Raw genomic sequence first — 57,671 nt, 5'->3', positions numbered from 1 at the left:
CACGACGAGGCCGCCCAGAAGGCGCGCGATGCCGGGACCCCCGAGCCGCCCGCTCCGCAGATCCCCGAGGTCGATGACTCCAGCGCCGTGCTCGACCCGCTGTGGAAGCGCAGCACGCTGAACTGGTGGGGCTCCACGGGCATCACCGCCGGCTTCGGGATCGCCTTCCTGCTGCTGTCCGTCTTCCTGATCCGCAGGACCAAGCAGCGCAAGCGCTGACACGACTGGCCGTCGCGCCCGTCCCGCCTCGCGGCGGGGCGGGCGCTGCGCTTCTCGGAAGGACCCCGCGAGGTCATCGCGCTGTCGCTGCGAGCTGTCGTCGCGACGGGCACGGATCTGCTTTGCGGCGTCCGAAGCCGCTGGCAGGATGAGTGACGACGAGGGCGTCGACAGCCCGGTCCGTGCACGCACCGGGACGCGGTGCGCCGCAGGCCGGTCGACGCCAGGACGAGCACCGATCCCGCCTCTGGAGGCCCGCACCGTGACGCAGCAGCCCGCATCCGCCGATCCCTTCGCCCAGACCGACCCGTTCGAGCTCGCCCAGCGCGCCGCCCAGGCCCTGCGCGAGCGCACCGGGGTCGAGACCCACGAGATCGCGCTGACCCTGGGCTCCGGCTGGGGCGGAGCCGCCGATCTGCTCGGCGAGACTGTCGCGGAGATCCCCGCCCCGGAGATCCCCGGCTTCTCCAAGCCCGCGCTGGAGGGCCACGTGGGGACGCTGCGCTCGATCCGCCTTGCCGACGGCCGCCACGCGCTGGTCATCGGGGCCCGCACCCACTACTACGAGGGCCGCGGCGTGCGCGCCGTCGTCCACGGCGTGCGCACCGCAGCCGCTGCCGGAGCCTCCACCATGGTGCTCACCAACGGCTGCGGAGGCCTCAACCCGGACTGGGCTCCCGGCACCCCGGTGCTGATCTCGGATCACCTGAATCTCATCGGGCGCTCTCCGCTGGAGGGCGCCACCTTCCAGGACCTGACCGATCTGTACTCCTCGCGCCTGCGCGATCTGGCCCGCACCGTGGATCCCTCGCTGCCGGAGGGCGTCTACGCGCAGTTCCCCGGCCCGCACTACGAGACCCCCGCCGAAGTGCGGATGGCCGGGGTGCTCGGAGCGGACCTGGTGGGCATGTCCACCGCGCTGGAGGCCATTGCCGCCCGCCACGCCGGCCTGGAGGTCCTGGGGCTGTCCCTGGTCACCAATCTGGCCGCCGGCATCCAGCAGACGCCGCTGTCGCACCAGGAGGTCGTGGAGGCAGGGCAGGCCGCCGGACCGCGCATCGCCGAGCTGCTCGCGCGCATCGCGGGTGAGATCCGATGAGCGCCGAGCACAATCCCGTCGGCACCGCCGAGGTGCAGGCCGCCGCCGAGGGCGCCAAGCTCCTGCTGGCCGTGCGCGAGTGGATCGAGCAGGATCCGGATCAGAATGATCGCGACGAGCTGCGCGGGCTGCTCGAGCAGGCCCAGGACCCGTCGGCCCCGGAGGATCAGGCGCGGGAGGCCGTGGCCACGCTCGCCGAGCGCTTCAGCGGGACCCTGCAGTTCGGCACGGCCGGTCTGCGGGCCGCGATCGGCGCCGGACCCATGGGGATGAACCGCGCCGTCGTCCAGCGCGCGGCGGCCGGTGTGGCCGCCCACGTGCTGGCCGTGGCCGGAGCCGAGCCGGCGCCGAAGGCCGTGATCGGCTTCGACGCCCGCCACCGCTCGGCGGTCTTCGCCCGCGACACCGCCGCGGTGCTCACCGCCGCCGGGCTGAGCGTCGAGCTCATGCCGCGCCCGCTGCCCACTCCCCTGCTCGCCTGGGCTGTGCGCGATCGCGGCGCGGAGACCGGGATCATGGTCACCGCCTCTCACAACCCGGCCACGGACAACGGCTACAAGGTCTACCTGGGCGGGCGCTGCGTCGAGCCGACCGCCCGCGGCTGCCAGATCGTCCCGCCGCACGACGCCCAGATCGCCGAGCGGATCGAGGCCGTGGGCGATCTGCGCGAGCTGGAGCTGGCCGAATCCGGCTGGCAGATCCTGTCCGAGGACATCGACCGGCAGTACCTCGAGGCCGTCGCCGATCCGGAGGCTGAGCGCAGCAACTCCCCGCGGATCGTGCTCACCGCCATGCACGGCGTCGGCGGCCCCACCGCCCTCGCCGCGCTGGAGCGTGCCGGCTTCGATGACGTCCATCCCGTGGCGGAGCAGTTCGAGCCAGATCCCGAGTTCCCCACCGCGCCGTTCCCGAACCCCGAGGAGCCCGGGGCGCTGTCGCTGGCGCTGGCTCTGGCCCGCAGGCTCGACGCCGATCTGGTGCTGGCCAACGACCCCGACGCCGATCGCTGCGCGGCGGCCGTCCCCGATCCGGCGGATCCCCGCTCCCAGGACGGTTGGCGCGCGCTGAGCGGGGACGAGGTCGGCGCCCTGCTCGGACTGGCGGCCCTGCGCCGCCTGAGCGAGTTGGCCGGCTCCGCCTCTGCCGCGGGCACTGCGCAGGCGGCAGGTCCGGCCGCCTCGGCATCGCCCTCCGAGACGGCGGAGGCGCAGCCGTCCGCGCCGGTCCTGGCGAACTCGATCGTCTCCTCGCGCCTGCTCGGGCGCATGGCCGAGTCCGCCGGGGTCGCCCACCGCGAGACGCTGACCGGCTTCAAGTGGATCGCCCGCGTGCCGGGGCTGGTCTACGGCTACGAGGAAGCGCTGGGCTACTGCACCGCTCCGGAGATCGTGCGCGACAAGGACGGGATCACCGCCGCCGTCGCGATCGCCGAGCTGGCCCGGGCGGCTGCCGCCCAGGGGCGCACCCTGGTCGATGAGCTCGACGACCTCGCCCTGCGCCACGGCCTGCACGCCACGTCGCAGCTGTCGATCCGAGTGTCCGATCTGGAGCTGATCCCGCGGATGATGACGAGGCTGCGCGAGGACCCGCCCCGCGAGCTCGCGGGCTCCGCTGTGGCTTCCGTCGAAGACCTGGCGCACCCGGAGCCGGACTCGGACCTGCTGCCCACCGAGGGCATGCGCCTGCTGAGCGAGGACGGAACCCGAGTCATCGTGCGGCCCTCGGGCACGGAGCCCAAGCTCAAGTGCTATCTCGAGACGGTCATGCAGCTCGGGCACCGAGACGAGCTTCCCGCCGCCCGACGCCGCGCACAGGATCGTCTGGAAGCGCTCACGGAGCAGCTGCGGGCCCTCTTCACCGCCTGACGGCTCGACCCAGCACGTCACCCTCCCGCGCCTGCGTGCCCGGATGCCCTTGGAAGATGCGAAGCCGCATCGAGGCACGCAGGCGCGGGTTGGGGTCGGGCAATGCCGGATCAGCTCACGGCCACATGCGCGCAGACCAGCGCGAAGCTGATGAGGAACAGCCACGAGCGCACGCCCTGGAAGACCTCCCAGAGCCGTCGCATGCCGGACCAGGCTCCTGCCGTGGACTCGTCGTCCTGCCAGAAGTGCGTCCGGAAGTTGATCGGCACGTTAACGATGATCGTGGTGATCAGCGCGATGCCCCAGAGCACAGCCGCCAGCACGGGCAGGGTGGCTCCGCCCAGGTCGACGGCCCCGGAGATCAGCAGCACGAGCGAGGCCGTCATGAGCACGGGCATGATCCGCCCGAAGGTCTTCACGAGCCCCTTCTCGGCGATCACGTGGTTCTGCCGGTCGAGCTGGCGCAGCACCGGGTGCACGAACGCGTAGGAGCCGAACTCGGCGCAGGCGGTGAAGCCCGGGACGAACAGCCAGAGGAAGGCCAGCCAGGCCGTCATCGGCGCTTCTTCAGGCGGTCGGACAACCGCGTGCCGAAGGACATGGCGTAGGCCATCGGCTTGGGCATGGAGCCCGAGGGCATCATGCCGATCGACTGGGCCATGCCCATCTGATCGGCCTCCTGCCAGCCCTCGATGATCTGGCCCTCATCGGACCAGCGCACGATGCTGATCGAGTCGAACACGACCGGGCGGCCCGTGGCCGGGTAGCCCATGAAGGTGCCGGTGTGGGTGCCGGAGCCGTGGAAGACGACCGTGACGAGGTCGCGCTCGCAGATCATCTCGGTGATCTCCACGTGGAAGTCCGGGACGGCCTCGAACACGCGGTGCATGGCCTGGAACATGCCCTCGTGCCCGGGCGGCAGCCCCTCGCGGATCTGGTCGTGGAAGACGACATCGGGGTGGACGGCGCGCTTGGCATAGTCCCAGTCCTGGCGGTTCCAGGCGTTCTCGAGGTAATCGACCATCAGCATGCGGTTGCGCTCGATGTCGAGTCCGGGCCGCGACGGCTCGGCGGGGGTCGGGGCGGGCTGGGCGTCGGTCATGGTCTCGCGCTCCTCGGGGTCGGGGTGGTCTCGGTGGGGTGGGTGGGTTCGGCTGCCTCATCGAGGTCGGGTCGGGCGGCCCGTCGGGGTCCGTCGTCTCGACGACGGCGCCCGACGGCCGGTCCTGCTGCTCGGTGGCGGCCCATCAGTGCTCCTGGTGCGCCGCGCTCAGCGGCTGGACGGGGCCCAGCGCCTTGAGCTGGGCCTTGGCATCGGCGGCGAAGATCCGGGGCGTGACGGCCGGGCCGAAGCGCTTGAGGAACTGCGCGTTCAGTGCCGGGCCGATACCGGGGCGGTGTGCCGAGGCGCCGACTCCGCGCGAGGCCCGGGCGATCATGTTGGCCGTGGGCCGGCGGGCGGACTCGTAGGCGCGCAGCGCCTCGGTGATGCCGCGGTCCTGAGCCAGCAGGGAGCCCAGGACCACGCCGTCGCTGAGCGCGGTGCCCGCTCCCTGGCCGAGGTCGAAGGTCATGGCGTGGGCGGCGTCGCCGGCCAGGGTGATGCGGGCGCTGCCCCAGCGCCGCAACGGCGGCTGATCCATCGTGTCACGGCGGGTGATGACCTCGGTGCGCGAGACCAGCTCGGCGGCCACGGGATCCCACTCGGCCAGCAGCGAGGCCATGGACAGCTGCGAGCCCAGGCTGTCGCCCTCCGGGGAGGGCCCGGAGGGGCGAACGCACCACCACACGATGGTCTCGTCGTCGAGCCAGAAGTGCGCGAAGCGCACCGCCGCGCCGTGCATGATGCGGAACGTCCCGGGCATCGCACCGGTCACCGGGGCCTGGGCCATGCCCCAGAAGTGGGCGTAGCCGGGATGGCGCGGCGGATCCGCGTGGTGCAGGGTCGCCCGCACCGCGGAGTTGATGCCGTCGGCGCCCACCACCGCGTCGAAGCGGTCCTCGGTGCCGTCGGTCAGCACGACCCGCGGCCCGCCTGCGGCGTCGAGGACCTCGCGCACGTTCGTGCCGCGATGGAAAGTCATCTCGGGCGAGCTGTCGGCGATCACATTGACCAGATCGGCGCGCTTGATCGCGATCGGCACGGAGTCGTCGAACTGCCGGCCCTCGGCCACGGTGTCGATCGTAGTGAACTGCTCGCCGCGGGCTCCGGACATCTCGAAGCTGGTGATCGGCGAGCTCACCTCCCGCGCCCGGTCCATGAGCCCCATGCGCTGCAGGGCCATGACCCCGGCGTACCACAGCACATAGCAGCCGCCGTCCCTGGACTCCAGGGTGGGGCGGGCGTCGAAGACGTGCACGTCCCAGCCCCTGCCCTGCAGGGTGCGCGCGGTGGCCAGACCCGCTGGGCCTGCTCCGATGATGGCCAGTCGACGACGTTCCAGCACTGTCCTCACCTCTTGACGGCTGATGCGACGAGCGCTCCGCCCAGGGTCACGAGCCCGGCCGCCAGGGTGACGGCGCCCGCCTGGACGAGGACGTAGAGCTCATTGGGCTCCTCGCGGTTCTCACCGTTCGAGGAGAGGAAGAATCCGGCCGGCATGAGCACGGCCGAGGCCGGCACGGCCCAGCGCGCCACCTGAAGCGCGGGGCCCTTCAGCTCGGTCTGCTCGGCCAGGATGACGGTGACGGCTCCCAGCGTGGCCAGGGATCCGGCGTGGCCGTGGCCCGAGCGCGCGAAGGTGCGCTGGAACTCGGTGCCCTCGGCCTCGCCCCGGGTCAGGGCCAGGACGTAGTTGCCCCCGGCCTCGATTCCGATCGTGGCCAGCAGCAGCAGCCCTTCAGCGGCGCGGGCTCCTCGGCGCAGCGGCTTCATGGTGGTCTCCTTCATGGGGTCGTTGACTGTCGGTCGGCTCGTCGAGCCGGTATCGGCGACGACGTGCGAGGCGGAGGCACAGGCATCCGGTCTCATCACATCAGCCCTGGTCGGCTGGGTCTATGGGGATTCCGTCGACTCCCCGTGCGCTGTCCTGCCCGCCCGCACCCCCGACAGATGTCACGGGTGGGCGGGCGGGTCACAGCACGGGGATGATCTCCTTCTGCGCGGTGCCCCAGGGATGCGTGCGGTAGATGGCGCGCAGGACGATCTCGTTGCGGACGGCGATCATGGGCTTGGCCGTGAAGGTGGAGACGGAGGAGACCTGGCGGGAGGACTTCACGAAGCCGTTGGCCCGGTCCCTGCGCCGCTCCTCGAAGCTGCGCAGCGCCTCGGCCACGGAGGCCTCGCGCTGGAAGGCCAGGGCCACGCTGAGCCCGTCCTCGATGCCCTGACCGGCCCCCTGGGCCATGTCCGGCGTCATGGGGTGTGCGGCGTCACCGATGATCGTGGCGCGGCCACGGCCCCAGTGCTGGAGCGGGTCGCGGTCCAGGATGTGGTTGCGCAGGATGCGCTCCTCCGGGGTCGAGCGGACCATCGACTGGACGTGCGCGGGCCAGCCCCGGAAGCGGCGGATCGCCTCGGCCTGACGTTCCCCCGGCACGTCCGGATACCGCGGCGGCGCCTGCAGCAGCGCCAGCCAGTACAGCTCGCCGTCGCTGACGTGGTAGTGCAGGATCCGCCCGGTGGGGCCCCAGTAGATGGCCATGTCGCCGGGGACCAGCTCGGGGTGCTGGTAGTCGGTCGTGCCGTGCCAGGCGGTCAGCCCGCAGTAGCGCGGCTCGGCGGGGCCGTGCAGCTGGCGGCGGATCACGGAGCCGATGCCGTCGGCGCCGATCACGGCATCCGCGCGCAGGATCTCGCCGTCCGCGGTGCGCACGTCGACCCCCGAGTCCGTGCGGTCGAAGCCGGTCACCGAGATGCCGAAGCGCACGGTGCCCGGCTCCAGGGCCTGCAGCAGGGTCTGGTAGAGGTGCGTGCGCGTCACGCCCACGGCCGGGCAGCCCGCGCCGGCGGCCAGCTTCTCCACGTCCAGGGTCCCGATCTGGCGCTCGCGCCAGGTGAGATAGCGGTGGCGGCGCACCACGGTGCCGCGCTCGATCACCGGCTCGGCCAGCCCCAGCCGGTGCAGGCAGTCGATCACGTTGGGCCACAGGTGGATGCCGGCGCCCAGCTCGGCCGTCGAGGCGGTCTCGCGCGCTTCGAGCACGCGCACGCCGAAGCCCGCCTGCTGCAGCGCGTTGGCCGCCGTCAGTCCGGCGATGCCGCCGCCGACGATCACGATCTCTGCTCTTCTCATGGCTGCTCGATCCTGTCCTCGTCCCGTGCGGCACCCGAGGCCGCAGCCCCGGAGCCCGCGTATTGAACCCTGCTGCCGACGGCCTCCGGCTCCCTCGCCGGAACGGTGCCGACGGCGTGCGAGCCGCGGCCCTCGTCGAGGATCTCGAGGAAGCCGCGCAGCTGCTCGATCAGTTCCGTGGAGTCCTCGACCTGCACGGCGTGGCCGATGCCGTCGAAGGCCACGTGGTGCAGGCGCGGGTGCGCCTGTCGTGCCCTCTGCACGTCCTCGGCGGACATGAGCCCGCCGCGGTCCTCGTCGGCCTGCAGCAGCGCCACCGGTCCGTCGAAGCGCACGAGCAGGTCCTCGGCCGGGCACGGGGCGGCGAACTCTCCGTCGTGGTAGGCCTCCAGCACCGCCGGGTCCAGCTGCTCCGGCGAGCGCGACACCGCTCGCAGGACCAGGGGCGCGTCCGCGAGGTAGGACCGCGTGATCGAGGGATCCGGTCGCCGCGAGTGCAGCGGCGAGTCGATCACCACGAGCCCGTCGATCAGCTCGGGTCTGCGGGAGGCGGCCGCCATCGCGACCCAGCCGCCCAGCGAGTGGCCGCTGAGCACGACCGGCTCGGGGCAGTGCGCCTCGAGGAGGTCGATCAGGTCCCCCGCCATGGCCTCCACCGAGTAATCCCCTGCCGCTCTCCCGGAGAGCCCGTGTCCGCGCAGGTCGGGGGCCAGCTGCGTGTGCTCCTGCAGACCGGCCATGACCGGCTTGAAGACCTGCCAGCGAGCGCCGAGACCGTGGACGTGCACGATCCGCGGCACACCCCGGCCCAGGCTCCCGTAGGCCAGGACGGGGTCGTGCGCGCTCCACAGCTGCGGCAGCGGGCGAGCCTTAGGAGACACCGTGATCCGCCTCGGCCGCGCCCAGCACCAGGGCCAGGTGGAAGCCGTTCGAGCTGGAGGTCGTCACGACGACGGGGCCTTCGGCCTCGCCGCGCGAGATCGCCCCGGCGGCCAGGACCACGTCCAGCAGACCGCCCACGGCGAAGGAGTCGCCCAGCACCGGGCGGCTGGCGTGGCGCTGGGCCTGCGGCAGAACACGGCCCAGGGCCGACTCGGCGGCGGCATCGGAGCCGGCCGAGCCCTTGAGGTCGACCCACACGTGGTGCACGTCCTGCGCCGAGACGCCGGCGCGCTGCAGGCCGTCGCGCACGGCGCGCTCCATGCCCTCGCCCTCGGCCGAGACCGAGCCGATGCCCAGTCCGTCGGAGGCCATGCCGGTGCCGAGCAGCTCGGCCAGCGGCTGGGCACCGCGCTCCAGGGCGGAGTCCCGGTCCTCGATCAGCACGCTGGCAGCGCCCTCGGCGGCGTGCCAGTCGCCGCCGTCGAACAGGCCCAGGTCCCGCAGCCCGCGCACGACCGACGGGGTCAGCGCCTCGGCGGAGGTGCCCAGGATCGCGTCGGCGCGACAGCGCCGGATCTCCTGGGCGCCCATGCTCAGCGTGAGCGCCCCGGCGGCGCGTCCTGCGGTCAGCGTGGTGGTGGGGCCCACGCAGCCCAGGTTCATGGCGACCTGGCCGGCGGCGGCGTTGTAGACGGTGTTCGGGAACAGCGCCGGGTTGGCCGCGGAGGGGTCCTCGTCGAACAGGGGCTGGGCGAAGCGCTCCATGACGTCCATGGGCCCGATCTCGGTGCCCAGGATGATGCCGGTGCGCTCGCCTGCGGTGTGGTCGGCGTGCTCGAGCGCGGACTGCGCGGCCACGACCGAGCCGATCGCCAGGCGATCCATGCGCCGGCGCACGCGGGGGGCCAGCTGCTCCTTGCCGGTCGCCGTGAACAGCCCGACCTGCTGGCCCTCGACCTCGGTGAAGGCCTGTTCGCCAGCGGCCACCGCCTCCTCGAGCGCCGACACCGTCTCCCCGGCGGAGGTCACCGCGCCCAGACCCGTGAGGACGACCCGGCGATCGCTGACCGGCAGGCGCGTGTCCTCGTGATCGCGGGTGAGCACGAGCGAGGCGTTCGCCCCGCCGAAGGCGAAGTTGTTGCAGATCGCCGCGTTCGTCTCCATCGGCTGCGCCTCGATCGGCACATGGCGCAGGTCGCAGACCGGGTCGGGGGTCACGAGCCCGGCGGTGGGCGGCGCGGTCTGGGTCTGCAGCGCCTTGACCGTGACCATGGCCTCGGAGGCCCCGGCCGCACCCAGCAGGTGCCCGATCATGGACTTCGTCGACGACACCCGGATCTGGTCCAGGTCCTCCCCCAGAGCCCGTCGCATGGCGGCGGTCTCGGCGGGGTCGTTCTTGGCGGTGCCCGTGCCGTGGGAGTTCAGGTAGCCGACCTCGGAGGCCGAGACCCCGGCCTGGCGCAGCGCCTCCTGGATGGCCCGGGCCGCGCCGCGGCCCTCGGGCTCGGGGGCGGTCGGGTGGTAGCCGTCGGCGGACAGGCCCAGCCCGGCGAACTGCGCCAGGACCTCCAGGCCCAGCTGCTCGGCCAGGTCCTCGCGCACGAGCACCATCATGGCCGCGCCCTCGCCCAGCGAGAGTCCTTGACGGTCGGCGGAGTACGGCTTGGCCGGCTCCGGCGACAGCGACTCGAGCGAGTTGAACCCGGCGAACAGCACATCGGACAGGGCATCGGTGCCGCCGGTGAGCACGGCATCGGCGCGACCGTCGGCGATCAGCTCGGCGGCATAGCCCACCGCGTTGGCGCCGGCGGCGCAGGCGGTGTTCAGCGACAGGACCGGGCCGCGGATGGCGTGGGCTCCTGCCACGGCCTCGGCCAGGCCCTGCGGGGTCGAGTACGCCAGAGCCTCGCCCTTGCCCTCGCGCCCGGCGCGCTCGTCGAGGTACCACTGCTCGACCGAGAGAAGCCCGGCGTTGCAGGTGCCCAGGACCAGGCCCCAGCGCTCCGGCTCGATGCCGAGTCCCTCGGCTGCGGCCATGGCCTCCTCGGCGGCGATCAGCGCGAAGTCCAGCGCCGGATCGTCGTAGCCCTCGGGGTAGCCGGCGCGATCGGCGGGCTTGTCCAGCGGGGCGACCTCGCCAGCGATGTCCGTGCGGATGCCCTCGGTGGACAGACGCTGGACGGTGCGGATCGCGACGCTGCCGTCGCGCACGCCCTCCCAGGTGGCCTCGGCGCCGCGGCCCTGCGAGGTCACCGCGCCCACGGCCACCACGACGGGACGGGGCTGAGCTGCTGCGTGCTGCTGGTTCATTCGGATCGTTCCCCCTGGTCTGCGGTCTGGTCGGCGGCGCCGGTCCCGGCGGCGCGCGAGGTCTGGGCGCGGCGCAGCACGGCTGCGCCGGACTGGCCCTGGAAGCCCTGGGCGAGTGCGAGCGCACCGGAAGGGCCGTCGTCGGACAGCGGCAGCGGCCGGGCGCTGCCCAGCACGAGATCGAGCTCGGGCTCGCCTGCCTGCTCGGCGGCGGTCCCGACGATCGCCGGAACCGTCCCGGCCTCCAGCACCAGCGCGGCCACGGCCACGTTGAGCAGCCCGGAGGCCGCCGTCGTGTGCCCGGCAGCGCCCTTCACCGCCGTCACGGCCGGACGGGCAGCGCCCAGCGCCTCGCTCAGCGCCTGGACCTCGCGGGCGTCGCCATCAGCGGTCGCGGTGCCCTCGGCCACGACGGCTGCGATCTGCTCGCCGTCGATCCCGGCCCCGGCCAGCGCGGCGCGCACGGCGCGGGCCAGTCCGTCGCCGTCGGCCAGGGGCGTGAAGACCCTGGCGCTGTCCTGGCGGGAGGACACGGCCTCCAGCCCCGCGTAGACGCGGGCCCCGCGGGCGGCGGCGTGGTCGGAGGATTCGAGCACCAGGAACACCGAGCCCTCGCCGAGCACCGTGCCGGCGCCCTCAGCGGCGAACGGGTGCGGCTGGTCCTGCCCGTGCTGCAGCAGCCCCCAGTCCTGGTACTTGGACTGGTTCCACCACGACGTGGCGTCGTCGAAGCCCCCGACGACCACCACCTCGGCCTCGCCCCGGCGGATCGCGCGCAGGCCCATGCCCAGGGCGGACATCCCGGCCTCGGCGGCGCCCGAGACGTAGGCGTTGGTGCCCTTCATCTCGAGCACCTTGGAGATGTAGAACAGCGAGGCGGCCTGCAGGCCCTCGACGTAGAACAGCGGGTAGAAGTCGGCCGCGCCCTCGGCGCCCATGACCTGGTAGTCGACCGAGCCGTCCTCGTCGCGGGCCAGCAGCACGGCGTCCATGACCTTGTCCGGCTCGGAGATCTCCTTGGCGCTGGCCAGGTACAGCCCGGCCTGCTCCAGCTGGCCCTCCAGGCCCGCATCGCGGACGGCATGCACGGCGCCCAGTGCGGCCAGGCGGTCGTTGCGGATCATGTTGCGCAGCATGCGCCGGTCCACGAGCGGCTTCAGCGCCGACTGCAGCTCCGCGACCTCCGCGCTGGCGCGGCAGTCCAGCGACGAGGCGTCGAAGGACTGCGTGGGGGCGACCGCGCTGCGTCCCTCCAGCAGCGCCTCCCAGTTCTGCTCGGCGCTGTGTCCCAGGCCCGTGACGGCGCCGATGCCGGTGATGACGACGTCGCTCATGCGCCGACCTCGCTTCCCTGTCCGGTGCTGTCGGCGCCGTCGACGGTCCCGCGCGCATCCGGCGCGCCGATCGGGGCCACGCGCTCCAGGCGCAGCGCGTTGACCTTCATGACGGACTTGCCCTCGACCGAGGCCGAGGCGCGGTAGGTCTTCTCACCGGTGCGCTTGACCTCCAGCTCTAGGACGTCGCCGGGGCGCACGAAGGTGCGGAACTGCACGCGGGTGGCCCCGCCCAGCTGCAGCGCAGGCGCCGCGGCCTCGGCGGTCTCGTCGGTCGTCGACTCCTCGACGATCGCCGCGAGCTCGGCCAGCGAGCCCAGCAGCAGGACGCCCGGCAGCACCGGGAAGTCCGGGAAGTGGTCGTCCAGCAGGTCCATGGTCCCGCCGACCCCGCGCACGCCGCGGGCGCTCACGCCCGGGACGAGCTCGGTCACCCGGTCCACGCCGGTGAGCTGAGGCATGCGGGTGGTGCTGCGCTGCGTCATCGTGCGGCCTCCTCATCGGCGGGTCGGGCGGGCCGCGCCGCGTCGTCGACGTGGCGGGTGATCACCGTGCAGGCGTTCGTGCCGCCGAAGGCGAACGCGTTGACGAGCACGGCGTCGGTGTCCAGGACCCGGCCAGGCTGCGGGGCGTAGTCCAGGTCGCAGTCCGGATCCGGGTTCTCCAGGTTGATCGTGGGCGGGACGCGGCCATCGGCCAGCACCCCCAGGGCTCCGAGCGTTCCGAGCGAGGAGGCCGCAGCCGTGAGGTGACCGCTCATCGACTTCACGGAGGTCATCACGAGCTCGCCGGCGTGGGCGCCGAAGACCTCGCGCACGGCCTGGGACTCGCTGACGTCGTTGCCCGGAGTGGAGGTGCCGTGCGCCGCGATGTAGCCGATGCGCTCGGCGGGGACCCCGGCGTCTTCGACGGCCCGGACCATGCACTGGGTCACCCCTCCCCCGGGAGGCGGCGGATCCGTCATGCGGTAGGCGTTCATGGTGGCGGCGTAGCCGGCGATCTCGCCCAGGATCGGGGCGCCGCGGCGCAGGGCGGACTCGCGCTCCTCGAGCACGAGCATGATCCCGCCCTCGCCGAGCACGAAGCCCGAGCGGTCGTCGCTGAAGGGCCGGGAGGCGCGCTCGGGCTCATCGGCGTGGTCCTTGGTCAGCGCTCCCAGCAGGGAGAAGCCCAGGACGTCGAGCCAGGTCACGAGCGAGTCGTAGCCGCCGGCCAGGGCCGCATCGGCCCCGCCCTCCTGGATCTGGCGGAAGGCCTCGCCGATCGCGTGCCCGGAGGCGGTGCAGGCCGTCGAGACGGACTCCACCGCTCCGCGGAAGCCGGCCTCTCGGGCCAGCACCGCGGCAGGGATGTTCTGGTCTCGGCGCAGCACGTCCTCGATCAGCGGCCTGTGCAGGGGCAGCTCGGACTTGACCCGGTGGAAGAACTCGGCCATCTCCTGCAGGTCGGGACGGCCGGCGGTGGCTCCGACCACCACGGTGCGGCGGTCGGCCTCGTCCTCGTCGCGGGCGGCGGGCAGCCCGGAGCGGCGCAGCGCCTCGAGCCCGGCGGCCACGCCGAAGGCTCCCTGCCGGGAGAGCAGCTCGGCCTCGGCGACGTCGGGCACCAGCGTGCGGGCATCCTCCACGGGCACCGTGCCGGCGATGCGCACGGGGTAGGTCGAGGCGTCGAACTGGGTGATCTCCCGGACGCCGCTGCGACCGGCCACCAGGGACTCGAGGGTCGACTCGGCGTCCAGGCCCAGCGGCGTCACGGCACCGGCGGCGGTGATCACCACGCGGCGGCGGGCGGTCTGGGCGGGGCTCATGCGCGCACCAGCGTCTCGTAGAGCCGCCGCGAGGTCTCGCGGTCCTGCAGCGTCTCGGCGTCCATGAGCGAGCACATGATGTCCTCCGCCTCGAGCACCAGCTCGCCGTCGGCCGCGGCGCGGCCGCTGAGCACGGCGATCTCCTCGGTCCAGCTCACGACCGTGCCGGTGAGCTCCAGGCGCTGGCCGGGGCGGACCAGCCCGTGGGTGCGCAGCTCGCCCACCTGCAGCAGCGCCGCGCGGCGGGTCAGCTCGGTCGAGCCCATGATCAGCCAGGTGCCGGCCTGGCAGATGCTCTCGAGCACGAGGCTCGGCGGCATCACGGGCGGCTCGCCCTGCCAGTAGGGCTCGGCCAGCGAGGTCGCCTTGACGGCGCGCACCGACTCGTGCGGCCTCAGCTCCTCGATCCGATCCACGAGGTGGAATCTCATCAGTGCTCCTGACGGTGGTGTGTCAGCTGGTGGTGGTCGCGGCCGGCGCGGCCGGCACCGGGGCGACCCAGCGGCTCGGGCCGCAGGGCGGTGCCTGCGCCGCCGTCGTGCCGCGTTCGGAGGCGGCCGCGTAGAGGACGACCTGGGCGATCGCGTAGTCACGGGTGTGCGAGAGGCTCACGTCCGCACCGGTGAGGCCCAGCCGGGCGGCGGTGGCCGCCGCGCGCCCGGTGAGCTCGAGCCGGGGCCGGCCGCTGAGCTCGCGCTCGATGCCGATCTCCGTCCAGCCCACGCCCCGGCTCATGCCGGTGCCCAGGGCCTTGAACGCGGCCTCCTTGGCGGCGAACCGGGCGGCGAGCCGCTCACCGCTGCGCCGTCCGCCGCGCAGCGCGTAGGCCAGCTCGGCGGCGGTGAACAGATCCGGCAGGCGGTCCGGGAACCGCTCGGCGAGGCGAGCGAGCTTCTCGGTCTCCACGAGGTCCACGCCCACCCGCACCAGCTCAGCCTGCGGTTCCCGGACCGTCATGATCAGGCCCGGGAGGCGACGAGCTCGGTCAGGTTCGCCACGGTGAAGTGGCTCATGACGTCCTCGGGCGAGAGCTTGCCGTCGAGGTCCTTCTCCGCGATCTGGGGCATGACCTTCTTGAGCTGCTCCATGCCCTTGGGGGTGATGACGTCGGCGTCCTCGTCGCCGAACTCCTCGTCGGGGATGCCGCCCTGGACGTAGCTGGCCAGCTCGTCGGACTGGATCTTCACGCCGGTGGCGCGGTCGATGCGGAAGAGGATGTCGAGCAGGTCGATGGACTCGGCGCCCAGCTCGTCGAGCAGGGTGGACTCGGGCGAGATCTCGTCCAGGTCCAGGGCCAGTGCCTCGGCCACGCAGTCGCGGACCTTCTCGTAGAGCTCGGTGTTGGTCTCAGCGATCGAAGCGGTCATTGCGCTCTCCTTCTGTGTGTCAGTCCGAGCGGTGTGCTCGGCGGATCCTTCGGGGTGGTCGGGTGGTTCGCGGCGCGCCGGTCGGCGCGGGTCACTTGGGCCGGCCGAGGCCGAGCTGGGCGGCGGCGCCGCCGTCGACGGCCAGGCACTCGCCGGTCATGTAGGCGGAGTCCTCGCCTGCCAGGAAGGACACGACGCCGGCGATCTGCTCCACAGCTCCGAACCGGCGCATGGGCAGCTGCCTCTTGATCCCCGCGCCGGACTTCGCCACGAGCTCCTCGACGAGCTCGGTCGGCACGAAGCCGGGCATCACGGCGTTGACGCGGATGCCGAAGCGGGCCAGCTCGACGGCCGAGCAGCGGGTGAAGGCGTTGATCGCGCCCTTGGAGGCGGAGTAGTTGGCCTCGCCCACCCAGCCGCGCTCGCCCATGACGGAGGACATGTTGATGATCGAGCCGGCACCGCGGGACATGAAGTGCTCCAGCACGGCCTTGGTGCCGTTGAAGACGCCGCCGAAGTTGACGTCCATGACGGAGCGCCAGTCCTCGGTCTGCATCGACGAGATCAGCACGTCTTTGGAGATCCCGGCGTTGTTCACGACCACGTCGAGCTGCCCGAAGGCCTCGATCGCGCTGGCGGCCGCGGCCTTCATCTGCTCGAGGTCGGCCACATCGCCCTGCACGGCGATCGCCTCCACGCCGAGCTCGCGGAGCTGCTCGACGGTCTCCTGCGCGGCCTCGGCGCCGGAGCGGTAGTTGACCGCCACGTCGAAGCCGTCCTGGGCCAGGCGCAGGCTCAGCGCGGCGCCGATGCCGCGGGAGCCGCCCGTGACCAGGGCGGCCCGGCGCCCGGCGCCCTCGGTCTGGTTCTGCTCGCTCATCTGATTCCTCTCGGTTGCAGCTGACATGTGCTTCGGGTCCGGCTCTTTCAGGAACCGGCCCGAGCGGCTTCACGCAGCGACGACGGCCCGCCGAACGACGGCACGGCCCCGGGGAGCCCGTGGCGCTCGGCGGCCAGCTCGGCGACGGCTCGGCCCGAGGTCAGGGCCCGCAGCGACGACTCGCCCTCCTCCGACCAGTGCCCCGCCAGCAGCAGGCCCTTGAGCGGGGTGACGTGGGGCAGGCGCTTGGAGGCGGTCTGCGACGGGGTGTTCTCCCAGCCGTAGGCCGCTCCCCCGCGGTTGCCCGTCCAGCGCGCGTAGGTGGCCGGCGTGGCGGTCTCCATCACGTCGAATCCGTCGCGGAATCCCGGGAAGGCCGTCTCGACGGCGGCGATCATGTCCTCTGCCAGCTCGGGCTTGGCCGCCGACCAGTCCCGGGACAGCTCGGCCGGCACCAGGCCGGTGATCGTCACCGAGTGCCTCCCGGCCGGGGCCATGCCGGGATCCACCAGGGTGGGCACCGAGGCCCAGAGCCCGCCGGGGCGCCCGTCCTGCAGCTCGGCCCAGGTCCGGCGGTGGTCCCAGTGGCGGAAGACGATGTTCTCGTCGACCATGCCCAGCTGCTGCGGGTCGCCGTCGAAGCCGCCGAACAGCGTCACGGCGGAAGGGGCCAGCGTGTAGCGCTCCACGCGCCGCTTCCAGGACGCGGGCAGGGCGTCCCAGCCCACGAGCTCTGCCAGCAGCGCGGTGCCGTCGGAGGCGCCGATCACGGTCTCGGCCAGGATCTGCTCGCCATCGACCAGCTCCACGCCGGTCACGGCGCCGTCGGCGCTGAGCACGCGGGTGACCCCGGCGCCGGTGCGCAGCGTGCCGCCGGCCGATTCCAGCCCGCAGACGATCGCATCCACGAGGGACTGGAAGCCGCCGCGCGGGAACCATCCGCCGGTGTGGAAGGTCTCGAGCATCTGGTTGAACAGCAGGAAGGACAGCCGGTCGGGGCTCGAGCCCAGGTACGGCCAGATCGCTCCCATGACGGCGCGGGCGCGCTCGTCGTCCAGGTACGGCGCGATGGCCGACTCGACGGTCGAACGACGGTGCTCGAGCACGCGCGGGACGCGGGCCATCACCGCCTCAATGTCCTCGGCGCGATCGAGGCGCTGCGGCATGGACGAGGTCTGCTCGTAGAGCTCGCGGCGCATCTCGAACAGCTCGGCCAGGCCGCGGGCCTGAGCCGGGAACGCGTCCTGATGCGCGGCCAGGAAGTCCTCGCGCCCGGTGGGGGCGACCATCGAGAAGCCCGGCAGATCCACCCGGTAGATCTCGCCGAAGCGCTCGAAGACGACCTGATCGGCCACGCCCAGGTGCTCGAGCAGCAGGCCGATATAGGCCTCCGGCCGCGCCTCCACGGTCACGTGGACGGCCGGATCGAAGGTGAAGCCGTCGCGGGTGAAGGAGCGGGCGCAGCCGCCGGGGCCGTCGGCCTTCTCCAGGACGACGACGTCCAGCCCGACTCGGGCCAGCAGGGCTGCGGCGCTGAGCCCGGACAGGCCCGCGCCGATCACGATCGCATCGTGGCGGGCGCTCATGCGTCCCGCCCGGTGCTCGCAGGAGCCGGCGCGGTCCAGTCCAGAGTGATCCCGGCCCAGATCCACTTGGTGGCCTCGACGCCGATCAGGCTGACGCGCTGGCCGACCTCGATCATGCCCGAGCGCCAGGCGTGATCGAGGAACAGCGGGACGGCGGCCGAGCCGCAGGCGCCGGTGTCGGCGAGGTTGTCGAAGACCTTGCCCTCGAGGGCCTTGAAGTCGGCGTTGAGCGTGCCCTGCTCCTCCATGGAGTCCAGCAGCCAGCCCACATTGCCCTCGGGGATCAGGCACCAGTCCAGATCGGCCGGTGTCGCCCCGGCGGCGGCCAGGGTCCCGGACAGCGCCTCCAGGACCATCACGGGGGTGAACTCGCCTGCTCCGACCACGTCCACGCGCAGATCGACCAGGCGCTTGGTGCGCTGCTGCTCCACGAGCGGCTTGAACGTGCCTCCGCCCACGGCGTGGATGCCGGGCTTGCGGTTCCCGCCGATGGCCTGCTCGGCCCCGGGCTCGAGGCCCTTCGACTCGTCGTCGGAGGCCTCGACCACGATGGCGCCGGCGCCGTCGGAGAACATGTAGATCGGCACGCGGTCGCGCATGCGGATCTTCTCCTTGGGCATGGCCAGGTAGGTCCCGGCCAGCACCGGGGAGATGCACTCCGAGCCGATCACGAGCACGCGGCGCCGCGTGCCGGCCGCGATCTGCATGCGCGCGATCTCCAGTGCCTGCACCGTGCCGGCACCGGCGGAGCGCAGCTCCATGGTCGCGACCTTCTCCAGCCCCAGCTGCTCCTGCACGTAGCCGACCGTGGGCGGCAGCGTGTACTCGGGGGTTCCGGTCGAGAGGATGATGCCGTCGATGTCCTCCGGGACCAATCCCGCCGAGTCGAGGGCGCGACGAGCGGCCTTGGTCGCCATGTCGGCGTTGGACTCGCGGTGCTCGCCGGTGCGCGGGTCGATCAGCCAGAAGCGCTGCTGGATGGACAGCCCCTCCAGGACCTCGGCCGGCAGCTCGCCGGCCAGCTCCTCGATCACGTCATTGCCGATGGGCTCGCCGGGCTGGTAGCCGCCGACGCCGGTGATCCGTGCTCGTGCCATGGTCCGTGGGGTCCTCTCGGAGGTGCTCGGGTGGTGCTGGGTCTTCGGGCAGTGCCCATCAGGGGCCGCTGCAGGGGCGGTGCGGTGGAGCCTGGCGGACGCGCTGCGCGTCCTGCTTCCGGTCTGGGAGCCGCTCGCGGCCGGCTCGGTCAGGTGCGGGCTGCTGCCCGTGCTCCGGCGAGGCGCAGAGCGGCGCGGCTCGCGGCGGCTGCCGTCGGATCGGCGACGGCCTGCCGTGCCACCGCCCCCGTCGCGTGCATGCCGGCGCCCTGTCCCTCGAGCGCTGTTGCCTGTCAAGCCATGCTGCAGCCTCCCTCTGGCCTGTGGTCCTGCTCGAGCGGTGTGCTCCACCGCCGTGCGGCTCGGAGAGGGCACCGATGCACTGCACGCATCGACTGCGCCTGCCCGTCGAGCCCGCAGCCTCACCGGCTTCCGCGCCGCGCCCGCCTGGCGCACCCTTCCCAGGGGCGCCGTTGTTCGCGGGCGGTCCCGGCGCGGACGTCGCACCGCGGTCATCGCCCTGGATCAGGTGGGCTCGCGCGGCGCGAGGTTCCGGTCACTGCCGAACTCGAGTATTCATCGTGGCACGTCACGGGCCTGCGTCCAGTCTTAAGTGCATTTTCGCGGCGTGATTGCCCCCCGAGCGGGGAACGTGATCCCCCAGGAGTGTGGACACCCCGTCTCGCCCGGACCGGACACGCCCCGTCACATCCCCGCCCGCGCCGCGCGCCCTCCCAGGCCGGTGCCCCACGATGAAGGGGATCTCGGCCTCCGCACGGCCGCCGCACCCCACCAGGAGGACAGGACATGGATCGCACGGACCGCACGCCCGCCCCGCAGCAGGACCCGCAGACGCGGGCCTCCGGAGCTCCGCGCACGATCGCCGTGATCGGCAGCACCGGGCAGCTCGGCCGCAGCGCCGTCGAGGTCTTCGCCGCCCGCGGCCACCGCGTCCTGGCAGTGGCCCGCGGCCGGCAGACGGACCTGCCGGCCGGCGTCGAGGCCCGCGTGGCCGACGTGACGCGCCCGCAGACCCTGCCGGGGGCGCTCGAGAGCGCCGAGGCCGTGCACCTTTCCCTGAGCGGAGGCAATGATCCCGAGCAGATCCGCGCCGTCGAGGACGAGGGCGTGCGGCACGTGGCACGGGCGGCCGGGCAGCTGGGCATCACCCGGATCTCGATGATCTCCGGCATGTACGCCCGCCCCGAGTTCGCCGATCACCCCGGCGAGGGAGCCAAGGTCCGCGCCGAGCAGCACCTGCTGGCCGCGCGCACACCGGCGACCGTCTTCCGACCGGCCTTCTTCGCCGAGACCCTCGAGTCCTTCGTGCAGAACGGGCGCGGCATGCTGCTGGGCCCGCAGCCGCACACCCTCCACCCCATCATCAGCGCAGACCTCATGGATGCGATCGCGCGCAGCTACGCCATGCCGCAGGCCCAGGACCGCGTCTTCGAGGTCACCGGCCGCGAGCCCATGACGCTGAAGTCCGCGCTGCGCCGCTACCTGAAAGCCACCCGCCCCGGGGCCAAGGTCACCGTGATGCCGCTGTGGTTCATGAACCCCGTCAATCGCCTGTTCATGAAGGGCGGGCTGACCCGCGCCCTGGACACCATGGGACTCATGCAGGCCCACGGCGAGATCGCCGACCCGACGACCTACTTCCAGGTCTTCGGCGAGCAGACCACCCCGTTCGACACCTGGCTCGAGCAGCAGCCGGTGCGCAGCGCCTGAGCCGCAGCCCCTGCGCGCTGTCGCCCCGCGTCGCGCTGATAGCCTCGGCGGGGCCGCAGACCGCGGCCCGTTGTCGTGTCGGCATCCCGATGAGGAGGCGGTCGTGCAGCTGCTGGACCCTGAGGCGGTATTCCGCGCTGTCGACCTGGCGGGGGTGTTCGTCAACGCCGTGCTCGGCGGAGCGATCGCCCGCTCCCTGAAGCTGGACATCATCGGCTTCCTGGTCCTGGCCGTGCTCTCCGGGCTGGGCGGCGGCATGATCCGCGATGTCCTGCTCCAGAACGGCAGGCCGGTGGCCCTCAGCGATCCGACCTACCTCATCACCGCGCTGATCGGCACGGGCCTGATCTTCAACCTCCCGATCAAAGGCCGCTGGATGCACCGGGCCCTCTCGGCGGCGGATGCGCTGGCCCTGGGCTGCTGGGCCGCCACCGGCGCCTCCAAGGGGCTGGCCGCCGGGCTGGGCTGGATCCCGGCGATCATGCTGGGGATGATCACCGCGGTCGGCGGCGGCGCCGTGCGCGATGTCTGCATCGGCCGCGTCCCCGGCATCTTCGGCGGCAACACCCTCACGGCCACCACTGCGTTCGTCAGCGCGTTGACCATGGCCGCCGCGTGGGAGCTGGGTCGACCCAACTGGGGCATGGGGGCCGCGATCCTCCTGGCGGCCCTGCTGACCGTGCTCACGCGCACCCTGGGGTGGACGCTTCCGGGTCAGGGCGGCTGGGATGTCGGCTCGGCAGGGCGGCAGCTGGCCCGCACCGCCAGCGCCAAGAGGCCGCGGATCGTGGTGCACAAGGGTCGGCTGGGCCGGCAGCGCAGCCAGCGCAATGAGCAGGCCCGCACGGGGATGGTGCCCATCGTCCAGGTCGAGCGGGAGGACTCTGCCGCCTCGGACAAGGACGACGACTGAGCGCACTCACCTGCCGCCGCCCGGGCTCAGCGCCCGCCTGAGGCCAGCAGTCGCAGGCCCTCCTGCCGGCGCTGCAGCACGATCTCCAGGATCTCCTCGGCCACTGCGTCCTCGGCGAGCAGCGGCGCCGAGATCCGCTCGGCTCCGGCGTCCGCGGCCCGGTCGTGGAACTGCCCCGGCGCCAGCAGGAACGACGCCGCCGTGACCGGCCGCCCCGTCCGCTTCCGCACCGCCTCCACGGCCTCCGGCGCCGATGGCTGCGCGGCCGAGACGAAGCCCGGCTCCACGGGGCGCTCCAGACGCCCCGCGAGATCCTGCGCCTGGGCGCGGACATCGGCCACCGCGCGCGCGTCGGAGGAACCGGCGGCGATCAGCACGATCGGATCCTCGCTGCGCTCGCCTGCCCCGGCCGCGGCGTGGCCGTCTTCGGCCGCAGCGGGCTCCTGCTCAGCCTCCGCCAGCCGGCGCGCGAGCAGCGTGGAGAGCCGCGGATCCGGTCCCAGAGCACCGACGACGACATGGTGCGGCCGCCCGTGCACGGCCAGCTCAAGATCGTGGCGCACGTGGTAGCCGGCGGACAGCAGCAGGGGCACGATCACGACCGGGCGATCAGCCAGCTCGGCGCATCGCTGAGCGACATCCGGGGCCTGCACGTCGACCCAGGTCTCGACCACCTCGGTTCCCGCCAGCAGGCGCCCGACCTGCTCGGTGATCCGTGCCGTGGCGCGCTGAGCCGTCGGCGAGCGCGAGCCGTGCGCGCACAGCAGCAGCACGGGGTCGACCTCGGACCGGGGTCCAGGGGCTCCGGCGCCCCGCGCGCTCACGGGCGCAGCGCCACGACGACCCGGCCCTGCGGGGAGACGGTCGCGTCGTGGACGGGCAGCTCGTAGGCATCGGTCGTGAGGCACTGGCCCGTGCGCAGGTCGTAGACCTCCTTGTAGAGCGGGGAGGCGATCGTGGGGGTCCCGTCGAGCGTGGCGCCCACGATCCCGCGGGCGATCACGAGCGCGCCCGAGCGGGGATCGGCGTGATCCACCGCGGCCACGGTGTCGTCCGGCAGCCGGAAGACGGCCACCTGGCGGCCCTCGACCAGGGCGACCTCGCCCCAGCCGGTCTCCAGGTCCTCGAGGCGGCATATCTCGACGGCGGTCGTGGCGCTCATGATGCGGCTCCTTGCCTGGGTCCTCGGGCGCGGCGAGCGCCGTGCCCGGTGTGCGAGCCCTCCGCAGGAGGCCTCGAAGGGCGCCGCGAGCTCGGCGCGGCCCTGTCGTGAACCGTACCCGCAGGCCGTTGCCGCGCGCAGGTCCCGCAGCATCTGAAGGCAACTGAGGTCCTCCTTGCCCGGGGGCGCGTGGTCTGATCGGAGCGAGCCCACCCGCGATGCGAAGGAAGCCACTCATGTCAGAGACCACCGCCCAGGACACCTCGACCGGACGCCGGATCCTCGTCATCGGAGGCGGCCCCGCCGCTCACCGCTTCGTGCAGTCCATGCTCAAGCGCGGGCTCGGCCAGGACACGATCACGGTGCTCTCCGAGGAGCAATGGACCCCGTACGACCGCGTGGCCCTGGAGAAGCTGTTCGTGGACGCCGAGCGCGACCTCACGCTGGGCGATCCGCATATGTGGCAGACACCGGGCATCGAGCTGCGCTCGGGCCAGCGCGCCGCCGAGCTGGACGTCAAGGCCCGCACGGTGCTCACCCGCAGCGGCGAGACCTTCGCCTACGACGAGCTCGTGCTGGCCACCGGCTCGAACGCCGCTACCCTGAACATCCCGGGCGCCCACCGGGTCCACGTCTTCCGCACGATCGACGACGTACGCGGCATCGTGGCCGAGGTCGAGCAGCTGAAGCAGAAGCTGGGGCGCGCCCCGCGCGGGGTGGTCGTGGGCGGCGGTCTGCTCGGTCTGGAGGCCGCCGCCGGGCTTCTGGATCTGGGTGCGGAGGCCACCATCCTGGACGTCGCAGAATTCCTGCTGTGCACCCAGATGGACCGCGAGGGCGGACTGGCCGTCAACTCGCTGATGCGCGAGCAGGGCCTGGACGTGCAGTGCTCGAGCTATATCCAGGGCGTGGAGCTGGACGAGCAGGAGAACGTGATCGGCGTGAACGTCGCCGACGGCCCCGGCCCCGAGGCGGTGGTGCGCCGGCTCGAGGCGGACATGGTCATCCTGGGCGTGGGCATCCGCCCCCGCTCCGGCCTGGCGCGGCGCTCAGGCTTCCATCTGGACCCGCGCGGCGGCGTGGTCGTCGACGAGGCCTGCCGCACCTCCGTGGCCCACGTGTGGGCCATCGGCGAGGTCGCGCACATCCTGGGCCAGACCTGGGGCCTGGTGGGCCCTGCCAACAAGATGGCCGAGGTCGTGGCCGATCGCCTCCACGGCGGGGACGGCGAGGTCTCCGGCTTCGACACCTCGACCCGGCTGAAGTTCGCCGGCGTGGACGTGGCCTCCTTCGGCGACGTCTACGCGACCACGCCCGGGGCGATCGAGGTCGGCTACTCCGATCCGGTGGCCGGGATCTATCAGAAGCTCGTGGTGGCCGAGGACCGCGAGACCCTGATCGGCGGCGTGTTCGTGGGCAATGCCGAGCCCTACGACGCCCTGCGCCCCCTGCAGGGCCGACCGCTGCCGGCCGAGCCGGCTCGCTACCTCTCCGCGGCCGGCGGCGACGCCCCCGAGACCGAGCTGCCCGATGACGCCATCCTGTGCTCGTGCAACGGTGTGCCCTTCGGGGAGATCCGCCAGGCCGTGCGCGACGGCCACCAGTCCGTGCCGGAGCTGAAGAAGTGCACGGATGCCGGCACCCAGTGCGGTTCGTGCGTGCCGATGATGCACAAGACGCTCGAGAAGACCATGGCCGAGATGGGCCTGACGGTCTCCAAGGCGCTGTGCGAGCACTTCGAGCTCTCGCGCGCCGAGCTCTACGCGGCGGTGCGCGCCACCGGCATCCGCACGTTCCCGGAGGCTCTCGAGCGCTTCGGCAGGGGTCAGGACGGCTGCGCGATCTGCAAGCCCACCATGGCCTCGATCCTGGCCTCCCAGCCGCACGCCTACGTGCTCGACGAGGGCCGCGGCACCCTGCAGGACACCAACGACCGCAACCTGGGCAACATGCAGAAGGACGGCACTTACTCGGTGGTCCCGCGTATCCCGGGCGGAGAGATCACCCCGGAGAAGCTCGCGGTGATCGCCGAGGTCGGGCACGAATACGGGCTCTACACCAAGATCACGGGCGCTCAGCGCATCGGGCTCTACGGCGCCCGACTCGAGGAGCTGCCCGCGATCTGGAAGCGGTTCGTGGACGCGGGCTTCGAGTCCGGGCAGGCCTACGGCAAGTCCCTGCGCAACGTGAAGTCCTGCCTGGGCTCCACCTGGTGCCGCTACGGCGTGCAGGACTCCGTGGGCATGGGCATCCGCCTGGAGAACCGCTACCGCGGGCTGCGCTCGCCGCACAAGTTCAAGATCGGCTCCTCGGGCTGCGCCCGCGACTGCGCGGAGTCCCAGTCCAAGGACATCGGCGTGATGGCCACCCCCGAGGGCTGGACGCTGTATCTGGGCGGCAACGGCGGGGCGAATCCCGCTCACGGCAGGGTCTTCGCCGAGTCCGTCTCGGAGGCCGAGCTCGTGCAGTACGTGGACCGCTACCTCATGTACTACATCCGCACCGCGGACAAGCTGCAGCGCACCGCCCGATGGCTCGAGGACCTCGACGAGGAGTACGGCGACGGCATCGTCCACCTCAAGGCGGTGCTGATCGACGATTCCCTGGGCATCTGCGCCGACCTGGAGGCGGACATGCAGCGCCAGGTCGAGGGCTACGAGGACGAGTGGGCCGCGACCCTGCGCGACCCGCAGCGCCTGCGCCGGTTCCGCCCGTTCGTCAACGACCCGGATGCCTCGGACGACTCCGCCCGCCAGTACGTGCTCGAGCGCGAGCAGATCCGCCCGGCCACCCCGGAGGAGATCGCCGCGGCCGAGGACGGCTCCGGGCCGGTGCTGATCTCCGGGACCCGCATCCCGGTGGGCGCCCGGGGCTGAGCCGCACTCCGCCGGGGCGTGGACCAGACGACCGGCCTGCCGTTCTAGGCTGATCACATGCTTCTCGACACCTCTGTGGACGGCGTTCGCCTCCTGCTGCTCGGCGCCGACGACGACTCCCGCCCGGCCAGGCGCTTGCGCGCCGCCGGCGCCGAGGTCCGCGCGGTCGCCGGTCCGGCTGGTGCCGCCGGCGCCGAGGTCCGCGCGGTCGCCGGTCCGGCTGGTGCCGCCGGTGCTGGTTCCGGCGCCGCGGCCGAGGCGGGCGAGACACCCGGCGACGAGGCCGCTGCCGAGCAGGCCCTGAGAGGCGGGGCACCGGGACTCGTCGTCGTGGTCGGCGATCGCGCCCCTTGGGAGGGGCTGCTGCTGCGGCTCCGTGAGGCCCACGGACCCGTGCCGGTCTCGGTCGTGCCCGCCCCCGGCAAGGGCGTGTCCCTGGTGGGCGGCGGCCCCGGTGCGCCGGAGCTGATGACAGTGCGCGGGCTGGAGGCCGTGGCCGATGCCGACGTCGTGCTGCTGGACCGGCTGGCCCCGCAGGGCGTCGTCGAGACCCAGGCCCCGCACGCCGAGATCGTGCGCGTGGGCAAGTGGCCCGGGCACCACCCGGTGCCCCAGGAGCAGATCCAGCGCCAGCTGCTCACCGCGGCCTCCCACGGCCGCCGCGTGGTGCGCCTCAAGGGCGGGGATCCCTACGTCTTCGGCCGCGGCGGGGAGGAGGCCGCCGACTGCGAGTCCTGGGGCATCCCCGTGGAGACCATTCCCGGCATCACCTCCGCCGTGGCCGTGCCCGGCGCGGCTGGCATCCCACTGACCTTCCGCGAGGTCTCCCGGGCCTTCACCGTGGCCTCCGGGCACGTGCCCTTCGACGACGACGAGCTGGCCGGCTTCGCGCGGCTGCTGGGCACCGGAGCCACCCTCGTGGTGCTGATGGGGGTCTCCACCCTGCCGCAGCTCGTGAGCGGGCTGATGCGCGCCGGGGCCTCCCCCGAGCTGCCGATCGCCGTGGTGGAGAAGGGCTTCTCCCCCGATCAGCGCACGCTCACGGGCCAGCTGGGCAGCGCCGTCGTAGACCTGGCCTCGGCGGTCTCGCCCGCGGTGACCGTGATCGGGCCGGTCGCCGCGCTGGCCGCCGAGGACCGCGAGCGCGTGCTCGGCGAGCTCACCCCGCACCGGGCCGTGGCACCGCCCGACACCGCGCAGAACGACCTGCCGCTGGCCGGGCGGCGCATCGCGGTGACCGCCCACCGCCGGGCCGAGGACCAGATGGGCGCGCTGCGCCGTCGCGGGGCCGAGGTCCTGGCCGCTCCGTCGCTGAAGCTCGTGCCCGTGGAGCAGGAAGAGCAGGTCATCGCCGACACGCGCCGCCTGCTGGCCGCACGCCCGGGGCTGTTCGTGATCACCACGGGCTACGGCTTCAAGCGGTGGTGGGAGGTCGTCGAGGCGGCCGGGCTGTCCCAGGAAGCGCTCGAGGTGCTCTCTGAGGCCGATCTGTGGGTGCGCGGGCCCAAGGGACGGGCGGCCGTGCGCAATCTGGGGCTGCAGGACGCGGGCATCTCCCCCGACGAGACCCTGCCCCGTCTCGTCGACCTGATGCAGGAGGCCTACGGCCGCGGCCTCAGCGGCGCCGTGGTGGGCTGGCAGGAGAACGGGTTCGCGGATCGGGACCAGCGTCAGCGCCTGGCCGAGGCCGGGGCGCAGATCCTGACGGTCACCCCGCACCGATGGGCCGACGCCGATGAGACCGGCGCCGTGCCCGAACTCGTGCGCGAGGTCTGCGCCCGACGGATCGATGCAGTCACCTTCACCTCGGCCGCCGGCGCCCAGGCCCTCGTCTCCGCAGCCGCCGCCCTGGGACTGGCCGAGGACTTCGCCGCGGCCTTCCACCCGGGGCAGGACGCATCGGCCCGCGCGGTGGTCGCGGCGACTGTGGGGCCGGTGACCGCTCAGCCCCTCGAGGAGGCCGGGATCCCCGCCCTGGTGCCCGAGCGATTCCGCATGGGCGCCATGATCAACCAGCTCTGCGACGTCCTGGGACCCGGGCAGCAGCCCTGAGGCGCACTGACGAGTTCAGCGAGCCGGCGTCGGGGCTGCCCGATACCCTCGACAGCAGAGACCGCCGAGCCGCCCACAGGCCGCCGCGCGGCATCAGAGTTACTGCTCGTCCGCACAGGGCGGGATCCCCCACACATGAGGAAGGCCCAGCACATGACCTCCGCCTACGACCCCACCGAGCGCCAGCCCATCTCCTCGCTGTCGGACATCACCGCCGCGGACATCGCCTCGCGCGTGGATCACACCCTGCTCAAGCCGGAGGCCTCCGCGGAGGCCATCGACCAGCTGTGCGCCGAGGCCCGTGAGCACGGCTTCGCCTCGGTGTGCGTCAACGGAGTGTGGGTGGCCCGTGCCGCCGAGGCCCTGGCGGGCTCGGATGTGCTGGTGTGCGCCGTCGTCGGATTCCCCCTGGGCGCCTCCACGCCCGAGGCCAAGGCCTGGGAGGCCCGCGAGGCCATCCGCAACGGCGCCCAGGAGATCGACATGGTCCTGGACATCGCGGCCGCCCGCGCCGGCGACCGCCCCACCATGGAGCACGACGTCCGCACAGTGGCCGAGGCCGTCCACGAGGGCGGGGCGCAGCTGAAGACCATCATCGAGACCTGCCTGCTCGAGGACTCCCAGAAGACCGTCGCCTGCGAGGCAGCCGTGGCCGGCGGCACCGACTACGTGAAGACCTCCACCGGCTTCTCCACCGGCGGCGCCACGGTCCAGGACGTCGAGCTGATGCGCGCGGCCGTGGGCCGAGGCATCGGCGTGAAGGCCTCCGGCGGCATCCGCACCCACGAGGCGGCCGTCGAGATGCTGCGCGCCGGGGCCTCGCGCATCGGCGCCTCGGCCGGAGCCGCCCTGCTCGGCTGAGCCGCCGCGCGCCCTCGGGCCACAGCTGGGCTCGCGGGCAGGGGCTCGGAGCGGCCGCTGCACGAAGGACGTACACTGGCCGTCAGGAACCCGCACGATCGCGGCCGCACGCGCCGCACCATGGAAACGAGGACTCAATGGCTGTCGATGCCCAGGGACGCAAGGTCCGCCGTCATTCCGGCGAAGGCACCGGCGCGGTCAGCCTGATCCTGCTGATCGGCGCCATGGCCACCATCCTGGTGAGCTTCTACCTGTTCGCCTACCACGATAATTGGCTCTTCCTGCTGGGCATCGGCGTCTACGGAGCGGCCCTGCTGGTCCCCACCGGGATCATGGCCTCCAAGACCCGCTCGCGCCCCATCGGCGGGCACGAGACGGCGCTGGACCTGCCGGCCTCGGCTGCGACCAACATCAGCAAGCCCGCCGGCCACTGAGCCTCGTCCGGAGCATCTTCCGGCCCCTTCACGGCGCGCCGCCCCTCCCCTCGCGGGATCGGGCGGCGCGCCGTCGTCGTACCCAGGAATGTGGCCTCGGCAGCGTTGCGGGCCCGCTGCCGCCCCGAGCCGCCAGGAGGAGTCGCCTGTGCAGGCCTTCGCGGCGCGAAGGCCTGCACAGGCGATCTCTCACGGGCGGACACGCAGGGTATGGGCAGGAATGAGTACGCGGTCGAGGATCGTCGCCGAGGGGACCCATCCGCCGCAATTCGGGCCCGGAAGGCCGTCCGCTGCGTCCCCTCGGCGTGCTCCTGTCTCCCGCAGTCTCGAACGGGATGGCTGGGGGTGCCGGCTGGGGAGGGCGGACGGGACGACAGAAGCCCCGCACCGACCAGGGTGCGGGGCTTCTCCTGCGTCACGGGCCGAAGGGCCTGCGCGACGCGCGCGGGTCGTCAGCCGCAGCGAGCTGCCCGAGGGTCAGGTGCTCCATCTGCGGGTCTGCCGCTTCAGCGGGAGGTGCTGGTGCCCCCAAGGTCACAAGCACCTTCTGCACAGTACAGCGGCAGGGTGGTGAACCCGTATCCGCTCAACCTTCAGAAGAATAGGTGAGATGTCCTCGATCAGGTAGCGATCCGTGCAGAAAAGCGGACATGTCCCCTTAAATAGCCGAAGTAGATGAGCTTCCGCACAGTAGAGGACATCTGCGCCCTGGCGTGGGACGACGTTGGGATCACTGCGAACCGCTCTGCGCCTGCGCTGTGCTCGACGATGCCTGCGGCTCCTGCGCCTCGAAGATCGACACGAGCACCTGGCGAGCCCAGTCGATCACGGCGGCATCGGTGAGGTCCTTGCCTCCGACGCGCGCCGTCTTGGGCTTGGGGATCAGGACCTGACGGGCACCGGAGGCGTCGGCCCCCGGAACCGGCACGATCTTGGATCCGGGGTGCATGCGCTGCAGGCGCATCTGCTTGGACTCGGGCAGATCGGCCGGGGCGAAGCGGATGCTCGGCCCCTGCACAGCGATGTCCGACAGGCCCACCGAGCGGGCCATCACACGCAGGCGGGCGACCTCGAGCAGCAGCCGAGCCGGCTCCGGAAGCTCGCCGAAGCGGTCCTGCAGCTCGGCCTCGACCTCGCGGATGCCGTCCACATCGGAGGCCTGGGCCAGGGTGCGGTAGGCATCCAGGCGCAGGCGCTCCCCCGGGACGTAGTCGTGCGGCAGGTGCGCGTTGACCGGCAGCTCGATCTTCATCTCCGTGGGCGCGGTGTCCTCGTCGCCGCGGAACTCGGAGACGGCCTCGCCGACCAGGCGCAGGTACATGTCGAAGCCCACGCCTTGGATGTGACCGGACTGCTCGCCGCCCAGCAGGTTGCCGGCACCGCGGATCTCGAGGTCCTTCTGCGCCAGCTGCAGGCCGGCGCCGAGCTCGTTGTGCGCGGCCACGGCCTTGAGCCGCTCCAGGGCGGTCTCGGTCAGCGGCTTTTCGACGTCGTAGAGGAAGTAGGCGTAGGCCCGCTCGCGGCCGCGGCCCACGCGCCCTCGCAGCTGGTGCAGCTGCGAGAGCCCGTACTTGTCCGCGCCGTCGACGATCAGGGTGTTGGCGTTGGCGATGTCCAGGCCGGTCTCCACAATCGTGGTCGAGACCAGGACGTCGAAGCGCTTCTCGTAGAAGTCCAGGATGATCTGCTCGAGCTCGGTCTCCGACATCTGCCCGTGCGCCACCGCCACGCGGGCCTCCGGGACCAGCTGGGCGATCTCCGAGGCGCGGCGGGTGATCGACGAGACCCGGTTGTGCACGAAGAAGACCTGGCCCTCGCGCATGAGCTCGCGGCGGATCGCGGCGGTGACCTGCCGGTCCGTGTAGGCGCCCACGTACGTCAGCACGGGGTGGCGCTCCTCCGGCGGCGTGGCCAGCGTGGAGGTCTCGCGGATGCCGGTCAGCGACATCTCGAGCGTGCGCGGGATGGGGGTTGCGGACATGGACAGCACATCGACGTCCGTGCGCATGGCCTTGAGCTTCTCCTTGTGCTCCACGCCGAAGCGCTGCTCCTCGTCCACGATGATCAGGCCGAGGTCCTTGAACTGGACCTCCTTGCTCAGCAGGCGGTGGGTGCCCACCACGAGATCCACGGAGCCGTCGCGCAGACCGGCCAGGATCTCCTTGGACTCCTTGGCGGTCTGGAAGCGGGACAGGCCCGCCACGCGCACGGGGAAGCCCGAGTAGCGCTGGGAGAACGTCTCGACGTGCTGCTGGCCCAGCAGCGTGGTCGGCACGAGCACCGCGACCTGCTTGCCGTCCTGGATGGCCTTGAAGGCCGCACGCACCGCGACCTCGGTCTTGCCGTAGCCGACGTCGCCGGAGATCAGGCGGTCCATGGGGACCTCTTTCTCCATGTCGGCCTTGACCTCGTCGATCGTGGTGACCTGATCGGGGGTCTCGATGTACGGGAAGGCCTCCTCGAGCTCGCGCTGCCACGGGGTGTCCGGGCCGAAGGCGTGGCCCCGCGTGGCCATGCGCGCCGAGTACAGGCGGATCAGCTCGGCGGCGATGTCCTTGACCGCCCGCTTGGCCGCGCGCTTCTTGGCATTCCAGTCCGAGCCGCCCATCTTGGACAGCACCGGAGCCTCCCCGCCCTGATAGGTCGAGATCTGGTCCAGCTGGTCCGTGGGCACGAACAGCCGGTCCTTGGGCCCATTGCGCTTGGACGGGGCGTACTCGAGCACCAGGTACTCGCGCTGCGGCTTGGGCTGCCCGGGCTTGGTCACCGCACCGGCGATCGGTCGGGCGATCAGCTCGATGAACTGACCCACGCCGTGCTGCTCGTGGACCACGTAGTCGCCGGGCTGCAGCGCCAGCGGATCCACCGCGTTGCGCCGGCGCCGCTGCGGCAGCGCCGTCTTGGTCTTGGCCGCGTAGGACGACGAGCGCCCCAGGACGTCGGCCTCGCTGAGCAGCGCCACGCGCTGGTCGTCGAGCACGAAGCCCGTGGACACTCTGGCCGTGGTCAGCTCGACGACGCCGGCGGTGGGCGCGGCCTCCAGGGACTCGTGCCGGGCGGCGGGGATGTCCGCGCTGCCCATCAGCTCCGCCAGGCGCTGCAGCGGACCCGGCCCCTCGGTCACGGCCACCACGCGCCAGCCCTCGCGCACGAGCGAGCCCAGGTGCTCCAGCAGAGCCTCCACATCGCCGCCGAAGCGCCGCGGCGCCCGCCCCGAGACGGTCAGGGTGTCGGCGTCGGTGTCCATCAGCCGCACGAGCGCCTCGTCGGTGTCGGCGTCGACCTCCGAGAGCTGCGCGCCCACGATCAGCGCCGTCGTGGACCACCAGCCGAGATCCGCGTCCAGAGCGGTCTCGCGGGTCTGGGCCAGCGTGTGGAAGGACCCCGAGGCCAGGGTGCGGCCGTCGTCGTCCAGCGCCTGCGCCTGGGCCTGGGCCACGTCCAGCGGCGCCTGATCGGTGTCCGCCGCGGACTCCCAGGCCGCGGCCAGGAACTCCTCGTTCGTGGCCACCAGGTCCTCGGCACGGGCACGGACCTTCTCCGGCTCCTGCACCACCACGATCGACCCGCCCGGCAGCAGCGAGAGCACGGGCACCATGCGATCGGCCAGCAGCGGGGCCAGCGACTCCATGCCCTCCGAGTAGATGCCGCCGGCGATCCGCTCCAGGATGGCCTCCGCCCCGGGCAGGCGGTCCTTCAGCCGGGCGGCGCGCGACTGCACCGCAGGGGTGATCAGCAGCTCGCGGCACGGCGGAGCCACGATGCGCTGCGGGTGCTCGCCGCTGCGCAGGGTGCGCTGATCGGCCACTGCGAACCAGCGCAGCTCCTCGATCTCATCGCCGAAGAACTCGACGCGCACCGGGTGATCGGCGGTGGGCGGGAAGACGTCGATGATCCCGCCGCGCACGGCGAACTCGCCGCGGCGGGAGACCATGTCCGTGCGGGAGTAGGCGGCAGCGGCGAGGGCCCGGACGGTGTCGTCGAAGGACTGCTCGGCCCCGCGCTCGAGGATCACCGGCTGCAGGTCCCCCATGCCCTCCACGACCGGCTGCAGCACCGCGCGCACCGGAGCCACGACGACATCCAGCGCCCCCTGCTCCGGGTGAGCCAGCCGGCGCATGACGTCCAGGCGCTGGCCCACGGTGTCCGAGCGCGGCGAGAGCCGCTCGTGCGGCAGCGTCTCCCAGGCCGGAAGCGAGGCGACCTGAGCCTGCGGGGCCCAGGCCGGCAGCTGCTGCTCGAGCTCCTCGGCCTCCCGGCCCGTGGCGGTGACCACGAGCAGGACCGGCTGATGGTCACCGGCGGCCGGGGCGCTGCGCAGACCCGCCAGCAGCTGGCTGATCAGCACCGGGCGCATGCCATCGGCCACGCTGATCACGGTCTCGGCGGAGCGCTCCGCAGGGCGCACGCCCGCCTGGGCGCGGACTGTGGCCAGCGAGGGCTCCTGGGCGAGGATGTCGGCGAGGCCGGTGAGGGACATGTGCTGCGGGACTCCTGGTGGGCACGGCTGGATCGAGAAGGGCGCGGTCTGGGGCGACACGACGAATGGCCCTGCACTCGGATCGAGGGGCGGCTCGAGGTGCGTGCGGGACTGAGGCCTCCAGGCTACTCGTCGGGTCGGACGCCGCAGCGTCGGGCTGAGACGCGGGTCTCAGCCGCCGGCCGAGGCGCGGTCCCGCACCGAGGCCGTCCCGGCGCTCGGGTGCGCCAAGCCCAGGCTGCTTCGCAGCGCGGCCACGGCGCGCCGCCTGCTCGACTCGGCCAGCAGCGCGTGATCCGCATCGCCCAGGGACATCGCACGGAAGTGCACGCCGCGGCGCTGCAGGGCGCGCACCTCCCGCTGACCTCCGGCCATCTCGAAGCTCTCGCGGTCGCCGTCGCCCAGATGCAGGTCCACCGGGGGCAGCCCCGACGGATCCCGCAGCATCTGCCCCAGCATCTGGACCTGGCCGGTGCGCGCTGCGATCCGCAGCTGCCACAGCGGCATGGTGCTGAGCACCACCCGCCGCGCGGTCTTCAGCCGCTGCTTGAGACGAGCGCGCCATGCGTGCGGGTCCCGTCCGAGGCGCTCGCGTCCGCCCAGCAGCCGCTGCACGGCGCCGTCGCGGTAGAAGCGCCAGTAGTAGTCGCCATCGGGGGTCCAGGCGACGCTGTTGAGCAGGATCGCCAGGTCGAGCTGCCGGGCGGTCTTCAGCGCCATCCACGCCCCGGAGCACAGTCCCGCGGCGGCCACGGGTCCGTCCACGCGCGCCCTGAGCCAGCGCACGGCCTCCATGGTGTCCTCCACCGCCTCCTCGGTGTACGGCATCGGCTCGCCCAGGGCTGCCGGGTCCCCGGCCTCGCCGATCCCTCGGCGCTCGGCGCGCAGCACGACCAGCCCCTGCCCGGCCAGCTCCCGGGCGGTGCGCGCCCACAGACCGGTGGGCCCGTCCATGGGCTCGGCATCGGCGGCGATCAGCAGCAGCCCCGCTGCCTGCCCCGACGACGGCCCTCCATCCCGGCCCCACGCTGCACCGGACGACGGCCGTGAGGCCTGAGCCTCGGGAGCCTGCCCCGGCACAGGCCGCGTCAGCACGCCGGGCAGGCGATGGGGGCCGATCGTCACGAACTCGCTGCGCACGGCGAGCAGGCCGTCCCGGAGCGGGCTGTCCCAGTGCCTGGGCCAGGCCAGCTCCGGAGCGGGGGCCGTCGCCGTCTGCGCATGATGACGCTCACTACCCGAGGCGTCCGCGGAGGATCGCTGCGCCGTGCGCTCCTCCGGGCTCGGCACCGCCAGCGAGATGACCCGGTCCAGCACCTCGAGAGGGACCCGAGCATCCCGTGAGGCCACGGCGTACATGCGCTCGGCCCCGGCCCTGTCCTGCGCCGCGGCGCGCACGATGCTGACGTCGCCTCGGCCATGGAGCGCCTGGTCGGAGGGCAGCCGCAGCGAGGCCAGGGAGGCGGCCTGCTCTGCGCTCAGGCTCAGCCCCGGCAGCTCGATCCCCTCCGCCGGCGGAAGGCCCGCGGACATCCGTCGCAGCGCCCGGTGCTCGCGCACGAAGCGCCGGCCGTCGACCGGCTCCCACAGGACGGTGCGCTCGGCGGCCTCAGGATGCTGCAGCGCCCCGGCCGCCACCGCGGCGCCCAGGCGCAGGCCGATGACCGAGACCGCCGCCCCCGGCGCTGCCTCGCGCGCCGCTGCGATCAGCCGCAGCAGGTCCTCGTGCCAAGCGTCGGCCGGATCTGCGGGCAGCCGACCCGTTGATTCACCGACCCCGCTCCACGACGGCCTCAGCACGACTGCTCCGGCCCTTGCCGCCGCTCGGATCGCCAGGACCCGCAGGGTCCGGTAGGAGATGACCTGCTCGCGGCCCACGGGCGGGGCCAGGACGATCGCTGCGCGCACCGGCCCCTCGCTGGGACGGTGCACGTGGACTTCCAGGGCCTCGCCGTCCGCGCTGCCGGGGAGCCAGCGCGCGGTCCCCAGCTCGGGATCCCGCGGGGCAGCGCAGTGCGAGGACCTGTTCGGCGCGGCGCCTCGGTCGGGCTGCCTGTCAGGCCCGTCCCGCTGTCTGCCGTGCGCGACGGCCCAGGGCGCTGCGCCGCCGTCCGTCGATCGCGATATCTCGGTCATCGCCGCTCCCCCTGTCGCCGTGGCTGCTGTCCCCGCGGCTGCGCGCAGCCGGCTCGCTCCTCCGGCCGTCGCCGCGCAGCACCCGATCCGGGGATCCTTCCCGCGCTGAGCGCGTCCCCACGCGCTCCGCGGCCCCGGCCGGTCTCGCACCCAGCGTAGGGGGCTGATGCGAGGCATGCCGAGGCGCGGACGTCATATGCCGACCCGTTCACGAGGCCGCGGTGGAGCGCTGCCGTAGCCGATCCGCACCATGGCGGGCGCGCGGCCGCTTCACCCCATGTCAGACGGTCCGGGAGCCGGTCGGGCTGTTGGTACATTGACCACAGGAGCGAGCCGTGGGCACCAGACCGGAGGCTCCTGCACGGGGGATCAGAACGGGCTGCTCAGCTGCCGGCATGGGGATGCGGACAGCGGACCGGAGCCCGCAGCGGGGATGCGCTCTGCATCCTGGCTGCGGTTCGGCGCAGCCCCTCATCAGAAGGGCTTGAGGCGCACATGACCTCTGCACACGGCCACGACGTCGGCAATGGCGCCGCGCTCGTCCTGGACGCAGCCGCCGCACAGGACGGACGGGACCTCAGGACCGAGGAGGACTTCGCGCCCGGGGCACCGAGCAGACGCGGGTCCGCGGTCGACTGGCTGATCATCCACCAGTTCGACGCCGCCCGCGCCTCCCCCGGCGGCATCGACACCGTGATCCGCGGGATCCTGCGGCATCTCGACCCCTCCGTGTCCGTGGCGGTCGTGGGCGTGGACACCACTCCGGGCGGCGATCCGCAGCGCGTCGGCCGGTGGGAGACGCACGTGCTCGGGCAGCGCACCTTCCGCTTCCTTCCGGTCGTGAGCCTGGATCCGGCCGATCAGTCGCGGCGCATCCCCCACACGGCCCGGCTCGTGGCGGGCGTGGTGCGCCATCGGAAGTCGCTGCCTCCGGCTCGCCGCCTGCAGTGCCACCGCATGGACACCGCGCTGACGCTCGGCTCGCTGCTGCGGATCCCCCTGGCCTACGTGATCCACACCCAGGTGGCCGGTACGACCGGCAGGTCCTCCGACTCCTTCTGGCGCTTCGCCGGCCAGATCCACCCGCGGCTGGAGAACGCCGTGATCCGCCGCGCCGTCGACGTCCGCGTCTTCAGCCCCGCCCGTCTGGAGGCGGTGCAGCGGGTCAACCCGATCGCCCGTGCGGCCACCACCTGGTGGGAGCCGGAGCTGCTCGAGCGCGCCGCCGCGGAGGCCCCCGTCCGCGATCCGCACCGGATCGTGTGGATCGGACGCGTCGAGAAGCTCAAGGCCCCGGACTTCGCCGTCGAGGCCTTCGCCGAGCTGGTCCGCGAGGATCCCGAGACGCCGTGGTCCCTGCACTTCTACGGACCGGGCACCGAGCTCGAGGCCCTCACCCGGCAGGTCGAGGCGCTGCCCCGGGAGATCGGACGGCGGATCACGATCCATGGACCCGTGGCTCCGCAGGAGATCGCCCGCGTCCAGGCCTCGTCCGGGGTGTTCCTGATGACCACCTTCGCCGGGTACGAGGGCTTCCCCACGGTGATCGTCGAATCGCTGGCGGCCGGCATGCCGGTCGTGTCCACCGAGGGCGCGGATCCCGCTGGGCTGGTGCAGGACGGGCGCACCGGATTCACCTCCCCCCGCGATCCCCGCGAGTTCGCCGAGCGGATCCGACGCAGCGTCGGACTGGACCGCGCCGAGCTGCGCAGCGCGGTCGCGCACCTGTCGGCTCCGGCCGCCGTCGGGCGGCTCATGCAGGCAGCGGAGGCCCGGGACAGGGCCTTCTCGCCTCGCTTCGAGGCGCTGGACGGCCGCCTCCTGCTGGATGGCATGGAGTTCATGATCGGCTCGGACGCCCAGGTCGACGACGAGCTGGACCGCCTGGCGCACACAGGCCGCCCCGAGCTGGTCGTGACGGCCAACGTCGATCACGTCCTGTCGCTGCGCACGTCCTCGGCGCTGCTGGCCGCCTATCGCGGGGCCTCGCTGCGCCTGGTCGACGGCATGCCCCTCGTGGGCCTGGCGCGGGTGCTGGGCCTGGCGCAGGCCGAGCGCCACACCGGGGCGGACCTGCTGCCGCACACCGCTGCCGTGGGCGCCGAGCGCGGCTGGCGCATCGTGGTCACCGGCGGTGCCGACGACGTCGCCGCCGAGGCCGTGGCCCGGCTGAAGGCAGCGCATCCGGGGGCCGATCTGCACCACGTCCCGTTCCCGTACATGCCGAGGGTCGATGACCCCCTCTCCCAGGAGGTCATCGACCGGCTGGCGCAGCTGGATCCGTCCCTGGTCTACCTCTGCCTGGGCTCGCCCAAGCAGGAGGCCTGGTTCGAGCACTGGCGCCGAGAGCTGCCCGCGGCCGTCTACGTGGGCGCCGGGGCGGCCGTGGACTTCGCGGCGGGAGCCCGTCGGCGCGCCCCGCGCGCGCTGCAGATGATCGGCGGCGAGTGGACCTGGCGGCTGGTGCAGGAGCCGCGGCGCATGGCCGGGCGCTACCTGGGGCGCGGTCCGCGCTTCCTGGGCGTCATCGCCCGCTCCGTGCTCAGGGACCGGCTGCGCGTGGGCCGCTGACGCGACCGTGCCCGGCGCCTCCCGACAGGACGGGAGGCGCCGCAGCTCGCGGGAAGGCTCAGCGCCCCATCACCGGGTCGTAGTCGACCATCTCGTCCGTGGTCTCCTGGCGCCGCTTGAGCAGTCGCATGCCGCCGGGCACCCTCGCGATGCGCGCCTTGACCCCCACCCGCTTCTGCGCCGGCATCAGCTCGGCGGCCAGCAGCAGCTTCTGCTTGGCCTCCTCGATCCGTCCGGCACGCAGGGCCTCGTTGGACTGCCGGATGATCCGCTGCGGGGACCCGACGGACAGTCGGTGCTCCACGAACGCGATCTCCTCCGGCGTCATCTCCTCCCGGAACCCCGCGAGCAGCAGCTGCAGGGCCCGGTCCTCCCCGCGGCCCATGTCCTCGACATCGGAGCTCATGGATCCCGGCGACCACCACAGCAGCAGCAGGACCTCCTCGAGGCGGTGGAACCGCCAGCCGGAGAAGACCGCCCGCAGCCACAGCTCCCAGTCCTCGACATAGCTCTGGGTCTCGTCGAAGAGCCCGACCTCGTCGAAGAACTCCCGTGGGAACAGGCTGGCCAGGCTGCCGATGTTGTACTGCAGCATCACCTCCCGCTGGTGCTTGGGCTCGGGCACGGGCTCCCGGTGCAGGGGCCGCGTCGTGTCGAGCGGTCCGCGCGTGATTTCGACGCCCTGCAGGGAGACCAGCACCCTGCCTCCTCCCAGCCGCTCGCGCTCGGCCACCATCCGGGAGATCGCCGCAGGCATGAAGGCGTCGTCGGCATCCAGGAACGTGACGAACTCGCCGCTGGCCATGCGCAGCGCGCGGTTGCGGGCGCCGGCCACGCCGGTGTTCTCCTGGCTCTGCACGATGACGCGCCGGCCGGGCAGCGCCATGCGCTCGTACACCCGGGCGAGCTCGGCGGTGGCGTCCTGGGAGCCGTCGTCGATCACGATGATCTCGAGGTTCTGCCAGGTCTGGCGCATCAGCGAGGTCAGCGCCTCGCCGATGAAGCGCTGAGCGTTGTAGGCGCCCATGATCACCGTCACGAGGGGGACGCCGCCGCCCTCTTCGGGCACGGCGGCGAGATGTCTGCCTCGGTGGTCGTTCGTGGTCACAGGAGTCTCCCGTCATCGATGCTGCTCCGGCGCCGCCTGCCGGATCGTGCGGCAGCGCCTGCGGCCGCCCATGGCCGCGCTCGGGTCGCGGCACCTTCCCCGCGGCGCTCGCACGGCCCGCCACGAGCCTGGCACCGCCGGCCCGGAATCGGAACTCCGGCATGTTTCGCTTCATGAGTTCCCGAAGCGATGTCCCCACATGCGCGGGGCGTCGTTGGGGCGAACGAGTGCTCGGAGCCGAGGTCGGCGCCCCGTGTGTCCGCACAACTGTGCCGGGCCCGGGCCTGCGAGCCGGTCCGATGAGGCTCGGGCCTGCAGACCAGGCGGTATCGTCTGAGCCCGATGCGCCGGGGACGCTTCTGGGCTCCCTTCCGCCTGGCAGCCGACCGTGGTCTCGGATCCGGCTGGCGGCGGCGCGACGGCGGGCCCGTCGCGGGGCGCAGGATCCATGCATCGCCCGGGGTGGGGACCCCGGCGCAGCTTCGAGGGGAGAACCGTCGTGACCCTGGCACGCTATCTGAAGGCGCTGCGGCGCTGGTGGCCGATCGTGGTGCTGTGCGCACTCGTCGGGCTCGGACTGGGCTACGGCTCGGCCCTGCTCATGCCCAAGTCGTACGAGGCGCAGACCACGATCTTCGTGAACGTCTCCGAGTCAGCCACGGTCCAGGACCTGCAGATGGGCGAGCAGTTCGCCCAGTCCCGCGCCGCCTCCTACGCCGCGATCGGCACCTCCTCCGAGGTCCTCCGCCCGGTCTCGGACGAGGTCGGCGACGAGGTCGAGGACGCCGTGACCGTCACCAACGCGCCGAACACGGCCACGCTCAGCGTCACCGCCGAGGACCCGGACCCGCAGCGCGCGGCCGAGATCGCCCAGGGCGTCTCGGAGAGCCTCGTCGAGCGGGCCGCGGACCTCGAGGGCTCGTCGGCCCCGGATGAGTCCCCGGTGCAGCTGTCGATCATGGACGAGGCGGAGGTGCCGCTGGCCCCCGCCTCGCCCTCGCCGTCGATGAACAGCCTCGTGGGCGTCGTGGTCGGCCTGGTGGTCGGGCTGCTGATCGTCCTGGCCCGCGCCGGCTCCCAGGCCGGCAGGCGCGCACCGTGAGCCGGCGCCCCACCACCTCACGGGGCGCCCGCGTGCTCGTCGTGTGCCCCACCGAGTACGGGGGCCAGATCGAGCACGCCGCGGACACCGCCATGGCCCTGGCCGCGGATCCCCGCACGCAGCGCGTGGTCCTTCTCTCCCGCAAGGGCGCCGACGCCTACCTGGGCCGGCCCCGGGTCGAGGGGCTGCAGATCGTGGAGTCGATCCCCCCGCGGCGCACCGGCTCAGGGATCCTGCGTCGCGGGATCCAGGTCCTGGACCTGGTGCGCGAGCACCTGCAGATCCGCCGCCTGGCCGCCCAGGCCGGCCCCGGAGCCGTCGTGGCGCTGGACTCCTCGAAGTACCCGTTCCCGGCCGTGCTCACCCCCGGCAGGGACCAGGCCTCGGTGCTGTTCCTGCACAACGTCCGCCCGCATCACGACGACGCCCGCGCCTCGCTGCGCCTGCGGCTGCTGCGCCGCCTCGAGCTGGGGGCGGCCACCGGCTGCGATCGCGTGATCGTGCACGGCCGGGACCAGCGCAGCACCGCGCAGCAGAACCTGGGCGAGACCCGCGGCGACCTCGTCGCTGTGCCCCTGCCCACGAGCACCCGGATCGACGAGGCGGCTTCCGCCGAGTCGGTGCCCGTGCCCCTGCACGACGACGGTCCCGCCGCCTCCGCCCGCCTCGAGCTGCCCGAGCAGCCCTACGCGCTGGTGCTGGGCGAGCTGCGCGCCAACAAGGGCGTCGAGCTCGCGATCGACGCCGCCGGGCAGGCGGGCGTGCCGTTGCTCGTGGCCGGTCGCGCCGAGAGCCCCGAGCTCGCCGCGACCCTGCGCGAGCGGGCCGAGCGCGCGGGCACCGTCCGGCTCGAGGACCGCTTCCTGGAGCGCGGCGAGTTCCAGAGGGCGCTGGAGGGCGCGGCCGTCGTCGTGCTGCCCTACACGCACTTCGACGCCCAGTCCGGGATCCTCGCCAAGGCCATCGCCGCCGGGCTGCCCGTCGTGGCCTCCGACCTCACCTCGCTGCGCGAGCAGAACGGCGCGCACTCTCCCGCCCGCTTCGCGGACATCCACGACCGCGACGCGTTCGCCGCAGCGCTGCGCCAGGGCTTCGACGACGCCGTCGCCGCCGGACCGCGCACCGGTGCCGACACCTCGTCCCGCGCGGACTGGCAGCCCACGGTCGAGGCCGTGCTCGGGGCAGTCCCCCGCGGCTGAGCAGGACGCATCCGATCGGGGTCCTCGCATGAGCATCCCCAGGACCAGGAAGGAGCAGGCAGCATGACGGAGATCAGCACGCTGCGCCCGGCTCGGCACACCGCCCTGCCCGATGGCCGCCTCCCCGAGACCGGGACGCGCCTGGACCGCGCGCTGTCCGGGCTGCTCATCGTGCTCTCGGCCTTCCCGTACGCGGGGATCCCGGTGGGCGGCGACACGAACATCCCCGTGTCATCGGTGCTCGCCGGCATCCTGGTGCTGCGCGCCATCCGCTACCTGCCCCTGTTCGCGATCGCCGTGGTGCTGGCGGCGGTGCCGTTCTTCTCGGCCTTCATCCGCCTGTTCCTCACCTCCGATCCGCTGCAGCTGATCCCCACCATCACGTGGGTCGCTGCGACCCTCGCCCTGCCGGGAGCCGCGGCCGCCGTCCTCTTCCTGCGCCGCCGTGCGATCGCCTGGCTGTCCTGGACCCTGATCGGCTCCGCCGGCTACGCCGTGGTGCAGAAGCTCGTGTTCATCGACCGGCTCGACACCATCCCGTTCATGTGGCTCTACACCCTGCCGGGCTACGCCAACATGTCGGACTTCGCCGACACCTTCCTGCTGTACGTCAGGCGCCCCTTCGGGTTCTTCCCGGAGACGTCGTTCATGGTCGGGTCCGTGACGCTGATGGCCATGGTGCTCATCGTGCTGCTGCGCCACTACGGCATGACCCCGTCCTGGCTCGAGTGGTCTGCGGTCGGCCTGGCCGTGTGGGCGGCGGCCATCTCCGGCTCCGGCTCGGCGGTCGTCGTCGTGGCGGTCGTGGCCATGGCCATCATCCTGCCGGTGGCCATCCGCCAGGCCTGGCTGTTCCTGCTGGGCGTCCCGGCCGCCGCGCTCGGCGCCGCCGTGGTGGCCTCCAGCGTGCTCCAGGAGCGCTCGGAGAGCTTCAACTGGTCCTGGGCGGACCGAGGCAGCTCGGTGCAGGCCGTGGTGAAGCGGCTGATGGAGGACCCGATCGCCTTCTGGGGCGGACTGGGCCGCGGCAATGTGAACCAGGAGTTCGTCTCCGGGCGCATGCCCCTGGAGACCTTCCAGCACTACAACCCGATCCCGGACGTGTACTCCGTGCTCGGCCGCATCATCGCCGAGAACGGGATGCTGGTCGGCGGGCTCACGGTGGCCGGCATGGGCCTGCTCATCCTGCGCTCCGGCGGGCGCGTGCCGCCGCTGATCGGCGTGCTGCACGTCCTCACGTGGGTCGTGGTCGCCGGGGCCACCATCAGCTACGACAACGCCTTCTGGCTGTGGGGAGGGGCCGGCGCGGCCCTGGGCCTCGAGCTGACCCGGCGCTGGCCGGAGGAGCCCGTCCCGGGCGGACGGCGCATCCGCTCCACGGCCGAGATCGAGGACGACTTCGATCGTCGTCAGGACCTGCTCGACGCGCCGGCCGGTGCCGTCGCGGCGCATCCCCGCGGCGGCGGCTCGAGCGCTGCCGCTGCGCGCAGCGACGACGGCGCCGGTGCCGCTCCGTGGGACCGCTGACCTGCTGACCCTCTGACCCGCTGAGTCGGCTGCGGGGGCCGCTCGGCCTGCTGCACGTCCGCCCCGGCATCACCCCTTCACCTCACGAGGACAGGACGAGAATGCGCATTCTGCATGTCATCAACGACGCCGAGACCGGCGGCGCCCAGACCCTCGTCGAGGCTCTGGCACGCCACCGGGACCCGAGCGACGAGGCGCACATCCTGGTGCTGCTCGGCCGCGGCGGGCTCAGCGACCGGCTGGAGGAGGCGGCCAGCTCGGTCGAGCACGTGGGCATGTCCCGGAAGGACCTCGTGCCGGCGCGGGCCGCAGCGCATCTGCTGCGCATGGTCCGCAGGCTGGAGATCGACGTGGTGCACTCGCACCTGCAGCAGTCCGACCTGCTCAGCGCGCTGACCCCGCACGGCCGCCCGCGCGTGTCCACGCAGCATTCGAGCCAGGACGGCTCGTCCTCCGCCGTCGCCCGCTTCGCGTGGCAGGCCGCGGCCAAGACGTCCTTCCGCATGGATGCGGTCGTGGCCTGCTCGCCGTCGGCGCGCAGGGTCGCCACCGAGTTCGGCTACACGTTCCCGGCCGAGAAGATGCCGGTGATCGTCAACGGGACCGCGACGGCCCCCGCCCCCTCCCCCGATCCCGGGGGCCAGCGGCTGCTGCATCTGGGTCGCTTCGCCCCGGCGAAGGACCATCGCACCCTGCTCGAGACCATGGCGCTGGTCCACGAGAGGCTCCCCGGCGCCACGCTGCGCTGCGCCGGCAACGGCGTGGACGAGGACAACGACGAGCTCACCTCCTGGCGCCGGGAGCTCGGGCTGGAGGGGAGCGTCGAGCTGTGCGGCACGATCTCGGATGTGCGCTCCGAGCTGCGGGCGGCCGACGCCCTGGTCTTCTCGAGCTCGACCGAGGCCCTGCCGATGGCAGGGATCGAGGCGCTGAGCGAGGGGCTTCCGGTCGTGACCACGGACGCCGGCGATGCCGGGCTGCTGGCCGTCGACGAGCACCTGCTCTGCCCGCCGCGAGACCCCCGCGCGCTGGCCGAGCGGCTCCTGTGGCTGCTCGAGCGCTCCCCGCAGCAGCGCGCACAGCTGCGCCGCCAGGCGTGGCAGCTGTGCGGCGAGCGCTTCGGGATCGAGCGCACCGTCGCCCGCTACCGGAGCATCTACCGAGATCTGGTCGGGGTCGCCTGATCCGAGCCCTCATCGGGTGAGGGGCCCTCGGCCCGGGACGGATCCTCGTCCCGGGCCGCCTGCTCGGCGGCCTCGGCCACGATCTGCCCGTCGGCGCGCACGGTGCGCATCATGCGCACGGCCATCAGCGCCAGACCGGCCCCGACCACGAGGATCGTGGGCCAGCTCGGCAGCAGCCGCGCGACCAGCACGGCGAACGCGACGTAGGCGAGCGCTCCCGCGAGCATGACGGCCCAGCGCCTGAGGTCCTGGCCCTGGATCCGGTAGGGCAGGTCCCGGTTCGCGCCCATCACCTGCGCGGCGCTGAGCAGCAGCGACGGGGCCACGGTGCCGAGGATGACCCACTCGATGTCCCCGGTGCTGGTCGCCAGCCACACGGCGGGCAGCGTCAGCACCAGGATCGCCAGGTTGATCAGCGAGGCCCGAAGCGCCGACCCGCGAAGGGTCATCACCATGCTCGCCGGCTGGTTGATCGCCTCGGCGATCAGGCCGATCGTCAGCGTGGCCAGGCCCATGGCGGCGAAGGCGAAGTCGTCGCCCATCCACGCCGTCATCAGCTCCGTGGGGATGCTCAACAGCGCCGCGCCCATGAGCATGCCGATGCCCAGGGTGAGCGTCTGGCAGCTCTTGAGCACGTGCGAGGCCTGCTCCCCCTCGGCCACGCGCAGCGGATAGCCGTAGGGCATCGTGATCCAGCTGACGATCAGGCGGCAGCTCTGGTAGACGCGCATGAGGGCGCCGAACGCCGTGGCCGCCGCCAGGCCCAGAGTCGGCCCGACCAGGAACAGCGGCAGCTGGTAGACGCCCAGCAGGGCCAGCGAGCCGATGGACATGACGGAGGACAGCCGCAGCAGCGGGGCCCCGTGATCTGCCCACAGGCGACGATCGAGCACAGGAGCCCGGAAGCGCCGCCACACCGCCCACAGGCACACGAAGGGCGGCAGCATGAGCGAGAAGCACTCGACCACCACGATCCCGATCAGCCCGCTGCCCGTGAGCAGGACGGCCCCGTAGCCCAGGGCCCGCAGGATGATCGACACGACGGCGGCCTTGCGCTCGATGTCCGGGCGGTTAAGGCCCCACAGCACCGAGTTCAGGCCGCGGCCGACCATGGAGACGAACAGCGTGCAGCCGGCCAGCACGGTCATGGGCATCACCGCGTGCTGGTCCTGGTCCGGGACATCGACGGCTGCCAGGTACAGCGGGAAGGCCAGCAGGTACACGATGGTCAGCCCCGCGCCGAGCAGCACGAAGACCAGGATCGCCGCCGTCACGAAGCGCCGTCGCTCGTACGAGGCGCCCGGGCCCTCCGCGATCCCGGTCAGGGTGCGCACGATCCCGGAGCCCAGCCCGAAGTCGGTCATGGTCAGCATCTGGATCGCGCCGATCGCCAGGACCCACAGGCCGTAGGACGGCGCGCCGACGATGGACACGGCCAGCGGGTAGAGCAGCAGCAGCCCGAAGATCGAGGTGAAGCCGGAGAGGTAGTTCCACAGGATGTTCTGCCCGAGACGCTCCGATCCTGTGTCGGCCGAGGTGTCGGCCTCGGGCTCCTGGCCTCCGCGGACCTCGTCTGCAGCCGTCTCGGCGGGCAGCGGCGCGGACGCGCTGCGCTCCCGGCGCCGATGACGGCGCAGGGGCCCGGAGGCGGGGCCTTCGAGGCGGTGCTTGGCCATGCGGACGGTCCTCCTGGACGGGTGCGGACCTCGAGGTCCTCATGAGCGAGGGGAGAAGGGACCCCTGCGCGAGGTGCGGCTGCTGCGCCACGGCGGAGATCGCACGTGGTCAGGACGTGGTCTCGGCATCCCCCGATGCCGTCGGCGCGGCGCGATCCCCATCGCGGCCGTCCGATACGAGCATGTCCCGGAGCATCGTACGCACCTCCGCCCGCCCGGACGCTGCAAGCAGGGCGTGGTCCAGTGGGGGGACATCGTGCACCCGAACAGTGCGTCCGAGCCGTCGCGCGATGCGCACGCCCCAGTCGCCGCGGGCCTCGCGGAACTCGGCCAGGTCCTCGGCGCCCAGGATGAGATCGATCTCACGCGCTCCACCGGGCAGGACGAGCATGCTCGAGACCGCGTCGCTGATCCCGAGCAGGGCCAGCAGGTGCCGGGCCGGGGCGGGGGCGTGCGTCTCGACGGCGCCGCGCAGTCCGCGCAGCCGACGACGCAGCACGTCGCGCACGCCCGCGGACCACGTCGGCCGCTGCTGCGCTCCCCCTGCCTCCCGTGCGAGGGACTCCGTGAAGCCGCGCGGGGCGTTCTCCCAGGTGTCCCGCTCGGCGTAGAGCAGGTCGTAGTAGCCGGTCCCGGGTCGCCAGGCCACGTTGTTGACCGCGATCACCCGCCGCGTCACGGTCCGCTTCGCGCTGCGCAGCGCCAGCCAGGAGCCGACGCACAGCCCGACCGCCGTCACGGGCAGGCCCGTGCGCCGCGTCAGCCAGGCGGCATCCGATCCGACGGCGCGCAGCGTCGCAGGGTCATAGGGCGAGGGGATGGTGTCCAGGCTCGCGTCGGAGAGGATCCCGCAGCCCGGGCGCTCGGCCCGCAGCACGGTCATGCCCTCTCCCGCCAGGTCCCGCGCCGCACTGGTCCACAGGCCCGTGGGGCCGTCCGAGGGCTCGGAGGCCGCCGCGATCAGCTGCACGGCCGTCTCGGGCTGACGGCGCCGCCCGCCTCCCGTCGGCCGATCCTCCGCAGCGCTGAGCACTGCCGGTCGGCCGTCGGCCACGCGCACGAAGGTCTCGATCACCCGTTGCGACGCTCCGGACGAGTCCGGCACTGTCAGCGCGGCGCTCGCCCTGGGCTCCATGTCCACGGCCCGCTGCGCCTCAGTGCTCAGCGGAGGCTCCAGCGGATCCGCAGCCGTCAGGAGCTCGACGATCTCGTGGACGGCCGTCCGCGGGACTCGCGCGAACTCCGAGCCCACGCCCCACAGCATCTCGGCGGCCTCCCGATCCTCCTCCTCGCGGATGCTCCACCGATCCGAGGGCAGCGGGCCGCGCCGAGGGTCAGGCAGGGTCCGCAGGCACTCGGCCTGCTCGCGGCTCCACAGCATTCCGCTCACCTCGGCGCCCTCGTCCGCCGTCGGCCTGGGCACGCTGACCCGACGCAGAGCCTGGTCGCGACGCAGCTGCGCCCGACCGCCCTGCGGCTCCCACAGCACGACTCGCTCCAGCTCCGGAAGCGGCCGGGCGTCGGGGCCGTCACCGGCTGCGGCGCCCTCTTGTGCCGGCTCGTCAGCCGCAGTGCAGGCGTCCAGCAGCACGGCCGCCCCCAGGCGCAGGCCCACGGCGTGCACGGCAAGCCCCGGCGCCCGCCGCCGCAGCTCGTTCACGGATGCGCGCACATCAGCGCGCCAGGCCGAGCGGACGTCGTCTCCGGGCAGGTCGTGGGAGTCGCCCGAGCCGCGCAGGCCCAGCCGCAGCACCAGGCAGCCCTCTCCCGCCAGCTCCCGGCTCAGCACGGCGATCGCGGCCGTGGACACGACGCGCTCGCGTCCCAGCGGTCCCACGACCAGCACGGCCGCGCGCGCCCTGCCGTTCACGGGGCTCTCCAGGACGCCCGCCGCCGCCGGAGCCTCCACCACGCGGCCTCGCGCCTCCTCGCCGTGCACCATCCGGTCGTCGCCGACGGGGATCCACGTCTGCTCGATCCTCGTGCTCGCACCACGGCGCTCGGCACCGGCCGGGCTGTCCGGCCTGGCAGATCCCTGCGCCGGGCTCACGAGACCCGCGCCCCTCCCGCGGGTGCTCCGGCATCCGGCGCCGGAAGGGCGCTGCGAAGGGAGGCGACCAGCAGCCGATGGGACTCGCTGGTGAGCAGCGAGTGGTCCATGTGCTCCAGACGCCGCTCACTGAGGGGCAGCCCGCGCTGGGCGAGCTCGCGCACCGCGCGGTCGGCGCGGGTCTGCTCCCAGCGCTCGATGTCGTCACGGCCGTTGACGACGTGCACTGGCTGACGGGCCGCCATGGGCTCCAGCACGGACTCCGGGCCGATCACGCGGCGGGAGCGGTTCAGGCGCAGCCACAGCGGGTAGGGCATCTCCCACCGCATCCATCGCACGATCTCCGGACGGATCTCGGACTTCAGCCCCCGGAGGTCTCGCTCGCGCAGGCGTCGAGCCGCGATCCTGACCAGTGCCGAGACCGGGGAGGCCTTCGCCGCTGCGCCATCGGCCGGCCCCTCCGACGGGACGTCGCCGGCCGCCGTGTCGGCGACGTCGGGCAGCGCGGAGTCGTCGGCGATGCCCAGGTAGGCGCTGCGGGCCTTCGCGCGCTCCACCGCGGGGAGGTCGGCGTCGTAGACCAGGCGCAGGCCCTCCCACCAGGAGAGGTCCATCTTCCACTCGGCATGCCCGATCAGCGTGGTCGAGTCGGAGAGCACGGGACGGCCGTGCAGCTCGCCCAGGCAGGCCGCCCAGGCCGAGGCGCAGTGCAGCCCCGCGTGGACCTCAGCGCAGCCGTGGTCGCGAAGCCACTGGACCATGTCCTGCAGCCCCACCGCCGAGCGCAGCGTGTAGGAGTTGCTGGCCTGCAGCTCATCCACCGGAGTGGAGTCCGCCACGGTCGGACGGTCGCAGCGCAGCACCACGAAGCCGCCGGCAGCCAGCTCGCGGGCGGCATAGGGCCACTCCCCGCCGCCTGCTCGTCCGTCCGGGCCTCCCCCGGAGACGATCAGGCCCGGCCCCCGCCAGCACAGCGCATCGGCCCTCGGGTCCTCGCCTGCGGCCTCGTCCCGGGACTGCAGGGAGCCCTCGGCCCAGGTCACGATGCCCACCCGCGGCTCAGGGCCGACATCGACCAGGCGCTCGTGGAGTCGGACGCCGTGCTCGTCGTCCCAGCTGATCTCGCGCACCGGGGCCGAGACGAGCCCGCCCTGGACGGGCTGGTGCTCCGGCAGGGCATCCATGACCAGGTCGAGGACGTCGTCGTGCAGATGGGTGTCGAACGGCTCGACGGCGTACATGGCCTTCGCCCGTCGGCGGTCCTTCTCCTTCACGATCGCTGCGTTCTCGGGGCTCGGGGCGGGCAGCCCGCTGAGGCTCTCGGCCTGGGCACGGGTCAGGGTCAGGCTCAGAAGATCAGCCTCGCCGTCGCGCTGCGGCGTGGAGGAGGCCAGCGCCGCGCGCATGCGGGTCCACTGCCGCACGAAGGCGCTGCCGCCCACGGGCTCCCAGGCCACCACGGTGCCGAGCTCCCCGGACATGCTGGCCAGCAGTGCCGCCCCGATCCGGTAGCCGATCGCGTGCACCGGGACCTGCGGCAGGCCGCGGGACTCGCGGACGTGGGAGATCACGGTGCGGACGTCGTCCTGCCAGCGTCCGACGAGATCGGGGTCCCCGTAGAGCGGCTGCGAATCCGAGGTGCCGCGCCAGAAGAAGCGGACGGCCGTGTAGCCGCGCCGCGCCAACAGCACGGCCAGCCGCCGTACCGCCAGCAGGGACAGCACCTGCTCGCGTCCGACAGGCTGGCCGAGCACCACGATGCCGCGGCTCGTCCCGTCCTCGGGCGCGTGGATCCACGCCAGCACGGCCTCTCGGCCGGTTCCCGCCCATGTGGGCTGTCCTTCGAGCATCTCTCCCCCAAACGATTCGACCGGGCCCGGCCACGGCGATCCCTCGCCCCACCCGACCCGCTCCCCCATTCCGGCCCCGGAAGAGGGGACAGCGGCTCCCCTGCCGCTTCAGCCGCCGGTCGTCGTGCGACCAGACACGACGACGGGCGGCCAGGCGCTCGCCTCGACCAGCGCGACGTCCCGGATCCCGTCTGGCTCCAGGTCGAAGCCCTCGTCCAGCGGGATGCGGCCTGCCCCGCAGGGCACGCGCACGGACGACGATGCGGCCGCCGAGCTCAGCCTCAGCTGCCCGCTCCGGGCACGATAGCCGGGCTCGCCGGCACGGCGCTCGTATGACGACTCATCGTCCTGTCTCCCGAGCGTCGGCTCCGTCCGCAGGTCGGCCAGAGCGTCGCGGCTCTCGCCCCCCAAGAGGCGGACAGCCTTGAGTGCGCTGTCCGGCCCGACCGGATCGGAATCCGGTCCGACCTGCAGATCCACCGCCAGCGCCTCCCACTGCCGGTCGCCGAATCCCCAGTTCCGATCGAGATCCAGGAAGCCGCCGAGCTCGTCCTCCACGACGAATGTGACGGACCCGGGGCCGTCGATCGACACGTCGCAGTGCGTCTCGTGGCTGAGCACGCCCTGCCGCGTCCAGACCCGCAGCCGCAGCCTTCCCCGCAGCCGCAGCGGGCGGTCGCACACCACGTGCGCGTGCAGTCCGGCCAGCCCCTCGTCGGTGAGCAGCACCGCGACCGGGGCGCAGGCACGGCGCATGGCGTACCAGGTGGCCTTGGGCAGGCCCTCGGAGTCGAGCAGCCCCCAGCCGGCCCCCGGCACCAGGTCCCGGGCCGCGAGGATGATCACGCCGTCGCAGCGCGACCCCGGGCGGCGCAGATCGGCCAGGGTGCGCTCCACGGCCCGGGCCGATGCCGCGCGCTCCAGCCGCAGCTGCTCCTCGCGGACGAGCCCCTCCCAGTCCACGTCCCCGGGATGATCGGCCACCAATCCCGTGGCACCGCGGTCAGCCTCGATCCCCGGAGCGATCCAGCGCCGGGCGTAGTGCGCGGCGATGTCCTCGAAGTCCCATTCGGCCCCCGGATCCCGGGCCGCCGCCGCGGACCATGCCGCGCGGGCGGCCTCGTCGTGATCGGCCGTCGCAGAGCCGAAGGCGGCCTCGATCGCTTCGGGGCGGGGCGGGCACCCGAAGGCCAGGGCCTCGGCCGCGAAGCGCACGCCGCTGAGGCGGGCGTCCGTCAGCGGCCGGCGGTAGGCGCCCACGCCGAACCAGTGGGAGATCCCCTGATCGGGGCGGGTGGGCGGCTGCCCGCCGCACGGACTCGTGGGCACGTGCACGGCCTGCGGGACGAGCTCGGCGCTCAGGCGCGGGATCAGCTCGTCGATCGCGGTCATGGTCATCTCCTGCGGGCTGCGGCCCCACAGCACGGGCTGCTGCAGGACCTCGTTGCCGCCGGAGACCACCGCCAGGCACGGGTGCGCCCCCAGGCGCGGCAGCCAGGTCCGCAGCTCGGCCTCGAGCAGCCCCAGCCATTCGGGATCCTCCGGTGGATCGAGGGTGGCCAGCATGGCGTCCTGCCAGACCATCAGGCCCAACCGGTCGCAGGCCTCGTAGAAGGCCGGGGACTCCCAGGCTCCGGTGCCGGAGATCCGCAGGATGTTGGCGCCGGCAGCGGCCATGGCTCGCACCGTGCGCTCGATCTTCTCGGCCGCTGCGCCCAGGCTCAGCGGGTCCACGGGCGCCCAGACGGCGCCGCGGGCGAAGACCGGGCGGCCGTTGACGATCAGCCGGAAGCCGCCGTCGTCGGTCTGCGCCTCCAGGCGGCGGAATCCGACGCTGCGCCGGGCCAGCGGCTGCAGCTGTCCGGGACGGGATCCGGCGCGCACGGTCAGCTCGTGCAGCGCGGGCTCGCCATGGGTCGCCGGCCACCACAGCGCAGGCTCACGCACCTCGAGTCGCACCCGGCTCTCACCCGCAGGGACCTCGACAGCCGTGACGGCGCCTGCGCAGGCGAGCTCCAGGTGCCCCCCGCGCTCGGCCATGCAGTCCACGAGCACCCGCGCGCTGCGAAGGTCCGCATCGAGCTCGGTGCGCACGCCCGTCAGCTCGATCCCGTGCTGCGGCACAGGCAGCAGGGAGACCTGCCCCCAGGGCCCGATGACGGGAGAGGTGCCGGCCCACGGGATCCGACCGATCAGCGGCGTCCGGCGCCAGCGCAGCGACTGATCCGCCACGAGGCTGGAGCGCCATCGTCCTCGAGGCCGGCGCGGCACGGGCAGCAGGGACAGGGCGCGGCACACGATCGCCAGCTCATGACGGCCCGGCGACGCCGTCAGGTGCACGACCAGGTCGTCCAGCCCGGTCGCCGATGTCGCGGCGCGCCGGCCGTCCCACCAGACCTCGGAGACGGTCGCCACCCCGCGCAGGCTCAGCTCCCACTGCCCCTGCGGCTCGCCGGAGGGCAGCTCGAGGTCGGCGCGCCACCACCAGTCCCGGTCATCCGGCTGCGCCACCGGCTCGCGCCCCGCATCGCGCAGGGCGGCGGCGAGCGTTCCCGGCACGGAGGCGGGCAGGCTCAGCTGCGACAGCTCCTCGAGCCGAGGCCTCAGGATCGAGACCCCGCCCGCGCGCAGCACCGGGGCCTCGGCCTGCTCCCAGGGACCCGTCCAGCCGATCGCCCCGGACTCCGTCCCGTGCAGTGTCCAGTTCAGCCTCCCCAGGGCGACGCCGCCCGAGCCTGTGCCGAGCGGGTCGTCCACGAGCGGGTCGGGACTCATGAGGCGGACTCGGACCCGCCGCCGTCGGCGGCCCAGGAGGCCAGCGCCTCCGCCGCCTGCGCCCAGTGCTCGACCGCGGAGTCCATGGTGGCCGCCAGGGCCGAGGAGCCCCGGCCGCGGGCGAGCCGAGCCAGCTGGAACTGCATGCCCTTGGCCTCCTCCGAGACGGCGGTCCAGGCCTCGACGGCCGGTTCGAGCTCGGGCACCTCGGCATGCCGGCATGCGGCGGCCGCCAGCATGGAGACGACGCCGAGCTGCCGCGTGGTCTCGAAGCACAGCGCGTGGTAGCCCTCCATCCCGTTCTCCCCCAGCCAGGCGAGGCGCGAGCGGAGGATCTCCATGAGATCGGCGACCGGGTTCGTCTGCGGTGCCCGGGCGGCGTGCAGCCGCAGCAGGCGCCGGGTCTGCGCCGCGGCGTCGACGTCCTGCGGGCCGCGCAGCCCCTCCAGGGAGATCAGCTCGGTGTAGGGCGAGGGCACGATCCCCTGGCTGCGGCCCGCGCCCAGCACGTGGTCGAAGTCCGCGCCGTCGAGCCGGTGCAGCCCCTCGTTGTGCAGGTAGACGAGCCCACGCGTGTCGGGATCGACATGCAGCACGACGATCGAGGTCTTGGTGTGATCCTGCCCGTAGGACACGCCTCGGGTGTCCGGCAGCCAGAACGCATCGGCCTCGATCAGCATGGGGTTCCCGAGGCCCAGCTGCAGCATGACCTGCTCCTGCAGTCCCAGCCAGATGTCGTGCTCGCCCACCCGGATCCCGGTGACCTCCTCGAGGTCGCGGTGATCCACCTTCAGGAACTCGAACTGCGTCGCCTGGGCCGTGGCCGCGACAGCCGCTGCGAACAGCGGCTCCGGTGCATGCCCCAGACCGTGCAGCAGCTCGATCCACACGTCCAGGTAGCAATTCGTGTTCGACCAGACGGACTCGTCCCGGTGCAGCGGGTGCTGGATGAAGCCCTCAGGGCTCAGCGCTGCGACCCCGAGTCCGGCGGCGGAGGTCGTCGCGGTCATCCGGTCTCCCCCGTCGGCAGGCCGAGAAGGGCCCGCACCTGCTCGGGCCAGGCCATCAGCTCGGTGCCGTGGACCCGCGCCAGCGCCAGCGCCACGCGCTCCAGGCCGAAGCCGAAGCACGCGGAGTGCGCCATCGAGCCGTCGGCGCCATGCAGGTCGAACTCGGCGCCGAAATGGTCCTCGTGGTAGTTGCCGGAGGCGATCGCCGTGCGGTGGGTGCCGTAGACCGGTGCCGTGATCTCGAACTTCAGCTCGGCCTGCAGCTGCCCCTTGGCCAGCATCACGCCGGCACGGCCGAAGAACGGGTCGTTGGCGCTCTCGATCTCGACATCCAGCCCCAGATCGCGCAGCAGCCCCGAGCCGAGCTCGAGCATGGCCTGACGGTGGGCCAGTGCCTGCTCGGGCGTGCCCACGAGCACGAACTCGAGCATGCGGAAGGAGACGAAGCGCATGGGGTCCGGCGACGGCTCGTTGCGGAAGCAGTCGCCGATCAGCGAGTACACCGTGCCATCGACCTCGCCCCGGGCGGAGCCCAGCTGCAGGGCGCCGTAGAGCGGGTGGCAGGCTGCCGGCACCAGCGCATAGCCGCTGGTCGACATGTGCCCGTCCCACGGCTGCCCGGCCTCGCGGTCGGCCAGCAGCCGCCGGTGGGCCTTCGTGTCGCCCTCGAAGGTGTCGATCGTTCCCAGCAGCTGCGGGAAGCTGGCCACGTAGTCCGTGCGCTCGAGCAGGCTGCGGGCATTGACCGGCGGGAAGCGGACGGCTTCGAGCCGACCGGGGCGGGGCAGGTCCACGGCTCGCTCGCGCGCGGCCAGGATCAGGCCCTGCACGACGGCCTCCATCACCGCCCCGGTGCCCGTGATCCCCTGTCCCAGCGTGGGCAGCAGCCACCCGGCCTGGAGCAGCTCGGCCTCGAAGCGCTGCTCCTGGGAGATCTCCTCCGCGGGAGGCTGCGGCATCCCGGCCTGCGCCCCGCCGCTCATGCCCGCCCCTTGGAGACGGTCAGCAGCGAGGCGCTGCTGTTCAGGATGCGGTCGTTGCTGACCTGCAGCGACGGCCCCATGGCATCGCGCAGCGAGCGAGCGAGCGAGAACGGGCCGGTGTTCGAGTACGAGGCGATGCCCACGATGACCATGGCCTCGGAGACGATCGCGCGCACGGACTCGGAGGTCGAGACCTTGAGCGTGTTCATGGCGATCGCGAAGTGCATGGACGTGGCCAGCTCGGGATCATGGGCGGCCTCCTCGAAGCGGGCGATCGAGCTGCGCACGGTGTCGATCATCGACTGGATCCGCACCTCGAGCTCGGCCAGTCGCAGGGCTCCCGGAGGCGTGGTCCCGGGGTTCGAGCGGGCCTTCTTCTGGATGAAGCGCCGAGCCACGGCACCGGCTCCGGTGGCCAGGCCCAGCCAGGACGACGCCCACAGCGTGTGCGATGCCGGGAGCATGGTCTGTGCGGAGATGGTCGCGAAGTCGACCGGCAGCACCATGTCTGCCGACACTGTGCCCTCCAGCTCGAAGCCCTCGGACATGGTGCCGCGCAGGCCCAGGGCATCCCACTCGCTGGTGCGCTCCAGGCTCAGGTGCTCGCGCGGCACGACCACCAGTGACTGCTCGGAGGCCGGTGCCTCCGGATCACGGCGCGCCGTCACCAGGATCGCGTCGGCGAAGCGCCCGTAGGAGATCACGGGAGCCGACTTGGCCACGGTGACGCTGCCGTCGTCGTGGGCGACGACCGCGCACGACGACGTGCGCGTGTCGCCGCCGATGTTCTTCTCGGTCGTCGAGGAGGCCAGCAGCAGCTGCTCCGCCGCCACCCGGCAGGTGAAGCGCGACAGGGCCGTGTCCTCCTCGAGGTCCACGTGGCGGGTCAGGCACAGCTCCTGGCTGAAGTGCATGGCGATCACCGCGGCCGAGGAGGCGCACACGGCACCCAGGGCCTCCACCAGCCGGCAGATCTCCGTGATCGAACGGCCCAGGCCGCCGTGCACGGCCGGCACGTGAGCGCCCAGGATCAGCTGCTCGCGCGCGGCGTCCAGCATCTCCTGGGGAAATCGACCCTGGGCGTCGACGTCGGCTGCCGCAGCCGCTGCGGCCGCGACCACGGCGTCGATCCGCTCGGACCAGTCCCTGCGCTGCATGTCCTCGCCGGAGCCGCTGCGGTTCTCGCGTGTCGGGGCGCTCACTGCTGCTCCTCGAGTGTGCGCACGGCGGCGGCGATGGATTCGAGGCTCTCGAAGGTCTCCTTGGTCAGCATCTGCTCCGGGAACTCGAGGTCGAAGGCGTCCTCCACCCCGAGCATCACATTGACGGAGGCGTGCGAGGTCATCCCCGCCGCGTAGAGGCTGTCGGATTCGGCCAGCGAGCCGGCGTCGCGGGCCAGATGCGCATGCTGCGCGACGACCTGACGGACCTCGGCGATGATCTCTTCGGTGCTGCTCATTCTGCTTCTCCCCGATTCTTCCGGGGGACCTGAGGGGTCCCCCTGTTGTGCGGGAGCGGCTGCGACTGCTGCCCGCAGCCCCTCCGCCGGCAGAACATCGCCGTGCGGATTCCCCGTTCCCCTGTGCTGAGCCCCGGCCGGCATGCCGCGGACCGCCGAGCGGCACTTCGCGGCATCCCCCGGCCTCCGGGACGCATCCAGCGTCCCCGGGGCCGTCCCCGCCTCGATCCTCCCCCCAGGTGACCGTCCCGACAGCGCGACGGCTCTCGCCGTCGCGGACAGGACCACCGTCTCCCCCGTCTGCGCAGTGCGCGCAGCGGGCACGGTGGTCGAGGCCACTGCCAGGAAGCTGCGGATCCCCCGTCGCCGCGCCAGGAGCGCGGCCGATCCATGCAGCTGCACCCGATGAGCGGTCTGCTCCTCGGATCCGGTCCCCTCGGCGGAGGATCGCCGTCGGATCGGTGCACATCGTATGTCAGTCCATGAAATCGGATCTGAGGCGCTGAGGTCCAGACATTTCATGACAGTTTCCTTGAGCGCCACCAAAAGGGCCACACGCGCCGTGAGCTCCGGATCGGGTGCGGCCCCCTCCGCCGGCGCATCCAGGCCGACCCTCTCCTGGGGGTGGAGCACACGACGGAGGTAGGCCGGGCCGAAAGATTCGATCGCCTCCGCCACCGGCCCGTGGGCCTGGATGTCGCAGCCCACCGCGACGACGCGGCGGGAGGCCTGCGGCGCAGCGGACATGGCGAGCTCCTTCGATCAGCCCAGCCGCGGATCAGCGGCTCGGACCGGCATATCCTGCCAGCTCCGCGGAGCCCTTGGTCTCGCGCGTCACCCCGTCGACGATCTGCGTCGCGCTCTGCCGCCCCGGAGCGCCGCGTCCGCCCACGCCCCACGGCCGGACCTCGAGCCCGTAGGCCTGGGCGAGCCTGTCGTGCTGGACACCTGCGCAGTTCTCGCGCAGTGCCCGGTCCTGCTGAGAGACCATCTGCTCGCGAGTGGCGTGCTCAGCGATCCGCTCCCAGCGCTCGGCGAGATCCGAGGGCCGATCGAGCACGACGGGCAGCGACACCTCGTGGAAGGCCTGGATCGAGCGCACGGCGATGGGCCGCCCCAGTTGTGCGGCCTCGAGGACCGTGATCGGGAAGCCCTCCCAGGCCGCCGTGTGCAGGTACAGATCGGCCTCCGCGAGGTGGCGCTCGACCTGTGCAGGAGGGATCCACCCCGTGACCTCGATGCCGGCGGACTCCAGATCCGCCTGCATGGTCTCGTCGCCGCCGCCGACCCACAGCGCGCGCACGGGGTGGCCCTCTGCGCGCACCGCGCGGACCGCAGCGCGGAACCACGCGGGGTCCTTCTGCGCGGTCAGGCGACCCGAGCCCACGATCAGGAGGCCTCGAGGATCCGAGGGCTGCTGCACCAGAGTGGGGGTCGAGTCCGCCTCGAGCTCGGCGATGTTGGGGACGTGGACCAGCTCGACGTCCGAACGCCAGGCGCGCGCCGGCGCCAGCTCGGCGCGCGAGCAGCCGGCCAGGACGTCCGTGCGGTGCAGCAGGACGCGCTCGACGCCGCGGAATGCCGCGCGCTCGAGCCGCGACTTGTCCTCGCGGGCGAACGCCCACGCGTGCGGGGTGTAGACCGAGCGGAAGCCGTCGAGCCCGATGCCGGCGACGCGGGCCCACACTCCGGCGTAGCTGGAGTGCGAGTGCACGACGGCCGGATGCAGCTCGCGGATGGTCTCGCGGACGGTGCGCACCGCACCCAGCTGACCGCCGGTGATGGCGGTGACGGAGGCGAAGTCCTGGCGCCACTGCGCTCCGAGAGCTTCGGCCTCCGGGCGCAGCCGGC

Annotated in this window: 44 protein-coding genes and 1 pseudogene (2 of these 45 running past the window's edge); 14 read left to right on the top strand and 31 right to left on the bottom strand. The window is 72.9% G+C overall.

Annotated features, from left to right (window positions below):
- The 3 genes from QSJ40_RS03350 to QSJ40_RS03340 form a co-directional block, all read left to right on the top strand.
- Positions 1-219, top strand: partial view of an ATP-binding cassette domain-containing protein gene (locus tag QSJ40_RS03350; RefSeq protein WP_285728695.1) — the final stretch only. Its footprint begins 2,931 nt before the window's first position; only the last 219 of its 3,150 coding nucleotides appear in the window; the start codon falls outside the window, past its left edge; its stop codon occupies positions 217-219.
- 262 nt (positions 220-481) lie between these two features.
- Positions 482-1,318: a purine-nucleoside phosphorylase gene (locus QSJ40_RS03345; protein ID WP_285728693.1), complete on the top strand. Its 837-nt coding sequence runs from the start codon at positions 482-484 to the stop codon at positions 1,316-1,318.
- Positions 1,315-3,183 carry a phospho-sugar mutase gene (locus QSJ40_RS03340; protein ID WP_278858216.1) on the top strand — a complete coding sequence of 623 codons (1,869 nt, stop codon included), beginning with the start codon at positions 1,315-1,317 and terminating at the stop codon, positions 3,181-3,183. The genes QSJ40_RS03345 and QSJ40_RS03340 overlap by 4 nt, the downstream gene beginning before the upstream one ends.
- Positions 3,184-3,293: 110 nt before the next feature.
- Here QSJ40_RS03340 and QSJ40_RS03335 read toward each other — a convergent pair whose 3' ends face one another.
- The 16 genes from QSJ40_RS03335 to QSJ40_RS03260 all read right to left on the bottom strand — a co-directional run bounded on the left by QSJ40_RS03335 (position 3,294) and on the right by QSJ40_RS03260 (position 18,681).
- Complete coding sequence (locus tag QSJ40_RS03335; RefSeq protein ID WP_268143989.1) at positions 3,294-3,740, bottom strand: anthrone oxygenase family protein; 447 nt, start codon at positions 3,738-3,740, stop codon at positions 3,294-3,296.
- Positions 3,737-4,285, bottom strand: a complete 549-nt coding sequence (locus QSJ40_RS03330) for an ester cyclase (protein ID WP_024290059.1) — start codon at positions 4,283-4,285, stop codon at positions 3,737-3,739. The genes QSJ40_RS03335 and QSJ40_RS03330 overlap by 4 nt, the downstream gene beginning before the upstream one ends.
- A 145-nt stretch (positions 4,286-4,430) precedes the next feature.
- Positions 4,431-5,630, bottom strand: coding sequence for an FAD-dependent oxidoreductase (locus QSJ40_RS03325; RefSeq protein ID WP_285728689.1), 1,200 nt, complete (start codon positions 5,628-5,630; stop codon positions 4,431-4,433).
- A gap of 5 nt (positions 5,631-5,635) precedes the next feature.
- Positions 5,636-6,073: a hypothetical protein gene (locus QSJ40_RS03320; RefSeq protein ID WP_235044728.1), complete on the bottom strand. Its 438-nt coding sequence runs from the start codon at positions 6,071-6,073 to the stop codon at positions 5,636-5,638.
- A 184-nt stretch (positions 6,074-6,257) separates the two neighbouring features.
- Entirely contained in the window at positions 6,258-7,418 is a 1,161-nt protein-coding gene (locus QSJ40_RS03315; RefSeq protein WP_285728686.1) for an FAD-dependent monooxygenase, read from the bottom strand.
- Positions 7,415-8,299, bottom strand: coding sequence for an alpha/beta fold hydrolase (locus QSJ40_RS03310; protein WP_285728684.1), 885 nt, complete (start codon positions 8,297-8,299; stop codon positions 7,415-7,417). The genes QSJ40_RS03315 and QSJ40_RS03310 overlap by 4 nt, the downstream gene beginning before the upstream one ends.
- The gene (locus QSJ40_RS03305; RefSeq protein ID WP_285728682.1) at positions 8,289-10,610 is read right to left on the bottom strand and encodes a beta-ketoacyl synthase N-terminal-like domain-containing protein; all 2,322 of its coding nucleotides are present in this window, start codon (positions 10,608-10,610) and stop codon (positions 8,289-8,291) included. The genes QSJ40_RS03310 and QSJ40_RS03305 overlap by 11 nt, the downstream gene beginning before the upstream one ends.
- On the bottom strand, positions 10,607-11,944 hold the full coding sequence (locus QSJ40_RS03300) for a beta-ketoacyl synthase N-terminal-like domain-containing protein (RefSeq protein WP_278856653.1): 1,338 nt from the start codon (positions 11,942-11,944) through the stop codon (positions 10,607-10,609). The genes QSJ40_RS03305 and QSJ40_RS03300 overlap by 4 nt, the downstream gene beginning before the upstream one ends.
- The gene (locus tag QSJ40_RS03295; protein ID WP_053447732.1) at positions 11,941-12,429 is read right to left on the bottom strand and encodes an ApeI family dehydratase; all 489 of its coding nucleotides are present in this window, start codon (positions 12,427-12,429) and stop codon (positions 11,941-11,943) included. Before QSJ40_RS03295 ends, QSJ40_RS03300 begins: the two co-directional genes overlap by 4 nt.
- A complete protein-coding gene (locus QSJ40_RS03290; protein WP_285728679.1) occupies positions 12,426-13,751 on the bottom strand; it encodes a beta-ketoacyl-[acyl-carrier-protein] synthase family protein in 1,326 nt (441 codons plus the stop codon). Before QSJ40_RS03290 ends, QSJ40_RS03295 begins: the two co-directional genes overlap by 4 nt.
- Positions 13,748-14,182, bottom strand: a complete 435-nt coding sequence (locus QSJ40_RS03285; protein WP_006214245.1) for a hotdog family protein — start codon at positions 14,180-14,182, stop codon at positions 13,748-13,750. Before QSJ40_RS03285 ends, QSJ40_RS03290 begins: the two co-directional genes overlap by 4 nt.
- A 22-nt stretch (positions 14,183-14,204) precedes the next feature.
- Positions 14,205-14,708, bottom strand: a complete 504-nt coding sequence (acpS, locus tag QSJ40_RS03280) for a holo-ACP synthase (RefSeq protein ID WP_285728676.1) — start codon at positions 14,706-14,708, stop codon at positions 14,205-14,207.
- Positions 14,709-14,710: 2 nt separating this feature from the next.
- Positions 14,711-15,118 carry a phosphopantetheine-binding protein gene (locus QSJ40_RS03275; protein ID WP_137802817.1) on the bottom strand — a complete coding sequence of 136 codons (408 nt, stop codon included), beginning with the start codon at positions 15,116-15,118 and terminating at the stop codon, positions 14,711-14,713.
- Positions 15,119-15,209: 91 nt separating this feature from the next.
- Positions 15,210-15,998 carry a 3-oxoacyl-ACP reductase FabG gene (gene fabG / locus QSJ40_RS03270; RefSeq protein ID WP_285728673.1) on the bottom strand — a complete coding sequence of 263 codons (789 nt, stop codon included), beginning with the start codon at positions 15,996-15,998 and terminating at the stop codon, positions 15,210-15,212.
- Between the two features lie 47 nt (positions 15,999-16,045).
- The gene (locus QSJ40_RS03265) at positions 16,046-17,584 is read right to left on the bottom strand and encodes a phytoene desaturase family protein (RefSeq protein WP_285728671.1); all 1,539 of its coding nucleotides are present in this window, start codon (positions 17,582-17,584) and stop codon (positions 16,046-16,048) included.
- Positions 17,581-18,681, bottom strand: a complete 1,101-nt coding sequence (locus QSJ40_RS03260; RefSeq protein ID WP_285728669.1) for a 3-oxoacyl-ACP synthase III family protein — start codon at positions 18,679-18,681, stop codon at positions 17,581-17,583. The genes QSJ40_RS03265 and QSJ40_RS03260 overlap by 4 nt, the downstream gene beginning before the upstream one ends.
- Positions 18,682-19,488: 807 nt before the next feature.
- Here QSJ40_RS03260 and QSJ40_RS03255 point away from each other — a divergent pair.
- Both QSJ40_RS03255 and QSJ40_RS03250 read left to right on the top strand, forming a co-directional pair.
- A complete protein-coding gene (locus tag QSJ40_RS03255) occupies positions 19,489-20,412 on the top strand; it encodes an SDR family oxidoreductase (RefSeq protein WP_268144003.1) in 924 nt (307 codons plus the stop codon).
- A gap of 103 nt (positions 20,413-20,515) precedes the next feature.
- Positions 20,516-21,325 carry a trimeric intracellular cation channel family protein gene (locus QSJ40_RS03250; RefSeq protein ID WP_285728666.1) on the top strand — a complete coding sequence of 270 codons (810 nt, stop codon included), beginning with the start codon at positions 20,516-20,518 and terminating at the stop codon, positions 21,323-21,325.
- A 26-nt stretch (positions 21,326-21,351) separates the two neighbouring features.
- Here QSJ40_RS03250 and QSJ40_RS03245 read toward each other — a convergent pair whose 3' ends face one another.
- Together QSJ40_RS03245 and nirD are read right to left on the bottom strand one after the other, a co-directional pair.
- The gene (locus tag QSJ40_RS03245) at positions 21,352-22,149 is read right to left on the bottom strand and encodes a sirohydrochlorin chelatase (protein ID WP_285728664.1); all 798 of its coding nucleotides are present in this window, start codon (positions 22,147-22,149) and stop codon (positions 21,352-21,354) included.
- Positions 22,146-22,487 (bottom strand): nitrite reductase small subunit NirD, encoded by a 342-nt coding sequence (gene nirD, locus QSJ40_RS03240; RefSeq protein WP_061710765.1) that lies wholly within the window; start codon positions 22,485-22,487, stop codon positions 22,146-22,148. Before nirD ends, QSJ40_RS03245 begins: the two co-directional genes overlap by 4 nt.
- A gap of 236 nt (positions 22,488-22,723) precedes the next feature.
- Between nirD and nirB the strand changes: the two genes are divergently transcribed.
- From nirB to QSJ40_RS03220, 4 genes are all read left to right on the top strand, one after another.
- Positions 22,724-25,363, top strand: coding sequence for a nitrite reductase large subunit NirB (gene nirB, locus QSJ40_RS03235; RefSeq protein ID WP_285728659.1), 2,640 nt, complete (start codon positions 22,724-22,726; stop codon positions 25,361-25,363).
- Between the two features lie 57 nt (positions 25,364-25,420).
- Positions 25,421-27,415, top strand: a complete 1,995-nt coding sequence (cobA, locus tag QSJ40_RS03230) for a uroporphyrinogen-III C-methyltransferase (RefSeq protein WP_285728658.1) — start codon at positions 25,421-25,423, stop codon at positions 27,413-27,415.
- Positions 27,416-27,568: 153 nt separating this feature from the next.
- Complete coding sequence (gene deoC, locus QSJ40_RS03225; protein ID WP_024290040.1) at positions 27,569-28,276, top strand: deoxyribose-phosphate aldolase; 708 nt, start codon at positions 27,569-27,571, stop codon at positions 28,274-28,276.
- A 137-nt stretch (positions 28,277-28,413) separates the two neighbouring features.
- Positions 28,414-28,710, top strand: a complete 297-nt coding sequence (locus tag QSJ40_RS03220) for a hypothetical protein (protein ID WP_024290039.1) — start codon at positions 28,414-28,416, stop codon at positions 28,708-28,710.
- Positions 28,711-29,440: 730 nt separating this feature from the next.
- Here QSJ40_RS03220 and mfd read toward each other — a convergent pair.
- Together mfd and QSJ40_RS03210 are read right to left on the bottom strand one after the other, a co-directional pair.
- On the bottom strand, positions 29,441-33,190 hold the full coding sequence (gene mfd, locus QSJ40_RS03215; RefSeq protein WP_285728652.1) for a transcription-repair coupling factor: 3,750 nt from the start codon (positions 33,188-33,190) through the stop codon (positions 29,441-29,443).
- 171 nt (positions 33,191-33,361) lie between these two features.
- A complete protein-coding gene (locus tag QSJ40_RS03210) occupies positions 33,362-35,122 on the bottom strand; it encodes a hypothetical protein (protein WP_285728650.1) in 1,761 nt (586 codons plus the stop codon).
- A gap of 699 nt (positions 35,123-35,821) precedes the next feature.
- Between QSJ40_RS03210 and QSJ40_RS03205 the strand changes: the two genes are divergently transcribed.
- Complete coding sequence (locus QSJ40_RS03205; RefSeq protein ID WP_285728648.1) at positions 35,822-37,897, top strand: WecB/TagA/CpsF family glycosyltransferase; 2,076 nt, start codon at positions 35,822-35,824, stop codon at positions 37,895-37,897.
- A 58-nt stretch (positions 37,898-37,955) separates the two neighbouring features.
- On the opposite strand, the gene QSJ40_RS03200 is transcribed toward QSJ40_RS03205, so the two are convergent.
- On the bottom strand, positions 37,956-39,005 hold the full coding sequence (locus QSJ40_RS03200) for a glycosyltransferase family 2 protein (protein WP_285728647.1): 1,050 nt from the start codon (positions 39,003-39,005) through the stop codon (positions 37,956-37,958).
- Between the two features lie 499 nt (positions 39,006-39,504).
- Here QSJ40_RS03200 and QSJ40_RS03195 point away from each other — a divergent pair, with 499 nt between their 5' ends.
- The 4 genes from QSJ40_RS03195 to QSJ40_RS03180 all read left to right on the top strand — a co-directional run bounded on the left by QSJ40_RS03195 (position 39,505) and on the right by QSJ40_RS03180 (position 44,017).
- Complete coding sequence (locus QSJ40_RS03195; RefSeq protein ID WP_024290033.1) at positions 39,505-40,107, top strand: YveK family protein; 603 nt, start codon at positions 39,505-39,507, stop codon at positions 40,105-40,107.
- Entirely contained in the window at positions 40,104-41,306 is a 1,203-nt protein-coding gene (locus tag QSJ40_RS03190; protein ID WP_053447746.1) for a glycosyltransferase, read from the top strand. The genes QSJ40_RS03195 and QSJ40_RS03190 overlap by 4 nt, the downstream gene beginning before the upstream one ends.
- 63 nt (positions 41,307-41,369) lie before the next feature.
- Positions 41,370-42,833, top strand: coding sequence for a hypothetical protein (locus QSJ40_RS03185; RefSeq protein WP_285728643.1), 1,464 nt, complete (start codon positions 41,370-41,372; stop codon positions 42,831-42,833).
- 101 nt (positions 42,834-42,934) lie between these two features.
- The gene (locus QSJ40_RS03180) at positions 42,935-44,017 is read left to right on the top strand and encodes a glycosyltransferase (protein ID WP_285728641.1); all 1,083 of its coding nucleotides are present in this window, start codon (positions 42,935-42,937) and stop codon (positions 44,015-44,017) included.
- On the opposite strand, the gene QSJ40_RS03175 is transcribed toward QSJ40_RS03180, so the two are convergent.
- The 10 genes and pseudogenes from QSJ40_RS03175 to QSJ40_RS03135 form a co-directional block, all read right to left on the bottom strand.
- Positions 43,990-45,693, bottom strand: a complete 1,704-nt coding sequence (locus tag QSJ40_RS03175; RefSeq protein WP_285728640.1) for a lipopolysaccharide biosynthesis protein — start codon at positions 45,691-45,693, stop codon at positions 43,990-43,992. The two genes, QSJ40_RS03180 and QSJ40_RS03175, sit on opposite strands and share 28 nt — an antisense overlap.
- Positions 45,694-45,802: 109 nt before the next feature.
- Positions 45,803-47,743: an alpha/beta hydrolase family protein gene (locus tag QSJ40_RS03170; RefSeq protein ID WP_137802801.1), complete on the bottom strand. Its 1,941-nt coding sequence runs from the start codon at positions 47,741-47,743 to the stop codon at positions 45,803-45,805.
- Positions 47,740-49,593, bottom strand: a complete 1,854-nt coding sequence (locus tag QSJ40_RS03165) for an alpha/beta hydrolase family protein (protein WP_137802800.1) — start codon at positions 49,591-49,593, stop codon at positions 47,740-47,742. The genes QSJ40_RS03170 and QSJ40_RS03165 overlap by 4 nt, the downstream gene beginning before the upstream one ends.
- A 108-nt stretch (positions 49,594-49,701) precedes the next feature.
- Positions 49,702-52,368, bottom strand: coding sequence for a glycoside hydrolase family 2 protein (locus QSJ40_RS03160; RefSeq protein ID WP_137802799.1), 2,667 nt, complete (start codon positions 52,366-52,368; stop codon positions 49,702-49,704).
- Positions 52,365-53,378, bottom strand: a complete 1,014-nt coding sequence (locus QSJ40_RS03155) for a DUF1839 family protein (protein WP_137802798.1) — start codon at positions 53,376-53,378, stop codon at positions 52,365-52,367. The genes QSJ40_RS03160 and QSJ40_RS03155 overlap by 4 nt, the downstream gene beginning before the upstream one ends.
- Entirely contained in the window at positions 53,375-54,361 is a 987-nt protein-coding gene (locus tag QSJ40_RS03150; protein WP_235586792.1) for a class-II aminoacyl-tRNA synthetase family protein, read from the bottom strand. Before QSJ40_RS03150 ends, QSJ40_RS03155 begins: the two co-directional genes overlap by 4 nt.
- A complete protein-coding gene (locus QSJ40_RS03145; RefSeq protein WP_137802797.1) occupies positions 54,358-55,563 on the bottom strand; it encodes an acyl-CoA dehydrogenase family protein in 1,206 nt (401 codons plus the stop codon). Before QSJ40_RS03145 ends, QSJ40_RS03150 begins: the two co-directional genes overlap by 4 nt.
- A complete protein-coding gene (locus QSJ40_RS03140) occupies positions 55,560-55,820 on the bottom strand; it encodes an acyl carrier protein (RefSeq protein ID WP_006214203.1) in 261 nt (86 codons plus the stop codon). Before QSJ40_RS03140 ends, QSJ40_RS03145 begins: the two co-directional genes overlap by 4 nt.
- A 435-nt stretch (positions 55,821-56,255) precedes the next feature.
- A pseudogene (locus tag QSJ40_RS12775) lies at positions 56,256-56,567 on the bottom strand (4'-phosphopantetheinyl transferase family protein); the annotation flags it as partial.
- A 31-nt stretch (positions 56,568-56,598) separates the two neighbouring features.
- Positions 56,599-57,671, bottom strand: the 3' portion of a protein-coding gene (locus QSJ40_RS03135; RefSeq protein ID WP_006214202.1) for a glycosyltransferase family 4 protein. The gene runs 118 nt beyond the window's last position; only the last 1,073 of its 1,191 coding nucleotides appear in the window; its start codon lies off the right edge, out of view — the gene reads right to left on this strand; it ends in the stop codon at positions 56,599-56,601.

Source organism: Kocuria sp. NBRC 114282 (genome assembly GCF_030268385.1).
Lineage (GTDB): Bacteria > Actinomycetota > Actinomycetes > Actinomycetales > Micrococcaceae > Kocuria > Kocuria palustris.
Note: the sequence above shows the minus strand (reverse complement) of the source record. Positions and strands in the feature narration are given on the sequence as shown.

Coding starts and splice junctions, on each gene's coding strand:
- QSJ40_RS03320 (WP_235044728.1), bottom strand. CDS start 6,073: ATGAAGGAGACCACCATGAAGCCGCTGCGCCGAGGAGCCCGCGCCGCT.
- QSJ40_RS03220 (WP_024290039.1), top strand. CDS start 28,414: ATGGCTGTCGATGCCCAGGGACGCAAGGTCCGCCGTCATTCCGGCGAA.
- QSJ40_RS03160 (WP_137802799.1), bottom strand. CDS start 52,368: ATGAGTCCCGACCCGCTCGTGGACGACCCGCTCGGCACAGGCTCGGGC.
- nirB (WP_285728659.1), top strand. CDS start 22,724: ATGTCAGAGACCACCGCCCAGGACACCTCGACCGGACGCCGGATCCTC.
- QSJ40_RS03295 (WP_053447732.1), bottom strand. CDS start 12,429: ATGACGCAGCGCAGCACCACCCGCATGCCTCAGCTCACCGGCGTGGAC.
- QSJ40_RS03290 (WP_285728679.1), bottom strand. CDS start 13,751: ATGAGCCCCGCCCAGACCGCCCGCCGCCGCGTGGTGATCACCGCCGCC.
- QSJ40_RS03335 (WP_268143989.1), bottom strand. CDS start 3,740: ATGACGGCCTGGCTGGCCTTCCTCTGGCTGTTCGTCCCGGGCTTCACC.
- mfd (WP_285728652.1), bottom strand. CDS start 33,190: ATGTCCCTCACCGGCCTCGCCGACATCCTCGCCCAGGAGCCCTCGCTG.
- QSJ40_RS03165 (WP_137802800.1), bottom strand. CDS start 49,593: ATGCTCGAAGGACAGCCCACATGGGCGGGAACCGGCCGAGAGGCCGTG.
- QSJ40_RS03175 (WP_285728640.1), bottom strand. CDS start 45,693: ATGGCCAAGCACCGCCTCGAAGGCCCCGCCTCCGGGCCCCTGCGCCGT.
- QSJ40_RS03260 (WP_285728669.1), bottom strand. CDS start 18,681: ATGGCACGAGCACGGATCACCGGCGTCGGCGGCTACCAGCCCGGCGAG.
- nirD (WP_061710765.1), bottom strand. CDS start 22,487: ATGAGCGCCACGACCGCCGTCGAGATATGCCGCCTCGAGGACCTGGAG.
- QSJ40_RS03305 (WP_285728682.1), bottom strand. CDS start 10,610: ATGAACCAGCAGCACGCAGCAGCTCAGCCCCGTCCCGTCGTGGTGGCC.
- deoC (WP_024290040.1), top strand. CDS start 27,569: ATGACCTCCGCCTACGACCCCACCGAGCGCCAGCCCATCTCCTCGCTG.
- QSJ40_RS03140 (WP_006214203.1), bottom strand. CDS start 55,820: ATGAGCAGCACCGAAGAGATCATCGCCGAGGTCCGTCAGGTCGTCGCG.
- fabG (WP_285728673.1), bottom strand. CDS start 15,998: ATGAGCGAGCAGAACCAGACCGAGGGCGCCGGGCGCCGGGCCGCCCTG.
- QSJ40_RS03285 (WP_006214245.1), bottom strand. CDS start 14,182: ATGAGATTCCACCTCGTGGATCGGATCGAGGAGCTGAGGCCGCACGAG.
- QSJ40_RS03330 (WP_024290059.1), bottom strand. CDS start 4,285: ATGACCGACGCCCAGCCCGCCCCGACCCCCGCCGAGCCGTCGCGGCCC.
- QSJ40_RS03265 (WP_285728671.1), bottom strand. CDS start 17,584: ATGAGCGCCCGCCACGATGCGATCGTGATCGGCGCGGGCCTGTCCGGG.
- QSJ40_RS03155 (WP_137802798.1), bottom strand. CDS start 53,378: ATGACCGCGACGACCTCCGCCGCCGGACTCGGGGTCGCAGCGCTGAGC.
- QSJ40_RS03255 (WP_268144003.1), top strand. CDS start 19,489: ATGGATCGCACGGACCGCACGCCCGCCCCGCAGCAGGACCCGCAGACG.
- QSJ40_RS03205 (WP_285728648.1), top strand. CDS start 35,822: ATGACCTCTGCACACGGCCACGACGTCGGCAATGGCGCCGCGCTCGTC.
- acpS (WP_285728676.1), bottom strand. CDS start 14,708: ATGACGGTCCGGGAACCGCAGGCTGAGCTGGTGCGGGTGGGCGTGGAC.
- QSJ40_RS03340 (WP_278858216.1), top strand. CDS start 1,315: ATGAGCGCCGAGCACAATCCCGTCGGCACCGCCGAGGTGCAGGCCGCC.
- QSJ40_RS03315 (WP_285728686.1), bottom strand. CDS start 7,418: ATGAGAAGAGCAGAGATCGTGATCGTCGGCGGCGGCATCGCCGGACTG.
- QSJ40_RS03300 (WP_278856653.1), bottom strand. CDS start 11,944: ATGAGCGACGTCGTCATCACCGGCATCGGCGCCGTCACGGGCCTGGGA.
- QSJ40_RS03275 (WP_137802817.1), bottom strand. CDS start 15,118: ATGACCGCTTCGATCGCTGAGACCAACACCGAGCTCTACGAGAAGGTC.
- QSJ40_RS03150 (WP_235586792.1), bottom strand. CDS start 54,361: ATGAGCGGCGGGGCGCAGGCCGGGATGCCGCAGCCTCCCGCGGAGGAG.
- QSJ40_RS03185 (WP_285728643.1), top strand. CDS start 41,370: ATGACGGAGATCAGCACGCTGCGCCCGGCTCGGCACACCGCCCTGCCC.
- cobA (WP_285728658.1), top strand. CDS start 25,421: ATGCTTCTCGACACCTCTGTGGACGGCGTTCGCCTCCTGCTGCTCGGC.
- QSJ40_RS03180 (WP_285728641.1), top strand. CDS start 42,935: ATGCGCATTCTGCATGTCATCAACGACGCCGAGACCGGCGGCGCCCAG.